This is a genomic window from Pseudomonas gingeri (genome assembly GCF_013386115.1).
Lineage (GTDB): Bacteria > Pseudomonadota > Gammaproteobacteria > Pseudomonadales > Pseudomonadaceae > Aquipseudomonas > Aquipseudomonas gingeri.
The window spans coordinates 426377-484047 of the sequence record NZ_JACAOR010000001.1 but is presented as its reverse complement, the minus strand read 5'-3'; the positions used below and the strand labels follow the sequence as shown (position 1 = coordinate 484047).

Annotated in this window: 46 protein-coding genes (2 of these 46 running past the window's edge); 18 read left to right on the top strand and 28 right to left on the bottom strand. The window is 64.3% G+C overall.

Annotated elements, in window-relative coordinates:
- From HX881_RS02090 to HX881_RS02080, 3 genes are all read left to right on the top strand, one after another.
- Window positions 1-330: the 3' end of a heavy metal response regulator transcription factor gene (locus HX881_RS02090; RefSeq protein ID WP_177082442.1), read on the top strand. It extends 342 nt beyond the left edge of the window; 330 of the gene's 672 nt are visible here — the last part of the coding sequence; the start codon falls outside the window, past its left edge; it ends in the stop codon at window positions 328-330.
- Entirely contained in the window at window positions 327-1715 is a 1389-nt protein-coding gene (locus HX881_RS02085) for a heavy metal sensor histidine kinase (protein WP_177082440.1), read from the top strand. The genes HX881_RS02090 and HX881_RS02085 overlap by 4 nt, the downstream gene beginning before the upstream one ends.
- A gap of 92 nt (window positions 1716-1807) precedes the next feature.
- Complete coding sequence (locus HX881_RS02080) at window positions 1808-3055, top strand: MFS transporter (RefSeq protein ID WP_177082438.1); 1248 nt, start codon at window positions 1808-1810, stop codon at window positions 3053-3055.
- On the opposite strand, the gene HX881_RS02075 is transcribed toward HX881_RS02080, so the two are convergent.
- On the bottom strand, window positions 3036-3959 hold the full coding sequence (locus HX881_RS02075; protein WP_042935410.1) for a LysR family transcriptional regulator: 924 nt from the start codon (window positions 3957-3959) through the stop codon (window positions 3036-3038). The genes HX881_RS02080 and HX881_RS02075 overlap by 20 nt on opposite strands.
- A gap of 146 nt (window positions 3960-4105) precedes the next feature.
- Between HX881_RS02075 and HX881_RS02070 the strand changes: the two genes are divergently transcribed.
- A complete protein-coding gene (locus HX881_RS02070) occupies window positions 4106-5365 on the top strand; it encodes an MFS transporter (RefSeq protein WP_245223005.1) in 1260 nt (419 codons plus the stop codon).
- Between the two features lie 9 nt (window positions 5366-5374).
- Window positions 5375-6322, top strand: coding sequence for a carbon-nitrogen hydrolase family protein (locus tag HX881_RS02065; RefSeq protein WP_017126444.1), 948 nt, complete (start codon window positions 5375-5377; stop codon window positions 6320-6322).
- Between the two features lie 95 nt (window positions 6323-6417).
- On the opposite strand, the gene HX881_RS02060 is transcribed toward HX881_RS02065, so the two are convergent.
- A complete protein-coding gene (locus HX881_RS02060) occupies window positions 6418-6618 on the bottom strand; it encodes a YbdD/YjiX family protein (protein WP_103032847.1) in 201 nt (66 codons plus the stop codon).
- A gap of 27 nt (window positions 6619-6645) precedes the next feature.
- Window positions 6646-8706, bottom strand: coding sequence for a carbon starvation CstA family protein (locus HX881_RS02055; protein ID WP_103032846.1), 2061 nt, complete (start codon window positions 8704-8706; stop codon window positions 6646-6648).
- A gap of 165 nt (window positions 8707-8871) precedes the next feature.
- On the opposite strand from HX881_RS02055, the gene HX881_RS02050 reads away from it, so the two are divergent.
- Together HX881_RS02050 and HX881_RS02045 are read left to right on the top strand one after the other, a co-directional pair.
- On the top strand, window positions 8872-10236 hold the full coding sequence (locus tag HX881_RS02050; protein ID WP_177082436.1) for a cache domain-containing protein: 1365 nt from the start codon (window positions 8872-8874) through the stop codon (window positions 10234-10236).
- A 31-nt stretch (window positions 10237-10267) separates the two neighbouring features.
- Complete coding sequence (locus tag HX881_RS02045; protein WP_017124155.1) at window positions 10268-10894, top strand: response regulator; 627 nt, start codon at window positions 10268-10270, stop codon at window positions 10892-10894.
- A gap of 24 nt (window positions 10895-10918) precedes the next feature.
- On the opposite strand, the gene HX881_RS02040 is transcribed toward HX881_RS02045, so the two are convergent.
- Complete coding sequence (locus HX881_RS02040) at window positions 10919-11260, bottom strand: hypothetical protein (RefSeq protein ID WP_017124154.1); 342 nt, start codon at window positions 11258-11260, stop codon at window positions 10919-10921.
- Between the two features lie 235 nt (window positions 11261-11495).
- Here HX881_RS02040 and HX881_RS02035 point away from each other — a divergent pair, with 235 nt between their 5' ends.
- On the top strand, window positions 11496-12152 hold the full coding sequence (locus HX881_RS02035; RefSeq protein WP_177082434.1) for a TetR/AcrR family transcriptional regulator: 657 nt from the start codon (window positions 11496-11498) through the stop codon (window positions 12150-12152).
- 6 nt (window positions 12153-12158) lie between these two features.
- Here HX881_RS02035 and HX881_RS02030 read toward each other — a convergent pair whose 3' ends face one another.
- From HX881_RS02030 to HX881_RS01980, 11 genes are all read right to left on the bottom strand, one after another.
- A complete protein-coding gene (locus HX881_RS02030) occupies window positions 12159-13784 on the bottom strand; it encodes a (2,3-dihydroxybenzoyl)adenylate synthase (RefSeq protein ID WP_017124152.1) in 1626 nt (541 codons plus the stop codon).
- Window positions 13785-13817: 33 nt separating this feature from the next.
- Complete coding sequence (locus tag HX881_RS02025; RefSeq protein ID WP_177082432.1) at window positions 13818-15236, bottom strand: isochorismate synthase; 1419 nt, start codon at window positions 15234-15236, stop codon at window positions 13818-13820.
- On the bottom strand, window positions 15233-15556 hold the full coding sequence (locus tag HX881_RS02020) for an isochorismate lyase (protein WP_177082430.1): 324 nt from the start codon (window positions 15554-15556) through the stop codon (window positions 15233-15235). Before HX881_RS02020 ends, HX881_RS02025 begins: the two co-directional genes overlap by 4 nt.
- Window positions 15557-15599: 43 nt before the next feature.
- Window positions 15600-16340: a thioesterase II family protein gene (locus HX881_RS02015; protein WP_177082428.1), complete on the bottom strand. Its 741-nt coding sequence runs from the start codon at window positions 16338-16340 to the stop codon at window positions 15600-15602.
- 14 nt (window positions 16341-16354) lie between these two features.
- Window positions 16355-21691 carry a non-ribosomal peptide synthetase gene (locus HX881_RS02010; protein ID WP_177082426.1) on the bottom strand — a complete coding sequence of 1779 codons (5337 nt, stop codon included), beginning with the start codon at window positions 21689-21691 and terminating at the stop codon, window positions 16355-16357.
- A gap of 47 nt (window positions 21692-21738) precedes the next feature.
- A complete protein-coding gene (locus tag HX881_RS02005) occupies window positions 21739-22971 on the bottom strand; it encodes an MFS transporter (RefSeq protein ID WP_177082424.1) in 1233 nt (410 codons plus the stop codon).
- Window positions 22972-22982: 11 nt separating this feature from the next.
- On the bottom strand, window positions 22983-25154 hold the full coding sequence (locus HX881_RS02000) for a TonB-dependent receptor (protein ID WP_177082422.1): 2172 nt from the start codon (window positions 25152-25154) through the stop codon (window positions 22983-22985).
- A gap of 189 nt (window positions 25155-25343) precedes the next feature.
- Complete coding sequence (locus HX881_RS01995; RefSeq protein WP_246356447.1) at window positions 25344-26579, bottom strand: chloride channel protein; 1236 nt, start codon at window positions 26577-26579, stop codon at window positions 25344-25346.
- A 282-nt stretch (window positions 26580-26861) separates the two neighbouring features.
- Entirely contained in the window at window positions 26862-27383 is a 522-nt protein-coding gene (gene sodC / locus HX881_RS01990; RefSeq protein ID WP_042934540.1) for a superoxide dismutase family protein, read from the bottom strand.
- Between the two features lie 238 nt (window positions 27384-27621).
- Window positions 27622-28071, bottom strand: coding sequence for a DMT family transporter (locus HX881_RS01985; protein ID WP_042934545.1), 450 nt, complete (start codon window positions 28069-28071; stop codon window positions 27622-27624).
- Window positions 28072-28073: 2 nt separating this feature from the next.
- The gene (locus HX881_RS01980; RefSeq protein WP_042934538.1) at window positions 28074-28508 is read right to left on the bottom strand and encodes a DMT family transporter; all 435 of its coding nucleotides are present in this window, start codon (window positions 28506-28508) and stop codon (window positions 28074-28076) included.
- Window positions 28509-28650: 142 nt separating this feature from the next.
- Between HX881_RS01980 and HX881_RS01975 the strand changes: the two genes are divergently transcribed.
- Window positions 28651-29610 carry a LysR family transcriptional regulator gene (locus tag HX881_RS01975; protein WP_177082420.1) on the top strand — a complete coding sequence of 320 codons (960 nt, stop codon included), beginning with the start codon at window positions 28651-28653 and terminating at the stop codon, window positions 29608-29610.
- Here HX881_RS01975 and HX881_RS01970 read toward each other — a convergent pair.
- The 4 genes from HX881_RS01970 to HX881_RS01955 form a co-directional block, all read right to left on the bottom strand.
- Window positions 29607-29846 carry a DUF1652 domain-containing protein gene (locus HX881_RS01970; RefSeq protein ID WP_017124140.1) on the bottom strand — a complete coding sequence of 80 codons (240 nt, stop codon included), beginning with the start codon at window positions 29844-29846 and terminating at the stop codon, window positions 29607-29609. The two genes, HX881_RS01975 and HX881_RS01970, sit on opposite strands and share 4 nt — an antisense overlap.
- A gap of 144 nt (window positions 29847-29990) precedes the next feature.
- Window positions 29991-31475 (bottom strand): helix-turn-helix transcriptional regulator, encoded by a 1485-nt coding sequence (locus HX881_RS01965; RefSeq protein WP_177082418.1) that lies wholly within the window; start codon window positions 31473-31475, stop codon window positions 29991-29993.
- Window positions 31476-31713: 238 nt separating this feature from the next.
- Window positions 31714-32436: an alpha/beta hydrolase gene (locus HX881_RS01960; protein WP_177082416.1), complete on the bottom strand. Its 723-nt coding sequence runs from the start codon at window positions 32434-32436 to the stop codon at window positions 31714-31716.
- A 65-nt stretch (window positions 32437-32501) separates the two neighbouring features.
- Window positions 32502-33449, bottom strand: a complete 948-nt coding sequence (locus HX881_RS01955) for a site-specific integrase (protein WP_177082414.1) — start codon at window positions 33447-33449, stop codon at window positions 32502-32504.
- 583 nt (window positions 33450-34032) lie between these two features.
- Here HX881_RS01955 and HX881_RS01950 point away from each other — a divergent pair.
- The gene (locus HX881_RS01950; protein WP_177082412.1) at window positions 34033-34491 is read left to right on the top strand and encodes an REP-associated tyrosine transposase; all 459 of its coding nucleotides are present in this window, start codon (window positions 34033-34035) and stop codon (window positions 34489-34491) included.
- Between the two features lie 186 nt (window positions 34492-34677).
- On the opposite strand, the gene HX881_RS01945 is transcribed toward HX881_RS01950, so the two are convergent.
- The 8 genes from HX881_RS01945 to HX881_RS01910 form a co-directional block, all read right to left on the bottom strand.
- Window positions 34678-35661, bottom strand: a complete 984-nt coding sequence (locus HX881_RS01945) for a purine-nucleoside phosphorylase (protein ID WP_177082410.1) — start codon at window positions 35659-35661, stop codon at window positions 34678-34680.
- A gap of 585 nt (window positions 35662-36246) precedes the next feature.
- Window positions 36247-36477, bottom strand: coding sequence for a DUF465 domain-containing protein (locus HX881_RS01940; RefSeq protein WP_017127230.1), 231 nt, complete (start codon window positions 36475-36477; stop codon window positions 36247-36249).
- Window positions 36478-36550: 73 nt separating this feature from the next.
- On the bottom strand, window positions 36551-38698 hold the full coding sequence (locus HX881_RS01935) for a hypothetical protein (protein WP_177082408.1): 2148 nt from the start codon (window positions 38696-38698) through the stop codon (window positions 36551-36553).
- Window positions 38685-39887, bottom strand: coding sequence for a DUF3142 domain-containing protein (locus HX881_RS01930; protein ID WP_177082406.1), 1203 nt, complete (start codon window positions 39885-39887; stop codon window positions 38685-38687). The genes HX881_RS01935 and HX881_RS01930 overlap by 14 nt, the downstream gene beginning before the upstream one ends.
- A 74-nt stretch (window positions 39888-39961) precedes the next feature.
- On the bottom strand, window positions 39962-41392 hold the full coding sequence (locus tag HX881_RS01925; protein ID WP_246356425.1) for an efflux transporter outer membrane subunit: 1431 nt from the start codon (window positions 41390-41392) through the stop codon (window positions 39962-39964).
- 3 nt (window positions 41393-41395) lie between these two features.
- Window positions 41396-44515 carry an efflux RND transporter permease subunit gene (locus tag HX881_RS01920; protein ID WP_177082404.1) on the bottom strand — a complete coding sequence of 1040 codons (3120 nt, stop codon included), beginning with the start codon at window positions 44513-44515 and terminating at the stop codon, window positions 41396-41398.
- 5 nt (window positions 44516-44520) lie between these two features.
- Window positions 44521-47586 carry an efflux RND transporter permease subunit gene (locus HX881_RS01915; protein WP_177082402.1) on the bottom strand — a complete coding sequence of 1022 codons (3066 nt, stop codon included), beginning with the start codon at window positions 47584-47586 and terminating at the stop codon, window positions 44521-44523.
- Window positions 47587-47596: 10 nt separating this feature from the next.
- Window positions 47597-48718, bottom strand: coding sequence for an efflux RND transporter periplasmic adaptor subunit (locus tag HX881_RS01910; RefSeq protein WP_017127236.1), 1122 nt, complete (start codon window positions 48716-48718; stop codon window positions 47597-47599).
- Window positions 48719-48806: 88 nt separating this feature from the next.
- On the opposite strand from HX881_RS01910, the gene HX881_RS32965 reads away from it, so the two are divergent.
- From HX881_RS32965 to ispC, 8 genes are all read left to right on the top strand, one after another.
- On the top strand, window positions 48807-48935 hold the full coding sequence (locus HX881_RS32965; protein ID WP_281367638.1) for a hypothetical protein: 129 nt from the start codon (window positions 48807-48809) through the stop codon (window positions 48933-48935).
- Between the two features lie 88 nt (window positions 48936-49023).
- On the top strand, window positions 49024-49590 hold the full coding sequence (gene idi / locus HX881_RS01905) for an isopentenyl-diphosphate Delta-isomerase (protein WP_017127237.1): 567 nt from the start codon (window positions 49024-49026) through the stop codon (window positions 49588-49590).
- 106 nt (window positions 49591-49696) lie between these two features.
- A complete protein-coding gene (gene dxs, locus HX881_RS01900) occupies window positions 49697-51616 on the top strand; it encodes a 1-deoxy-D-xylulose-5-phosphate synthase (RefSeq protein WP_177082400.1) in 1920 nt (639 codons plus the stop codon).
- Window positions 51613-52545, top strand: a complete 933-nt coding sequence (gene ispH, locus HX881_RS01895; protein ID WP_177082398.1) for a 4-hydroxy-3-methylbut-2-enyl diphosphate reductase — start codon at window positions 51613-51615, stop codon at window positions 52543-52545. The genes dxs and ispH overlap by 4 nt, the downstream gene beginning before the upstream one ends.
- 23 nt (window positions 52546-52568) lie before the next feature.
- On the top strand, window positions 52569-53558 hold the full coding sequence (locus HX881_RS01890; protein WP_177082396.1) for a terpene synthase family protein: 990 nt from the start codon (window positions 52569-52571) through the stop codon (window positions 53556-53558).
- Window positions 53555-54838 (top strand): flavodoxin-dependent (E)-4-hydroxy-3-methylbut-2-enyl-diphosphate synthase, encoded by a 1284-nt coding sequence (ispG, locus tag HX881_RS01885; RefSeq protein ID WP_177082393.1) that lies wholly within the window; start codon window positions 53555-53557, stop codon window positions 54836-54838. The genes HX881_RS01890 and ispG overlap by 4 nt, the downstream gene beginning before the upstream one ends.
- 26 nt (window positions 54839-54864) lie before the next feature.
- The gene (locus tag HX881_RS01880) at window positions 54865-55833 is read left to right on the top strand and encodes a terpene synthase family protein (RefSeq protein WP_177082391.1); all 969 of its coding nucleotides are present in this window, start codon (window positions 54865-54867) and stop codon (window positions 55831-55833) included.
- Between the two features lie 2 nt (window positions 55834-55835).
- Window positions 55836-57008, top strand: coding sequence for a 1-deoxy-D-xylulose-5-phosphate reductoisomerase (gene ispC, locus HX881_RS01875; RefSeq protein WP_177082389.1), 1173 nt, complete (start codon window positions 55836-55838; stop codon window positions 57006-57008).
- On the opposite strand, the gene HX881_RS01870 is transcribed toward ispC, so the two are convergent.
- Window positions 56985-57671: the end of an ATP-dependent DNA helicase gene (locus HX881_RS01870; protein WP_177082387.1), read on the bottom strand. The gene runs 1563 nt beyond the window's last position; only the last 687 of its 2250 coding nucleotides appear in the window; its start codon lies beyond the right edge, outside the window; its stop codon occupies window positions 56985-56987. The two genes, ispC and HX881_RS01870, sit on opposite strands and share 24 nt — an antisense overlap.

Below are 57671 nucleotides of genomic sequence, written 5' to 3'. Positions count from 1 at the left end.
ACCCGTCGGGGGCCGACTCGCGAAGAAGAGCAACTGCAGATCGACGACCTGCAGATCGATGTGATCAAGCGCCGCGTCACCCGCGCCGGCGTGCGCGTGACACTGACCAACAAGGAATTTGCCCTGCTGCATCTGTTCGCCACGCATGAAGGTCAGGTGCTTTCGCGTTCGTTGATCGCCTCCAGGGTCTGGGACATGAACTTCGACAGCGACACCAACGTGGTGGACGTGGCCGTGCGCCGCCTGCGCCTGAAAATCGACGACCCTTTCCAGGTCAAGCTGATCCACAGTGTGCGTGGCATCGGCTACCGCTTTGATACGCAACCATGAGCCGACGCCATTACTCCCTGACGCTGCGCCTGGCCCTGGTGTTTGTCCTGCTGGCCTTCGCCGTGCTGGCAACCACCGGCGTAGCCCTGTACCGCGAACTCGAGCGCGAACTGATACGCCGCGATGACTCGACCCTGGTCTATCGCATTGACCAACTGCGCAACTTTCTCAACGACAGCAACACGCTGGAGCTGATCAGGACCAAGCCCGTGCTGTTCCAGAACATGCTGGGCAACCGCGAGTCCGTGCTGATGATCGGCGAGTCGGGGCAAGAGCCCCTGCTGGAGGTCAACCCCGCGGATATCGATATTCCCGACCTCACGCCAGTGACCATCAACCATTCCCTGGCGTTGACCGATGTCCAGCATCTGCCCGGCGTGAACGGCGCGCCCTTCTCCGCCATCTCCGCGAACATTGATTCGGGCAAGCTGAAGGTGACCATTGGCCGGCTGATGACCGAACGCACGGCCGTGCTCGCCAGCTATCGCCTGAGCGTCTACGTGCTGGCCAGCCTCGCGGCGATCGTCCTGGCACTGATCGGCTATGTGGTGGTGCACCGTGGCCTCTTGCCCCTCAGGCGCCTGGCGCATCATGCCCACGGTATCGGCATCGGCAACCTGACCGAACGCCTGGACGGCCAGGGTGCGCCCAAGGAGTTGCTGCCGATGATCGACTCTTTCAACACCATGCTCGAGCGCCTGGCCACGGGCTTTGCACAACTGAGCCAGGTTTCCACCGACATGGCCCACGAACTGCGCACGCCGATCAACAACCTGCTGGGGGAAACCCAGGTCGCCATGCAGCAGAACCGCAGCGTCGAACACTACCAGCAGTTGCTCGCCTCCAATGTCGAAGAGCTCGAACGCCTGGCACGCATGCTCGACAACATGCTGTTCCTCGCGCGTACCGATCCGGGCAGCGCCCGTGACCAGCGCCAGGAACTGAATGCCGCCGACGAGCTGGAGCGCGTGGCCGATTACTTTGAAGGGCTGGCGGCGGATGCCGATATCAGCATCCGCGCCGAGGGCGAAGGCCTGATCTGGGCCGAGCCGATGCTGTTGCGCCGGGCCCTGGCCAACCTGTGCGCCAATGCGATCAAGTACGGCGCTGCCGATTCCGAGCTGTTGATCCAGGCCGTACCGTCCGCGGACGGCATCAAGCTGCGTGTGCGCAACCAGGGGCCGACCATCCCGGCGGAACACCTGCCGAGACTGTTCGAACGGTTCTACCGGGTGGATCAGTCACGCGAACGCTCGGCCCAGTCCAACGGCCTGGGGCTTTCGATCGTGGCGACCATCATGCAGTTGCACAGCGGTCGCTACAGCGTCACCAGCGAAAACGGCGTGACCTGCTTCGAGCTGTTTTTCCCCCGGCGGGAACAGTGAGCACTCATGAAACTAAAACCACGGGCGACAAGTCATTAGCACTGCCGAGGTTGATGCCATTCCGGTGACCTCCAGTAGTGAGATAGCTGCCCGTGGTCACTCGACGTCATGATTTTTCCCTGGACGGCCTGAACTTCTTTCTCGCCGATGTCCGCGACGGGCTCGGCCCCTACCTGGCGATCTACCTGCTAGCGGTTCACCATTGGGAGCCCGCCAGCATCGGCCTGGTCATGACCCTCGCAGGGATCGCCGCACTCGTCACCCAGACACCCGCCGGGGCGCTGATCGACAGGACACGCCGCAAACGGGCGATTATCGCGATGGCGGCGTTACTGGTGACGGGCAGTTGCCTGCTGCTGCCGTTCGTGACTTCATTCGCGCTCGTGGCCCTGACCCAGACCATCAGCGCCGTCGCCGCGTCGGTCTTCGCCCCCGCCATAGCCGCCATCTCGCTGGGTATCACCGGTCCCCGGGCCTTCACCCGTCGAACCGGGCGCAATGAAACCTTCAACCACGCCGGCAATGCCTGCGCTGCGCTGCTGGCCGGCGGATTTGCCTATCTGTTCGGCCCGGTCGCGGTGTTCTACCTGATGGCGACCATGGCCCTCGGCAGTGTGATCGCCATCGCTTGCGTCCCGGAAAAGGCGATTGACCACGATCTCGCACGGGGCTTCGACCCGGGCGACGCCGTGCAGGGCAAGGTCCCCTCGGGCTGGTCGGTGTTGCTCACCAACCAGCCGCTGCTGGTATTCGCCGTATGCTGCGCGTTGTTCCATCTGGCGAATGCCGCGATGCTGACGCTGGTGAGCCAGCAACTGGCCCAGGTCAACCTGCAGATGGCGACGCCACTGACCTCCGCCTGCATTGTCGCGGCACAGGTGGTGATGATTCCCGCCGCGCTGCTGGTCGGGGCCAAGGCCGACCTGTGGGGGCGCAAACCCTTGCTCCTGGCGGGTTTCCTGATCCTGCCGCTGCGGGGGGTACTCTATACCCTGTCCAGCGATCCCTATTGGCTGGTCGCCGTGCAGATGCTCGACGGTGTCGGCGCGGGCATTTTCGGCGCGCTGTTCCCCGTGGTGGTCAAGGACCTCACCCACGGCACCGGACACTTCAATATCAGTCTCGGCGCCCTCTCCACCGTGTTCGGCCTGGGGGCGGCATTGAGCAATGGCCTGGCGGGGCTGGTGGTTCAGCAGGCCGGCTACAGCGCGGCGTTTCTGACCCTTGCAGGCATTGCCGCCGCGGCTTTGGTCCTGCTACTGGTGGCCATGCCCGAGACCCTGGCGCCTGCCGGTGGCAAGCCGACGCCAGGCGTCGCCGTCACTCCAAGCCCTGGGTGATCTGGGAAATAAAGCGGCGAATCCACTCATGTTGCGGTTTTTCCTGCTTGGCGATATCCCAGACCATGAAGCATCTGAACGAGGGCACCGCCAGGGGAACCGGGCACAGGGTCAACGCCATGTGCTGGGAAAAGGTCCGGGCCGCGAAGGTCGGGATCGTCGCCACCACGTCGCTGCTCAACAGGGTGGTGAGTGCCCCCGCGAAATGGGTAAAGGACGCGGTCACTTTGCGCGTATGCCCCGCTTTCTCGAAAAGATCATCGATAAAACCACGCCGCCCATCGAAGCAGATCCGCACATGCTCGGCGGCAAAGTAGTCCTCCAGGCTCAACGGCTCCGCTTCTCCGGCTCCCGGCCGGTACAGGCAGGAATAGGACGACGAGAACAATACCTGTGAGGAGTAGTTCGTACTGAAATCCTTCGGCTCGCTGCAAATGACCAGGTCCATCGCCGGATCATGCAGGGCGTTTTTCCAGAGCGAGCTGTTGGTCTGGTGAAACGCAAAGCGGATGCCCAGGCGCTCACGGGACACCGCCTCCACCAGCCTGGGCGCCAGAAATGCCTCCAGGTCGTCGGACATGGCTAGGTTGAAAACGTAGTGCGACTCCTGGGGCGAGAACGCTGCGTCCGCCCCCAGCAGCGCCGACACCGTTGACAGGGCCTCCGCAATCATCGGTGCGATTTCCAACGCCCTGCGGGTCGGCTGCATGCCGGAGCTTGTCCTTACGAACAATTCGTCCCCGAACTGCTCGCGAAGTCGGCGCAAGGCCGAGCTGACCGCGCCCTGCGTCACGTGAAGCACCGCCGAGGCCCGCGTCGCGCTGCGCTCCGTCATCAGACAATGGAATGTCAGCAGCAGATTCAGATCGGTGCGCGAGATATTACGTACGTTAATCCTGCTCATATTTTCTAATCGTTTGCCCCAGGTACCGAGCCATTTCTAGGATGCCGCCACAAGAACACAAAACCAACCCAAGGGGCAGCCTTATGAGCGTGGCACAGGATTCACCAAAAAGGGGATTTACCCCTTCCCGGACAGCGCATGTCGACATGCGTAAACGAGCCGTCGCGGTGGGCATCGGCAACTTCATGGAATGGTTCGACTTCGCGATCTACGGTTATTTCGCCGCGGTGATCGGCGCGCTGTTTTTTCCGTCCGCCGTTGCCGGGGTCTCCCTGCTGTCATCGCTGGCAGTATTTGCCGTCGGTTTTCTCTCTCGTCCCCTCGGCGCCCTGGTCCTGGGGCCCCTGGGCGACAGGCTCGGTCGCCGGGCGGTGCTGATCGTGACCGTTTTCGGAATGGGTGTCTGCACCACGCTGATCGGCTTGCTGCCGACCTATGACGCCATCGGCATAGCCGCCCCTATCTTGCTGATCGTCCTGCGCTTCATCCAGGGGATGATGGTTGGCGGCGAATGGTCAAGCGCGGGGATCTACATCGTCGAGAGCGCCGCGCCCAATCGCCGGGCCACTGCGGCCAGCGTCATCACCGGAACCGCCGGACTCGCCTTTCTGTTCGGCACCTTCACCGCCGCCCTGTTGTCATCGGGCCTGAGCGACGATCAATTGACCGCCTGGGGCTGGCGAATTCCCTTTGTCGCCTCCATCGTCATGACGGGCGTGGCCGTCTTCATTCGGCGCAAGCTCGGGGATACTCCCGTTTACGAAGAACTGGTGAAGCAGCGGGAGTCCATGACCCTGGCCGAGCCACTTCCCGCCGCCAAACGCCGGGCATTCATCACCACCTTCGCGTTCTCGGCGCTGTTTGGCGTGTCGCTCTACTACTTCATCACCTACGCAAACAATCACCTGGTCACCGCGGTGGGCTTGCCCAAGAGCAAGGCCCTGTGGCTGTGCAGCATTGCACTGGTGGTCTACTGCATCGTCAATCCGCTGATCGGACGCCTGAGCGATGCGATTGGTCGCCGCCCATTGTTGCTGTTCGCGGCAGCCGCGCTGACCGTCATGGCCTATCCGATCTTCTGGATGCTCAACAGCGGCAACACCACCCTGATTATCGCCGCCCTGCTCATCTTCGGCGTGCTGGTCGCCATTACCGCGGTCATGGACGTTGTGCTGCTGGTGGAAGTATTCCCGGCGTCGATTCGCTCCACCGGCGCAGCACTGGGCCATAACCTCGCCCTGGCCACGCTGGCAGGCCCCGGGCCGTTTATTGCCGCCGCACTGATCAAGGCCACCGGCGACACCAATATCCCGGCACTGTACCTGGCAGGGGTGTCTGCAATCTGCTTCGTGGTGCTGCTGAGCATTCTTCCGGAAACCAAAGACAACAACATTTCCCAATACTAAGGAGAGCATATGACTCGTGTAGCGGTAATTCAGGCCTCTTCCATTCCTTTCGCCCCGGTGGCCAGCGTTGAGAAGGCCTGTGACATATTGCATCGCGTGGCCCGAGAGGGCGCGCAACTGGCGGTGTTTCCCGAGGCGTTTATCGGTGGCTACCCCAAGGGGCAGAGCTTTGGCAGCGTCGTAGGCAACCGCAGTTCCGAAGGGCGGGATCTGTATAACGAGTACTTCGAAGGCGCGGTGGCGCTGGACGGGCCGGAACTGGCGGTACTGTCGAACTGTGCCGATGAATTGAACATCATCGTGGTCATGGGAATCATCGAGCGTCATGGACGAACGCTCTATTGCACCGCGGTCACGTTCGTCCCCGGCAAAGGCATCGCCGGTTATCACCGCAAGCTGATGCCCACGGGCCAGGAAAGAATCATCTGGGGCTTTGGCGACGGTTCGACAATCGAGGCGGTCCCCACCGACATCGGCGTCATCGGCAGTGTGATCTGCTGGGAAAACTACATGCCCGCCTTCCGCCAGGCCATGTACGCCCAGGGCGTGCAACTCTACTGCGCGCCGACCGCCGACGATCGCAAGAGCTGGGCCAGTTCGATGATCCATATCGCGCTCGAAGGCAGGACCTTTGTCCTGTCCGCCTGCCAGGCCATCAAGCTGGAAGACTACCCGCAAAGCTACCAACAGGCTTTCGACCTGGACGTCCATCCCGGCGACTACATCATGCATGGCGGCAGCATGATCATCAGTCCCATGGGTGAGGTACTGGCCGGCCCCGTGCATGATTGCGAAACGGAAATCTATGCCGACCTCGACCTGGCGGCGCTCAACAGGTCCAACCTGGACTTCGATGCCTGCGGACACTATTCGCGCCCGGACATCTTTGAAGTGAACGTGAACACCCGGGCAATGAACCCCGTGAACTTCAACCAGGGTCGCGGGACACGCCCTTGATCGGTGGCCCCTGACGTTTTCCCAGGCAATAAAAAACCGGCTTCATCCGCCGGTTTTTTACGGGTTGGTTGCCCGGTGAATATCGTCGACGAGCGTCAACAACAGCGGGTCTGTCCCTTCCCTCCCCCGTACCGCGCCTCCTGGCGCTCGCGGAAAAACGCCTCGTAGCTCATCAGCGGCTTGTCCGGGTGCCTGCTCTGCATGTGCTCGACGTAGGTGTCGTAGTCCGGCATGCCGACCATCAGCCGCGCGGCCTGGCCGAGGTATTTGCCGAGACGGCTCAGGTCATTGAACATGGCCGTACTCCTCTATCAAGCCTGCCATTACAGAGCATCAGGCAGCGCCTGGAACGGAGCTTCCTTGTCCGTACGTTCCTTGGTGCCCCAGGCGGCGATGCCGACCTTGAGGGCAAAGAACAGGATGCTGAACACCACCAGCAGGAACAGCGCGGTCAGCGTGGCGTTGGTGTAGGCGTTGTAGATCACGTGCTGCATCTGTGTGATGTCCTTGGCCGGGGCAATCACTTGTCCGGCGTCCAGCGCGACACTGTATTTCTTCGCCAGGGCGAGGAAACCGATGGCCGGGCTCGGGTCGAACAGCTTGATAAAGCCCGCGGTGGTGGTGCAGATCAGCAGCCAGATGGCCGGCAGCATGGTGACCCAGACGTAGCGCTGGCGCTTCATCTTGATCAGTACGACGGTCGCCAGCATCAGCGCAATCCCGGCCAGCATCTGGTTGGAGATGCCGAACAGCGGCCACAGGGTGTTGATGCCGCCCAGCGGATCGATTACGCCCTGGTACAGCAGGTAGCCCCACATGGCCACGCAACCGGCGGTGGCGATCAGGTTGGCGGTCCAGGACTCGGTGCGCTTGAGCGATGGCACGAAGGAACCCAGCAGGTCCTGCAGCATGAAGCGACCGGCACGGGTGCCCGCATCGACGGCCGTCAGGATGAACAGGGCTTCGAACAGGATCGCGAAGTGGTACCAGAACGCCATGGTGTTTTCACCCGGCAGGACATGGTGGAGGATCTGCGCGATACCCACAGCCAGGGTTGGCGCGCCGCCGGCACGGGCGAGGATGGTGGTTTCACCGATGTCCTTGGCCACCGCCTGGAGCGCGTCCGGGGTAATGGCAAAGCCCCAGCTGCTGACGGTCTGGGCCACCGAGACCGCGTCGCTGCCGACCAGGGCGGCCGGGCTGTTCATGGCGAAATAGACACCCGGTTCGATCACCGAGGCGGCAACGATCGCCATGATCGCCACGAAGGACTCGGTCAGCATGCCGCCGTAGCCGATATAACGGGCATGGCCTTCACTGGCCAGCAGCTTGGGGGTGGTGCCGGAGGCAATCAGGGCGTGGAAACCGGACACCGCGCCACAGGCGATGGTGATGAACAGGAACGGGAACAGGCCGCCTTTCCAGACCGGGCCGGTGCCGTCGGTGAACTGGGTCAGCGCGGGCATTTTCAGCTCGGGCATGGTGATCAGGATGCCGATCGCCAGGGCCACGATGGTGCCGATCTTGAGGAACGTCGACAGGTAGTCCCGTGGTGCCAGGATCAGCCACACCGGCAGCACCGCGGCGACGAAACCGTAGCCGATGAGCATCCAGGTGATCTGGATACCGGTGAAGGTAAACACCTTGGCCCAGGCCGGATCGGCCGCGATCAGCCCGCCGACCCAGATCGAACCCAGCAACAGGGCCACGCCCACCAGGGAAATTTCGCCGATGCGCCCCGGACGGATATAGCGCATGTAGACGCCCATGAACATCGCGATCGGGATGGTCGCCATCACCGTGAAGGTGCCCCACGGACTCTCGGCCAGGGCCTTGACCACGATCAGCGCCAGCACCGCGAGGATGATGATCATGATCAGGAAGCAGCCGAACAGGGCGATGGTCCCGGGAATGCGGCCCATTTCCTCACGGACCATATCGCCCAGGGAGCGGCCGTTGCGCCGCGTGGACATGAACAGCACCATGAAGTCCTGGACCGCGCCGGCCAGCACCACCCCGGCAATCAGCCAGAGCGTACCGGGCAGGTAGCCCATCTGCGCCGCCAGTACCGGGCCGACCAGCGGGCCTGCACCAGCAATCGCGGCGAAGTGGTGACCGAAGAGTACGTGCTTGTTGGTCGGCACGAAGTCCAGACCATCATTGTTGAGCACGGCAGGCGTGGCCCGATGAACATCGAGCTGCATCACCTTGTCGGCGATGAACAGGCTGTAGTAACGGTATGCGACGAGGTAGATAGCGACTGCGGCGACTACGATCCAGAGGGCGTTGATGGCTTCGCCGCGGCGCAGGGCCACGACACTCAGCGCAAACGCTCCCAGGACAGCCACGGCAAACCAGGCGAGGTGTTTAGCCAGACGGGTCATTGCGTGTCTCCTGCCGACAGTCGGTGACTGCGGCGGTAATTTTTTATAATTGTGTCCGCGGTGCGGAGCTGGCCCAATATCCGCGTGTGCCGTCCACAAATAAATCCGCAGGACTACGTACGCACGCTCTACGTAGTACTACTTAGGTTGACTCCAGGAGCAGAAATGCAGCTCAAGCACAAAATCGTCGCCCTCGGGATCCTGCCGCTGGTGCTGGCGATCGCCGTTATCTGCGGGCTGGTGATTTCCCTGAACCGGCAACTGGGCGACCAGCAGGCGCAACTGATCGAAGACAGCATCCTGGCCAGCAAGCGCGCCGAGTTGAAGAACTACGTGGCCATGGCGCAGAGCCTGATCGCGCCGATGTATGACAACGGCAAGGGCGACGCCAAGGCGCAGCAGCAGGTACTCGAAGAGCTGCGCAAGCTCAGCTTCGGCATCAATGGCTACTTCTTCGTCTACGACCACGAGGGCCGCAGCCTGATGCATGCGCGGCAATCGGAACTGGTGGGCCAGTACCTCTGGGACATGAAGGACCCCCACGGCCTGCCGGTGATCCAGGCCCTGCTCAAGAGCGCAGAATCCGGAGAAGGTTTCCAGCGCTATGCCTGGAACAAGCCCTCCTCCGGCCAGGTCACCGACAAACTGGCCTATGTGGTCATGCTCGATCGCTGGGGCTGGATGCTCGGCACCGGTATCTATCTGGAAGATGTCGAGCGCGCGACCCAGCAGGCCCGCGACGAGGTGGCGCAGGGCATTCGCACCACCATGCTGGCGATCGCCGCCGTGGCCCTGGTGGCGGTGCTGATTGTCTTCGCCGGTGGCATGACCCTGAATGTCAGCGAACATCGCCTGGCCGACAAGAAACTGCAACGCCTGACCCAGCGTATCGTCAGCCTGCAGGAGGAAGAGCGCTCGCGGGTGTCCCGCGAACTCCACGACGGTATCAGTCAGTTGCTGGTGTCGATCAAGTTCAAGTTCGAGCTGGCCAGCCATGTGCTCGACCGGCAGGAGCACGCCAAGGGCCTGGGAATCCTGAAAGAAGCCACCGAGCGCCTGGGTGAAGCCATTGGCGAGGTGCGCAGCCTGTCCCATGACCTGCGTTCGTCGTTGCTCGACACCCTCGGCCTGTCGGCGGCCATCGGCCAGCTCGCGGCGGAATTCGAGCAGCGCAGCGGGCTGCGGGTGAACTACAACGACAATGAATTCGACTGCCACCTGGTCGATGGCGCGGCCGTTTCGCTGTTTCGCATCGTGCAGGAAGGCCTGACCAATATCGAACGACATGCCCAGGCGAAGAACGTTTCGATTACCCTGCACGGGTCCGAGGAGTCCATACGCCTGACCATGGTCGATGACGGCGTCGGTTTCAACGTCGCCCAGGTCGAGCGCAGCCAGGCCGGTATCGGCTTGCGTAATATGCGTGAACGCGTCGAACATTTCGGCGGCCGCTTCGATCTGGTCTCGGTGCCCGGACGCAGCGAGCTGGATGTGCTGCTGCCGATGAAGATGCCGGGCACGGAACGCTGAGCCCCCATAACAACGAGAGTGAATAGCTGCGATGAACCTGCCCTGCCCGATCCGCGTCGCCCTGGTCGACGATCACTCACTGGTGCGCGACGGCATCAAGGCGCTGCTGTCGGTCATGGAGCCGCTGGAAGTGGTGGGCGAAGCCGAGAGTGGCGCCGATGCCCTGGAGATGGTCGGGCGTTGCCAGCCGGACCTGTTGCTGGTGGACATCGGCCTGAGGGACATGAACGGGCTGGAACTGACCCGCGTCCTGCGCAGCCGCTATCCGCTGCTCAAGGTGCTGATCCTGAGCATGTACGACAATTACGAGTATGTGAGCGAGTCCGTGCGTGCAGGCGCCAGCGGCTATGTCCTGAAGAACTCGCCGTCGCGGGAAATCATTGCCGCCATCGAAGCGATCACCAGTGGCGGCACCTTCTACAGCGCGCAAATCGCCCAGCGGCTGATTGCCGACAAAGGCACGGACAACGAACTGACGCCACGGGAGAGCCAGGTCCTGCAGAAAATGGCCCAGGGCCTGAACAACAAGGAAATGGCCCGGCAACTGGATATCAGCGTACGGACGGTGGAAACCCACCGCCTGAGCATCCGCCGCAAGCTCAACATCGACAAACCCGCAGCCCTGGTCAAGTACGCCATCGATCACGGGATCATCTGAAGTCCCGCGGCCCCGGCGCAACCGTTACAGGCACTCCTGCGCGGCGCGTTCGAACCTTGAAGGCTCGAAGGTCGACGCCAGCAGTTGGCGCTCATAGATGAACACCTTGCCGCCGCTCGGGGCCTTGTAGGCTTCGAGCACGTTGTCTGCCGCGAACTTGCTGGCGACAACAATCTTGTAGTGCCGCTGGGTCTGCGACACGGTGGTATTGAAGGCGTTTTTCTGCAGCTTCGGCACCACGCACTCCGTGTACTGCTCCGGCGTCTTGCTGGTCTGCAGGGTCAGGGTCGGGTCGTTGGGTGCCGAAGCACACGCCGAGAGCAGCAACGAGGCCAGGGCCAGGACAGGGAGAGATAGAAAGCGCATGGGCGGATCCTGAAAAAAGACAATGTTTCGTTTTGATGAAGGCGATTGTCCGGATTTCCAGGAAAAACAGAACTTGCGATGTTCGATGGTGACTATCACCGGAACCGATAGTGTCGATGCCCTGCCGCCATCGGCCCCTGCGCAGTCATCGGTCGACGGTTTTTTTTCATGATGTTCAGCAAGTTGAACAAACGATCAGTGGTGACTACACTCGGGGGCTTGCCTGGAGACTCATATGTCCGAACTGCCCACATCCGAACTCCCTTCATCCAAGCTGCCTGTATCCGAGCTACGCCCCCACTACTCGAGCCCCGATGCCCGCGACCTGATCCTCGATGCGGCCTTGAAGATCTTTTCGGTCTCGGGTTTCGAAGGCGCCTCGATTCGCCAGGTAGCCCTGGCCGCCAAGGTTTCCCCGCCGCTGATCCATCATCACTTCAAGGACAAGGAAACCCTCTGGGAGCAGGTCGGCGAACGCGTCACCGCGGACTTCCAGGCCTGGTTCAAGGATTTGTCGCTGACGGACTGCGTGGTCGATAAACAGACGATCCCGACCCTGGTCGGTGCCTACATGGCCTACTGGAAATCCCACCCCAGCGCCCTGCGCTTCCAGTTGTGGCGGGTCATGGGCACGCAGGACCAGGAGCGTAAAAGACGCTCCGAGCAACTCAACAGCCTGTTCGTGCCGATTTTCGCCAGGGCTCGCGAGGCCGGCCATATCCGCGACGACATCCCGCCCGGCCAGGCGATGATCACCGTGGGCGGACTGATCCAGTACTGGCTGCACAGCCAGATCGAAGCCCAGGACGCCATTGCCGTGGGTGGACACAGCGTGCCGGATGACCAGGCCTTCCTGGCCTATGTCCTGAGCCTGATCATCCGTCCCGCGTGAGTCTCTTCAACCCGTCAGGTACTGCTCACGCAAGCGCTCCCTGAGCCCGCGCTTGCTGATCTTGCCCACCGCGGTGGCCGGAAACACATCGATAAAGCAGTATTGATCCGGCCATTTGAAGCTCGCCAGTCCCTGTTGCCGCAGGAAGTCACTGATGCCCCGAGGCTCCAGCGGCTGGCGCAGGATGACGAACGCGCAGCTCTTTTCCCCGAGGAATTCGTCCGGCAGGCCGACCACCGCCGCGTCGTAGATCATCGGGTGGCTGAGCAACAGCCCCTCGACCTCGTCCACCGCGATCTTCTCCCCGCCCCGATTGATCTGCTCCTTTTCCCGCCCGCACAGGCTCAGGTAACCCTCGGCGTCATAGCGGGCCAGATCGCCGGTGCGATAGAAACCATCAGCGCGGAACGCATGGCGATTATGTTCGGGGGCACCATAGTAACCGCGCAACGTATAGGGCCCGCGCACCAGCAGATGGCCCTTTTCACCGGCCGGCAGCGGTCGATCCTCGTCATCGACGATCAGCACTTCATCGGCCGGCGATAAAGGCCGCCCCTGGGTGGTGCAGATGCGATGCGGGGAATCATCGAGACCGGTAAAGCTCAACAGTCCCTCGGCCATGCCAAAGACCTGCTGCAGGCGACAGCCGAATGTCGGTTCGACGCGTCGGGCGACGTCCTCGGCAAAGGATGCTCCGCCGACTTGCAGCACCCGCAGGGAGTCGAGCGCGGGGGCCAGGGCCTGGGCCGCTTCGAGCCACAGCAGCACCAGGGTCGGCACCAGGGAAACGTGGGTCACGGCGTGTTCTTCGATCAGGTCGAAACAGTCGAGCGGGCCCGGGTCCCGGGCAATCACCACACAGCCGCCGACACTCAGGGTGCCGATAAATCCCGGTGACGCCATGGGGAAGTTATGGGCCATGGGCAACACCGCGAGATGGCGCGAATCCGCGTCCAGGCCGCTGACCTGGGCACTGGCCCGGGCGTTGTACAGGTAGTCGTTATGCCGCCGTGGAATCAGCTTGGGGATACCCGTGGTGCCGCCGGACAACTGAAAGCAGGCAATATCATCCGGACTCGGCTGGGGAATGTTCGCCGCGCCCTGCCCGGCCTGGATGTCCTGCCAGGATTCCTCGGGGGCTACCGCGACCACCAGTCGCAGAGAGGGCGAGCCGGTCCGGATGCGCTCGACGATCGCGAGGTTGTCGCTGTCGAGGGGATACTGCGGATGAAACCAGGCCACGGCATCGGTCAGGCCGACGAACTGGCTGATTTCCCGTTCGCCGTGGGCCGGCAAAGCCATCACCGGGACCACCCCCAGCCGGAACAGGGCAAAGACCAGTTCGACAAAGGCGGCCTGGTTGTTCAACTGGACAATCGCCACCTGTCCCGGGCGTAGGCCACGGCCCCAGAGCGCTGTCGCCAGGCGCTCCACGCCCTCGTGCAGTTGCCGGTAGCTGAGGCGGCGTTCGCCATCGATCAGGGCCAGGCGCGAGCCATGGCGGTCGGCCTGGAGTTGCAGCATCTGCCCCAGGCTCAATTCCTGCCAGTACGGCAGGCGCCGGTATTCACTGGCCAGGCCAGCAGGAGGCGCGACGCAATGCGCGCTCAGGTCACTCAGGTTGTGGTGCATGCTTGAAATCCCTTTCGATGGATTGATGTCCTGTCAGGCCTGCAGCAACGATGCCTCGACCAGGTTCTCGCTCAGGCCCGGCGCCAGGGCGTCGAGCATGGTCTTCAATTTGACGCAAGTTTCGCGGTACTCCAGCTCCGGCTCGGAACCGGCCACCAGGCCACAGCCGGCAAACGCCCAGGCCTGCTCACCGCAGACCAGCGCCGAACGCAGGGCCACGGCAAACTCGCCATCGCCCTCGCTGTCCAGCCACCCCACCGGCGCGGCGTACCAGCCGCGATGCAGACTCTCGTGCCGACGTATCCAGCGGATCGCCGCCTGGCGGTCCAACCCGCCCACTGCCGGCGTCGGATGCAGGGCCTCGACCAGCGCAAGCAGGGGCACGCCGGGCAGCAAGCGACCACGGATCGGTGTCATCAGGTGCTGGATATGCGCCAGCCGATGAACCGCCGGCACCGCCGGGACGTCCAGGCTGGCGGTGAACCGGCCCAGATCGCTGCGCAGGGTTTCCACCACCAGGGCATGTTCGTGACGATCCTTGGCACTGGCCAGCAGGCGATCGTGATTGGCCCGGTCGCTTTGCGCGCAGGTTCCCCGCGGAATGCTTCCCGCCAGGGCCGTGGTGCGCAATTGCCCGGCCTGCTGGAGAACCAGGCGCTCCGGCGTGGCGCCGAGGAAACAGCTGTCGCCCCGGCGCAAGGCGAACAGATAGGCGGTCGGATTGCCCTGGGCCAGGGCCTGCAACACCGCCGGCAAGCTGAATGGCGTATCGGCCTCAACCTTCACCTCCCGCGCCAGGACAACCTTGCGCAGCTCACCGGCTTCGATGGCCGCCACCGCGTCGGCAACGCGGGCTTTCCAGTGTTCGGCGGGCAGGCTTTCCTCGACGCGCGGACGTCGCCCCGGCTGCAACGGCGTGACCGTGCCGCCCTCCTCGGACTCGCGCCAATGACTCACGTCGTCCAGCAGTTGCTGGCACAGCGCCGGGCAGTCGGTCTGTGCGGTGACCAGGGTGCAAAGCATCAGGTGCTCTCCCTGGCGGCTCAGGCGCGGCAGGACAAAGGCGCCTTCGGCAAATACCTGCCATTGCCGGGAACACGGGTTTTCCCGGTCGAAGGTACGCCCGCCGAACAGCCGTGGCCGTTGCGTTCCAACCATCACCGCCCCGGCGATCCAGTGTTGCCAGGTCTCTTGCAGTTCCACCAGCGACTGGCCGGAGTGCAGCTCCAGTTCCAGGGCGCTGCCGACGCCAACGGTCGCCGGCCCCGACTCGACAAACTGCCAGAGCACGGCCTGATCGAAGCCCTGGGCCGCGGCGAACGCGCGCAGGCCGTCGCACGGCAGCCAGGCGCAACTGAAACAGGCCAGCACCGCTGGCTCGCCATGAACCGCGCGTTGCCGGGCCAGTTCCAGGCAATCGAGCAACGCGCCACGATCGACGAGCGGGTTCATGCTTGCACCCGTTCAGGGTAAGTGACGCGCCAGTGCTGGATCTGCTGCTGGATATTCCAGTGAATCACCTGCTCGTAGAGTTTTTCGATAAAGGCCACTTCCAGGCCCGCCGCCGCCGCCCATTCACGACGCTCGGCGAGCATCGCCGTGACCCGCTCCGGGGCCGGGATACTCTGTTCATCCGGCTTGAAACGCGCTGCCGCCTTCACGTAGCGCAGCCGTTGCTGGAGGATTTCGAGGAGCTGGCGGTCGAGCGAGTCGATACCGCCGCGGATGTCATTCAGGTTCTGGCAGGCTTCAGGTGCTTTAACAGTCGGCATGATGTTGATCTCTGTTGAAGATGAGCGTTGCATGAAGTGGGGTTCAGGCGCTGATCGGGCCGACCGGCCCGGCCAGGAGCGGCGCCAGGCTGGTGGCAAATGCGCCAGGCTGTTGCAGCAGGTGGAAATGCCCGCCGGGCTGTTGCCGGAGTTCGTCGATGCTCGTCCAGTCCTGCCATCGCTGCAGGTCGGCCAGCGGCACGTGCTGGTCGTCCTGTCCGTGCCACAGGCTGACAGCACACGTCAGGGGGTTCGCCGGGCGGGCGTGGTAGGTCTCGGCCAGGGCGAAGTCGGCGCGCAGGATCGGCAGGAACAGCTCCCGTGCCTCGACATCACGCAACAGTCGCGGGTCAATGCCGCCCAGCTCCAGCAGTGCCGAGACAAAATCCTCGTCCGAACAACCGGCCAGCGGTCGATGGGCGGCCCGGTGCGGTGCGCGCACCGACGACAGCAGCAAGCGTGCCGGCGGACGGCCCTGCGCACAGAGCAGTCCAGCCAGCGCATGGGCGACGAAGCCACCCATGCTGTGCCCCAGCAATACCAGTGCCTGGTCACGGGGAATGGCGGTCAGCGCCTCTTCGGCCAGGTCGGCGATCGCCGTCGGCAAAGGCTCGGACATCCGTCGCCCACGCCCGGGATAAAGCATCGCGCAGACCTGCACACGCGGCCCCAGATGCTCGGCCAATGGCCGGTAGGCCGCCGGCTGTCCACCGGCGTGGGGAAAAATCAGCAGATGCACGGGGCTGAGCGACTGGCCGCCCAGCGCTTCGAAAGTCAGACTCATGAGGTTTCTCCGGATCAGTCGCGTGACAGTGCGAGCAACGTCTCACCGATGACGGCCAGTGACTCCGGGTCGCTCAACAACTCCCAGTGCAATGTCCACAGCACCTGTGGCCTCGGCGCCTGGTCCAGCAGCACCTGCCAGTCCCGCAGCGGTTCCGCCCAGCACTGCGGACTGGCCGCGCTTTGCAGGATGTGCACGGGGGCGGCCAGACGCGGAGCCTGATAACGCCCCAGGCCGGCGTGCAGCGTGCGACAGCGCTGCACCAGGCTGTCGAATGCTGGCGGCTCGAGGCCCGGGGGAATCCGCCCGGCCTGGCGCGCCTGCTGGTACAACGCCTGCTCGGGCATCGGTGCCAGGCCGAAGAAACGCGCCGGCTGCACCTCGCCATCCTCCTCGAAACAGCTTCCGGACAGTGGATCGAGCAACATCAGCCCGGCCACCGGTTGACCGCCGCGCTCCATCTCCGCCGCCAGCGCCGTGGCCAGCTTCGCCGCCACCGACCAACCCAGCAGCAGGAACGGCCCGGGCAGTGCCTTGAGCGTCTCGATGAAATCGTGCAGCGCCATGGGCAAGTCACTGCCGCAACGGCCGCCAGGGTCCCGCAGGCCGACCAGGGTCAGTTGCCCGTCCAGGCGCCCGGCCAGTTGGCGGTAGGCCTCGCACTCGCCATCGGCGGTGGGCAGGCAGACCACATTGACGCCACCCACCGGGCGATTGAGCATCACCAGCGGCTGTTCACCCCGGGGCTGCCCCAGCACGGCGACAAAATCCTGCAGTTGCGGGTGCTGGAACAGATCCCGCAGATGAACCGCACAGCCCAGTTGCTGACGCAAGGACGCCATCAGGCGCGTGGCCAGCAGGCTGTCGCCGCCCAGGGCAAAGAAATCGCAGCGACGCCCCACCCGCTCGCGCTTGAGCAACTGCGCCCAAAGATCGGCCACCTGGGTTTCCAGTCCGGGCCGGGGCGGCTCGTAGTCGCGGGCATCGCTCTTCTCTCCGAGCATCAGGCCGGGCAAGCGTCCACGGTCGACCTTGCCATTGCCGCTCAACGGCAGGCGCCGCAGGGTGACCCAGTGCCCCGGCAACATGTAGTCGGGCAAGTGTCGCGCCAGTTGCCGGCGCAGCCGCTCGCTATCGAGCTGGCCGCTCGGCTCGAGGTTCTGGGCCAGCAACACATGCTGGGCAATCACGGCCGCCGCGCTGCCCGCCTCGGGGAACACCTGCCGGCGGGCGAACCCGCTGCCCTGCAACTCGGCGTCCCATTGCGGCAATGACAGGAACGGCAGATTGTTTTCGACACGCCAGTCGTCGTAGTCACTCATGCCTTCGATAAAACCGATGCTGACCATCTGTAGGCGACAGTTACGCGTCGCTTCGATCACCAGCAACTGGCCGCCGGGCCGCAGGATCTGGCGCAACGACGCCAGGGTATTGGCCAGGTTGCGCGCATCGTGCAAGACATTGACCGCGACGATCAGGTCCTGGGAGCCCAGTCGCACGCCCTGGGGCTCGGGCTCGTCGTTGATATCGAAGTGGGCGTAATCGATGAAATCCCACCGTGCGAAGCGTTGCCGGGCACGTTCGAGGAAGAAGTCCGACAGATCGGTAAAGCGGTAACGCACATCGTGACCTTCCAGGGCCGCGAACAACGACTCGCTGGTGCCGCCGGTACCGGCGCCGACTTCGAGGATATTCAGGGTGCAAGTGCTGTTGGCCGCCAGGTGCGCCACCAGTTGCGCGGCAATCCGGTTGAGGAAGGCATTGACCGGATTGAATCGGTAGATACCTTCGGCGACCTGGGTGGAGCCGTCCGGGAAGTAGATTTCCAGCGGGTCGAGGGTCCCGCGAAACAGCGCCAGGTGGCCGTCGATGCTGCGGCGGATATAGGCCAGTACCTGCTCCGCATGGTCGCCGAGCATGGCGATATCGGCGAGGTCGGCCCAGGCTGACTCGAACGCTTGCGCGCCCAACGCCCGCCGCGCGGTGTAGGCCCCCTCTCCAGCCGGTTGCAGAAAACCGTCGGCGGCCAGGGTTTCCAACCATTGCCCCAGCAGCTTGGCATAACGCGGCAAGGCCTGCAGGCGTTCCTGGATGACCGCACGACTGTGGGTCATGCCTTCTTCGGTGAACAGTCCGGCTTCGGCCAGGGTCCTGGCCATGCCGAGCGCGGCCAGTTGTTCGATGTCGTGCCAGAAGGCATTGAAGCGTTGCAGGTCTAGCTCGGCCAACGCTTCGACGACTTCGCCCTGACCGGCCTCGACAGTGGCGTGCCAACGGCTGTCGATATCCGCGGGCACTTCCCGCAGGCAGCCGACAGAATCCTGGCCCTCCCGCAGCAACGCCTGGTCCAGGGTCACATAAGCCACCAGTTGACGGCTGCCGGCGCTGTCTTCCTGGACATCCACCGCGCTGCCACGAATCCCGGGCTGGCGGGCGAGTACCGACTCGATCTCGCCCAACTCGATACGGTGACCCTTGATCTTGACCTGGAAGTCCTTGCGCCCGAGAAACTCCAGGCGGGCACCCGCGGTGTAACGCGCCAGGTCACCGGTGCGATAGAAACGCGCGCCGCCTTGCGGGTCGCGACTGAATTGCAGCGCCGTGCGCTCGGGGTTGTTCCAGTAGCCCTGGGCGACGCCGACACCACCGATGTACAGGTCGCCCTTGACGCCTTCCGGGCAGTCACGCCCCTGGCTGTCGAGCACCCGATAATACTGATTGGTCAGGGGATAGCCGTAGGGGATCGAGGCCCAGCACGGGTCCACCTGCCGAACTTCAAACCAGTTGGACCAGATCGACGCCTCGGTGGCACCGCCCAGCGCCACCAGGGTCAGTTGCGGGCCGCAGGCACTGGCCCGGGCCGGCAGATCCAGGGGCACCCAGTCGCCGGACAGCAAGGCCAGGCGCAGGGCGGCCGGCAAGCGCTCGCCCTGCCCCTGCAATTCGGTCAGCAGCATGTCGAACAAGGCCGGCACCGAGTTCCACAGGGTCACGCCATGGCGTTGCAGGCTGGCGATCCAGTGGCGGGGTTCGCGCAGGCTGTCGGCCGCGGGCAGCACCAGGGCGGCCCCCGCCGCCAGGGCCCCGAAAATGTCGTAGACCGACAGGTCGAAGCTCAGGGAGGACAGGCAGAAGATCCGATCACGGGACTCGACCTGCCAGCGGCGGTTGATGTCCAGCACGGTATTCAAGGCCCCGCGATGATCGATCATCACCCCCTTGGGCTGGCCGGTGGAACCCGAGGTATAGATGATATAGGCCAGTTCTTCGTCGCGGCCCAGGCCCACCTCGGGCGACAACCCGGCGGCTGCGCGGGTCGACAGGTCCACCGCGAGGGTCGGGAACGGCCAGTCGCGCTCAGGGCCATTGCGCTCGATCAGCACGGCACGGGCGGAACAGTCCTGGTAGATCAGGCGTAGCCGCTCCAGCGGGCCATCGGCCGCCACCGGCACATACACGCCACCGGCCAGCAGTACCGCCAGGGTCGCGGCGATCTGTGCCGGCCCCTTGTCCAGGCAGACCATGACTCGGTCCCCGGCCACCACCCCGGCCGCCACCAGATGGCTGGCGATGTGCGAGGCCACTTCGAACAGTTCAGCGTGGCTCAGGCACACCGAATCGCCGAGCAGCGCCGGCGCTTCTGGCGTCTCCCTCACCCAGCGCAGCCAGGGCTGGTACAGCACGCCCCGCGGTACTTCGGTGGCGGTGGCGTTGACCTGCTCGCGCTCGAGCAACTGGCGCGGCGGCAACGGCAAGGGCAACGGTTGCTCCCAGTCCTGCGCGCACAGCCATTCGATGGCCTGGCGATAACAGGCGAACATCTCGTCCAGCAGCCCTTCGGGAAACAGTTCGTCGACCGCGTCCCAGTTCAGCATCAGGCCGTCCGCCAGCGGGTAGGTCTGGTGATCGAGCCACACTTGCGGCGTCTGCGAGACCGACCAGCCGAGGTCGCCCAGTTCCTCGCGAAACAGCGGCGCCGGCATCGGTTTGTCCAGGTTGCAGGCGAAGACCACGGGAGCACTGCGCCGGGTTTCATGGGCCATTTCCCGCAGGACTTCCAGCCCGGACCAGGCGTTGTGCTGCAAGTCGCTGTGCAGTTGCCGTTGCAGGCGGCGAGCCTGTTCGACAAAACCCAGGGGCTGGCTGACATCCACTTCCAGCAGGGTCAGGTTGGTGAAGTCGGCGATCATGTGCGCCACATCCGGCGCCTGCTCCTGGCGATCGAACAACGGCAGGTTCAGGACAAAATGGCCGTCGCCGCTCCAGCGACCCAGGACCTGGGCGAAAGCACTGGCCAGGACGCTGGCAACGGTGAGGCCGGCCTCGCGGCTTTGCCGTTGCAGCTTGGCCAGGGAGGCGTTATCCAGGGTAAAGGCGCGACGCACGAAGCGCGTCCGCGTCAACTGTTCCGGCTGGCGGGCCAGGGGCAGCGCGGGACCGCCCGGCAGATCGGCGATGCGCTGGCGCCAGTAGTCCCTTGACGATGCCAGGGCCGCGGCACGCTGTTGCTCATCGACCTTCAGGTAGTCGGCAAAACCGGTATGCAGCGTCGGCAGTGCCTCGCCGCGACCGACGTAGAACATCGCCAGGTCGTGGAGGAAAATCTCGAAACTCAGGACATCGGCGACCAAGAGGTCGAGGTTCAGGTGAATACGACTGCGCCCTTCGCCCCACAGGCTCAGTTGCAGGTCACAGACCTCGCCCTCCTCGACTCGCAACCGACGGTGCGACAGACGCTCACGCAGGGCGTGCAGGCCTTGCGCGGTGGTTGCCTGATCAGCGTCACGCCAATCATGCCGGACCAATCCGGTCCAGGGACTGCGAGGCAGGACCTGCTGTTCGCCGCTGGCCAGGAAGCGGGCCCGCAGCATCGGGTGGCGCTGCAACAGCTGGAACATCGCTTGTTCCAGGCGCTGGGCATCGACTCCGCAACCGTCGAACTCCGCATACAGGTGGCAACCCACGCCGCCGAGGCTCTGGTCATCCTGGCGACCGATCCAGTACGCCTGTTGTACCGGCGTCAGGCCAAAGGCCGCGCCAGGCTCTGCCTTTGCCACCGAAGCCAAGGGCGCGCGTGGCTTGCCCGGTTTTGCTTGCGCGGCCCAGGCCTCAAGGGTCGGTTGTTCGAGCAGGCGGCCCAATCCCGGCAACTTGATGCCCCTGGCGGCCATCCGGGTCTGCAGGCGCATCAGCTTGATCGACTCGAGACCGTATTCGATCAGCGAGCGTTGCGGGTCCAGGTCCTCGACACCGAGGTCGAGCAGGCCGGCCACTTCCTGGCTCAGTTGCTCGAATAATGACGTCGCGCCATCGGCATCGACGGATGGGAACTCTCGCTTGGCATATGTCACTTTGAAACCTCCTGTTATCAAGTCAGTCAAGTGCCGTTGAATAGCGTTCAGCTGCCGTCGGGGGGCTCCCGCAAGGTGCGACCCAGCACGCTCACGGCCAGTGGCAATGCCAGCAGGCCGAGGCCATAGAACACCGGCCAGCCCAGGCTGGTCAGGCCTTGCATCAGTGTCATCAGGACGATCAGCGCGATCAGGCGGCTGATGCCGTAGAGCGCGGCATAGTCGGTGGCGGCCTGGCGGCTGTTGGCCCAGCCGAGGATCACCGCGCAGATCACCACGTACAGGCCGCTGACCCCGAGGTTGATGCTGATGGCTCCCAGCAAGGCGACTTCATGCCGGCTTTGCCAGGACCCCAGCAACAGCAGGACCACGGCCAGCATGCCGAGGACGCAGAACGTCGCGAGGCTGGTACGGGTGCCCAGTTGCCGCAGCATCCACGGCGCCAGCACGGCGGCGAGCAGGCCGCACAGCGGCGCCAGCAACCCGACCACCGAGCCGACGGTTTCCAGGGGCACGCCCAGGTCGATCAGCATCACGCGGTTGAGACTGAACAGGCTGATCAATACGCTCGACACCAGCGACAGCAGCAACAGGCGTCGGCGCATCATCGGTTGCGCAAGGGCGCGCAGCAGGCTGGCGGAAGGTTCGGACTGATGCCCCTGGCTGGCGGTGGGACGCCAGCGCAGGATCGGCAAGGTGGTCAGCACCAGCAGTCCGGCCACGGCGAGAAAAATGCTCTGCCAGCCCAGACGTTCGAAGAGCATCACGAATACCCCGCCGCCGGTCATCGCACCGATGCTCAACGCACCGACCTTCATCGCCCCGGCCAGGGCCCGGCTATGGGCCGGCGTGGTTTCGGTCACCAGGGCGTCGAGGGCCAGGTCCATGGTCGCGGCGGCAAAGGCCACCACCAGGCCAACGGCGAGCAACGCCACCGGCGGCAGATGTTCGCCGACGCCGATCACCACCACGGCGATGATCGCCAGCCCCTGCATGGTCAGGATCCAGCCGGTACGATGCTCATGCCAGGGCCAGCGCCAGCGATCCACCCAGGGGGCCCAGAGAAAGGTCATGCCAAAGGGCAACAGCAGCAGGAACAGCCAGCCCATCCGTCCCAGGTCCAGCCCCTGGGCCCGCAGCAAGGGAGGCAGGCCGCCCTGGACGAGGCCGAAGAGAATGCCGAAGGCCAGGTACAACAAGCCGATTCGCGGCAGCAGGCGCCAGTACTCGCGATGACCGGCCAGCTTGCCGACCACCACGGGGGTGAGTTCTTCAGACATCGTCATTGCCCTCAGAAATTCGCCGTCAGGCCGACGCCGACGGTTCGTCCGGTGCCGATCTTCACCGCCTGGACGGTCGGGCTGTAGTAGGCCCCCATGGCTTCGTAGCGGCGGTCGAACAGGTTGTTGCCGAACAGATAGACGCCGTAGTCCTTGTTCTGCCAGCCGACGCGGGCATTGGTCAGGTCGTAGGAGCCGAGGTAGAAGGAGTTGGCGACGTCCGCCGCGCGCTTGTCGAGGTAGTGATAGTCCACGCTGCCATAGAGTTCGCCGCTCAGCGGTACACCCCATTGTTCGGCCGGCACCCGGTAGTCGAGCCCCAGGTTGGCCGAATATTCCGGCACATTGGGCACCTGGTTGCCGCTCGTGGCGCCACGGGTCAATGCCGTGACCGAGGCCTGGACGTTCTTCAGTTCGGCGTGGGTATAACCGGCGCCGGCATTCACGCTCAGACGCTCGGTCAGCTTGAGCCGGGCCTCCAGTTCGGCACCCGCCGAGTCATAGTCCACGGTCACCGGTTGGTAGTTGACGCCGTTGTAGACGTACAGATGGCCGTCCTTGACGTCGTTGTAGAACAACGCGCCGTTGACCGACAGCCGATCCTCCCACCACAGGCTCTTGAACCCCAGCTCGTAGGTCCAGCTTTTCGATGCCTCGAAGGACTGCTCGTCGCGGCCAAAGGGGATGTTCGAGGAATTCCAGGAATAGTCCGCGCCCACCACGCCGCGACCGACGCTGACATAGGTCATGAAACTGTCGGACCAGTCGTAACTGAGGCTGCCACGGCCGGTCAGGAAGTTATCCGACATCGAGGCATTCTGGCGGTACTGGCTGACGGTACCCAGGTCGCCGCCGCTGTAGCGATAGGAGGCCTCTTTGCCCTCGTGGGTGCCGCGCAGGCCGAGGGTCGCCTTGAGACGCTCGGTCAGCGGCACCGTCGCCTCGCCGAACAGCGAATAGCTGTCGGTGCTGAAGTCGTTTTTCTGCTGGCCGCTGAACACGGCGAAACGCGGCTGGGTAAAGGCTTCGCCGTCGGTATGGGCGGTGAATTGCGAATGCCAGAGGTTGACCCCGGTCACCCACTGCACATAGCTGTCTTCCAGCGAAGCGAGGCGGAATTCCTGCAGGTAGGCGATATCGCGCAAGGTGCCGCGGTAACGATCGGTATCGCCGTTGAAGGCCGCTTGCGGGAGACCGGTCAGCGCCGAATACAGCACGCTGTCGACCATGTCCATGCGCTGGCGGAAAGTCGAATACTGGATGCTCGACAATGACGTCAACTGTGCCCAGTCCAGATCGTGGGTCACCCGCAGATTGACCGCCGAGCTTTCCCGGCTGAAGTCATTGCGCGGATTCAGGCCGCTGTCCGGCGTACGTCCGCTGCGCAGGATGAAACGCGGGGCGTCATCGTCGTTCTGATTGTAGGAAAAGGTCAGCAATGCGCGCGTGTCGTCGTTGGGCACGAACAGCAGCGAACCACGCAGGGCACTGATCTGGCTCGCCCCATCCTTACCGCCGGACGCGCGATTGGCGATGTCGCCGCCCTGCTCGCTGTAGCGCATCGCCAGGCGGCCGGCAACGTTATCGCTCAAGGCCTCGTTACTGATCAGTTCGCCCAGGGCGTACCCGCGACTGCCACCTTCGACCCGAACCGACCCCTCGTGCTCGAAGGACGGGCGATTGGGCACCACGTTGATCGCGCCACCCTGGGTATTGCGCCCGTACAGGGTGCCTTGCGGACCGCGCAATACCTCGACCCGTTCGATATCGAGCAGGGCCGGTGGCACGCCATAGGCGGATACTGGCACTTCGTCGACGTTGAACACGATGGAGGTGTCATCGGCCGACAACGGCGAAAACGAGCCGACCCCACGGATATTGCCGGAGTTGCTGTACTGGCCGCCGGACTCCATGTAGTTGAAGTTGGGCACCTGCCGCGCCAGATCGGCATTGCTCGACGCCGGGGCGATGCTCCTGGCCTGTTCCGGCGTGATCACGCTCATGCTGACCGGGACCTGCTGCTCGGTTTCCTCGCGCTTGCGGGCGGTCACGGTGATGCTTTGCAATTCCAGGGTGGCTTGCGAGGTCTCCTCGGCCATCGCCGACGACCCGCCCAGGCCCGGGCTCAAGATGGCGCCATAGACCAGGCCCAGAGCGGTTCTACCCTTTAACGACTGCCACATTGCACCGCTTCCTCCCTGAATCGTTGATCGTGATTTTTACGAATAAGATGCAATACTATTTACAGGCTGAACGAATAGTCAATACGCTGAACATATAAATAATACCGATTGCAAACAACACCCGTGCAGCACGAGGTGTGCACGTCCGTCAGGTCGTGGCCGGGAATAAAGGGGCGGGATGAAGGCCTGTCAGCGTTTCGGCTGGCCGAGGAGCTCGCACAGGCGGCTCATGCACACCGAGCCGACCACCGCGAGAATGATCGGCACCAGGAAGTCATGGTCGATGCGGGTGAATTCGGCCACCAGCACAATGGCGGTGAGCGGCATGCTCATGGACGCGGCAAGGAACGCCGCTGCCCCGACGATGGCGAAGGCCCCCAGCGGAATTCCGGGCCAGGCCAGGCTCCACAAGCCGCCGAGAATGATCGCCAGCAGTGCGCCGATAGCCAGTCCGGGGGTGAGCAGGCCGCCTTCGGCACCGGCCCGCAGGCTGCTGCTGGTGATCAGCACCTTGACCACCAGCAACAGCGCAGCCAGCCCTATCGTCAACTCACTGTCGAAGCCCAGCTGTGCCGGACCCTTGCCGTTACCGAGCACCTGGGGCAGATAGATCGCGATACAGCCGATCAGGGTGAAGTTGATCAACGACAGTACCGGCAAGCGCCAACCACGGGCCGCCGTCGCCCGTGCCCGCCCGGTCAGGCGCACGAAACCGTGGGCGGCGAGGCCGAGCAACGGCCCGGCGATCAGCGACCAGGCCAGCAATCCCGGGGTCAGCGGCAACGCCGGTACCACGTACTGCGCCTGTGCGCCGAGGCCGATCCAGGCGACACCGGCGCCGATCGCCGAGGTCGCCAGGGCCATGATCGCCGCCGGCCAGCTGAAGCTTGCGAGCAGCACTTCAAGAACGAAGACCGCCCCACCCAGCGGCACGTTGTACACCGCTGCCAGCCCGGCTCCGGCACCACAGGCGATCATCAGCCGGTGGCTATCGGCCGGCAGCCGGGCCTTGCGCGATAGCCAGGCCCCCACCAGCGCACCAACTTCCCGGGGCGCGACCTCCCGCCCCAGGGGCGAGCCCAGGGCCACGGTGATGATTTGCAGAAGCGCGTGGGCCAGCGTGGTTTTTACCGGCATGTCCGGTGCGGCCGGTGCAACCGCCCGCTTGATGCTCACCAGGGGGCGACCGAAACGATAGACCGCCCACCAGCCCAGGCCGGCGACCAGCCCGCAAAGCGCCAGTACCAGCACCCGTCGCTCGGGGGAGGCGCTGCTCACGCCGATCAGGAAGGTTTCATGGCTGGTCAGGCTGTCCTGGCCATAGCCATACGCCATGTGCTGGATCCCGTGCAGCAACATCGCCAGCAGCATGCCGCCCAGGCCGGCGCCGATCCCCGTGAGGACCACCACGCAACCGAGGGTCATGAGCTGGCGTGTTCTTGAGAGCGGTTGCAGCGCCAGGGTGTGGTCCGGCAAGGCCATTCGAAACTCCGCGTAGTCAGGTGCGCAAGAGCCGGATGGCCGCAAGACGCTCGCCCGTGAGTATGTAACCTGGGCGCTGGTCTGCAAATCCCGCGCACCTTTTGCGTCAGGCGCGGTTCAGGAAAGAGGAAAAACGTCACTGCAAACGGACAATGGAGGGCTCTGTCGAGATTGTTTCCGCAAAAGATCGATCGTTCCCACGCAGAGCATGGGAACGATCAGCCGTCAGATGACACCGCAAGCCATGCGCGCACCGCCACCGCCCAGGGGCATCGGCATATCCATGTGGTTGTCGCCGCCTTCATGGAACATCAGGGCGTGGCCCTTGATCTGCGAGATCTTCTGCAGGCGCGGCGCCAGGACCGGATAGTTCGCGACCCCCTCGGCAGTCACGTACAACGCCGGCAGATCGCCCAGGTGCCCCTTGCCGTACGGCCCCAGGTGCTTGCCGGTCTTTTCCGGATCGAAATGACCGCCGGCAGCCAGCCCGGCGACCTTGACGCCGTCCTTCACTCCGGCCTCGCAACTGCCGTTTTCATGCACGTGGAAGCCATGGATACCGGCCGGCAGGCCCTTGAGGTTGGGGGTGAACAGCAGGCCGTATTCGGTCTCGCTGATGGTGACACTGCCAATGGCCACCGGGGCCTTGTCGGCACTCACCAGGTTCATCGGGACTTCAAGGGTAGCGGCCTGGGCATAGTTGAATGCAAGTGCACCGGCAAGGGCCAACCAACGATATGACTTCATACATGCTCCGAATTATCCAGGGGACAGTATCTATATACTGGGGCGGTAACTTGCCTGTCGTGCGCCAATTGCGCCCGGCACCAAGGGTTACTGCGCTGGCATACTAATACGGCGAAACTATCGGAGTGATTGAAAATACCCATGAAACTCATAGTTATTTTCCGTCGAATAAAAGTCAGGCGACAGGTGTTATATATCTCCAGGGGTATTATCAGGCACTCGGAAAGTTGCTGATTATCTAGGCCGCCCGATTACTTCGATACATGAAGAACAATGCCAGTGCCAGGCACAACATCGCCAGGATCCGTCCGCTGGACAACTCGATGGCCGGGTTGCCCAGCCAGCCGAAGTTGTCGATCAGCATGCCCATGCCCAACTGCCCGACAATCACCGCCACGGTGGCCACCGCCGTACCGACCCGGGGCACCGCACCGACCATCACCATCATGTACACCACTCCGAACAGCGCACCGGCCAGTTGCCACTTGGGCACTTGCAACAGGCTCATGGGTTGCTCCGGCTCGAAGAACAGAATCAGCAGCCCGGTGACGACCGCCCCGACCACAAAGGTCAGCAAGCTGCTGCGCAAGACTCCGACCGCCTGCCCCAGGCGCCCGTTGATCGCCGCCTGGATACTCAACACCGCGCCGGCCACCACGACCAGCACCAACAGAAATACCTGACTCATCATCAACCTCGCGCAATCAGTACAAGAGCCGCCACGATCAGCAGCAGGGCCATCCAGCGTTCGATATTGACCCGCTTGCGCGGGGTGCCGAACCAGCCGAAATGGTCGATCAGCACGCTTTTGCCGACCTGGCCGGAAAGAATCGCGATCATCGTCATGGCAATGCCGATATAGGGGGTGGCCAGGGTCAGCACCACCACGTACAGCGGGCCGAGAAAGCCGCCGAGCAGTTGCCAGCGCGGCAGATGCGCCAGCGCCGGGCCCTGCTGCGGGCCGCTGAACAGCAACAGCAGGAACAGGATCGCGCTGCCGACACCGAAAATGCTCAGGGTCGCCCAGAGATGGCCGACCTGCTGCCCGAGGGGACCGAGCAACCCGGCCTCCACCGACAAGCCCATGCCGGCGAGGATCACCAGCGGAAGAAGTAACAGTCTCATGTGGATCTACACCTTTCGTTCATAAACACGGCGCCAGGCGACATGCCGGTCCGATGCGGTGCAGTATGGGTTGATCATTCGTTGCGTAAAATGGGAGCATGAACAAAGTACTTTTGCGAAAACCGCACAGCACGGAGTGACCATGCAAGGCTTCAACGAATTGGGTTTCAAGGCCCTGCGCCTGTTCGTGGCGGTACTCGACCAGGGCAGTTTTTCCGAGGTCGCCCGGCGCGAGGGCATCGCCCCCTCCTCCGTCTCCCGGCAGATCCAGCTGATGGAGCAGGCGCTGCACCAGCAACTGCTCTACCGCCATACCCGCGCCGTGACGGCCACCGACGCCGGACGGCTGCTGGCCCATCACGCCCGGCGGGTACTGGACCAGCTGGAGGAAGCCGAGCAGGCCTTGCAGGAGCAGGACAGCGAGCCCAGCGGACTGGTACGGATCAATGCCCCGGTGGTGTTCGGCCAACGTCATCTGTCGCCCTGGCTCGGGCAATTGTGCGAGCGCTACCCGAAACTGGAACTCGACCTGCAGCAGACCGACAGCTATGTCGACCCCTTGCAGGCCGGTGCCGACCTGCTGTTTCGCGTCGGTGTGATGAATGATTCGAGCATGCAGGCGCGGATCCTCGCGCCCCAGCACTACCGCCTGGCCGCGAGCCCGGCGTACCTGGCGCGGCACGGCACGCCCCGGCATCCCGATGAGCTCGCCGGTCATCATTGCCTGGTCTACAAGGGCGACCATGGCCTGCAGCGCTGGTTCTTCCGCCAGGGAACGGACAACTGGACGCCCTACTCGGTCAAGGGCCGCCTCACCGGCAACCACGCCGAGACCCTGACCGAAGCTGCCGAACTGGGCATGGGCCTGGTGATGTTCCCTTCCTGGCTGATCGGCGAAGCCCTGCACAAGGGCACGCTGCTGCAGGTCATGGGCGACTTCCAGGTGGCCACCAGCCTTGAACAGCAACAGATCGCGGCGCTCTGGCCGGGCAGCCGGCGCCTGTCATTGAAGGTACGGACGGTGATCGATTTCTTTGTCGAGCGATTCGGACCAACGCCCTATTGGGATCAGCCACCTGTTGCCATGGGCCAGCGGTCCTAGCCGGGATTTGCCGCGGAGCGGGACAAGGCGTTGCACGCCAGTTCATCGCGCAGCTCGTCAATCAGGCGCAACACGTCTTCGCGCTGTTGCAGATCGCTGAGGGCAATACCCGCTACCATCAGGTCGACCCGACCGGTTTCGCGGTCATAGACCCGGACGCTCAGCGAGGCGTCATCCAGCACGCACTCACAGGCCAGGGGCGCAAAGCCCCTTTCGATCAGAGCGCGTAGATCCATCAGAGAAAACACCGGCGATGTCCTGTACCAGGGTTGGCTGCGAAGCGGGCGACCCGCCCACTTCGTCAGGACACCATGCTAGGAACACCGGGGCGCCGGAATAAACCCGAATATGCACTGGTGGCACTGGTGCATTTGCACCCCTCAGCCCTTCGACCGGTTGACGAACAGTCCACGCTCGCGGGCCCAGACAATCGCCTCGCTGCGGCTGTGCACGGCAAGCTTGGAATACACCGTCGCCACATGATTGCGCACGGTATTGGGCGCCAGTTTCAGGCGCGCGGCGATTTCCTTGTCGGCCAGGCCTTCGCAGATCAGTTCCAGCACATCGCGCTCGCGGGGCGTGAGTTCGGTAAAGGCAACGCCCGGCAGGTTCGGCAGGCTGACGTTCTTGACCGTCGCCAACTTCTCGATCAGTTTCTGGCTGAACCAGGACGCATCCTGCATCGCCGCCTCGATGGCCGCCACCAGTTCCAGTTCGGAGCGCTTGCGCTCGGTGATATTCATCAGCACCAGCAGATAGCACGGCACGTCCTGGATCAGCACGCTGTCGGCGGACAGGGCGCAATCGATCAGTTCATGGTCCTTGCGGCGGATCTTCAGGTCGAGGTTTTCCAGGGTGCCGGCTGATGCCAGGGCGGCGAATACCCGCTCACAGACCTTGTCGTCCTCGAAAAAACCGGCCTCTTCGACTGTCTGCCCCAACAGCTCCGGGGCCAGGTAGCCACAGGTGTTGAGGAAGGCCTCGTTGACGTCCAGCAGTTGCCGGCTGGCGGCGACACAGACCAGGGTCGGCACCGGTGTCAGGCGAAACGCCTTGGCGAAGCGCTCTTCGCTCTGGCGCAGGGCGATTTCGATCTTGCGCCGTGGCTCCAGGTCCATGAAGGAGAACAGCATGCAGTCTTGCTCGTTGATATCCAGCGGCTGGCCGGCGACGATCACCAGCTTGCTGCCGCCCTCCGCCAGCTTCAATTCGGCCTGCATCTGCGGGATGGTCGCGCCCTCCCCCAGCCGCTGGATCGCCAGTTCGCGGCGCTCGGCATTCTCGAGGACATCCAGCTCGTAGACCGAACGCCCGATCACCTGTTCGCGGGTATAGCCGGTCATCTCGAGGAAGCCCTGGTTGACCTTGATATAGCGCAGGTCGCTGAGACGGCAGATCACCGCCGGCGCCGGGTTGGCGCCGAAAGCCTTTTCGAAGCGCTGCTCGGCGCTGGCCAGTTCGGTCGCGTCACTGATGATCAGCACCAGGGATTCCGGTTCGCCATTGCGATCGGTGAGGATCATGCTGCGGATGTCATGGACCCAGGTGCGCTCCGGATCGGCCTGGGGCGTCACTTCGACCAGCACATCGCTGAAGGTCTCGCCGTTGGCGACCCGGGCAATGGGATAGCTGTCGGCGTCCAGGGGATGGTGGTTGCGGTAACGCAGGGCGAAGCGCTCGCGGTACTGCGCGGCATTCGCACCCAGCTCGCCGACTTCATTGACGCCGTGCATGGCCAGGGCGGCCTCATTGGCCCAGAGAATGCTCTGGTCGACCTCGATCAGGATCACTCCGTCGGACAGCCCGGCGATGATCTGCTGCAGTTGGCGGCGGTTGGTTTCGGTGGCGAGGACAGCCTGGCTCATCGTTTCTCCCGAGGTCTTTGACGGCGTGGCGGCCGGAGGTTTATCCGACCAATGCGACATCTGACCCCGGGCGTTTGCGCAAGTGCAGTCGAAGGCCGATCGTTCCCGCGCTGACTTGATCGTTCCCACGCTCTGCGTGGGAATGCCTCACGGGACGCTCCGCGTCCGCTTTGTGACGCAGAGCGTCACGGCTGCATGCCCACGCAGAGCGTGGGAACGATCGGTGGTCCTCTCCAGCTCAGGGTTTCAGCGAGGCACTGATCCAGTTCGCCAGGTCCTTGACCTCGGGACCGCTGATGGTATGCCCGACGCCCGGATAGGAATGAAACTGCGGCTCGATGGACAGGCCCTTGAGGAACGCCAGGGCGTCGGTCGCGCCGGCGTAGGGAACCTGAGGATCGGCGGTGCCGTGGCCGATAAACACGCTCAGGGGCCGGTAGCTCGACGCTGACCCGACCTGGGTCCTGACCACCGGCAACACCCGCCCGCTCAACGCGGCGATACCGCGCAGCACTTCGGGATGCCGCAGTGCGACCTCGTAGGTCATCATCGCGCCCTGGCTGAAGCCCACCAGGAATACCTTGTCCGGCTGGGTGTGATACTTCTCGGTGACCCGCCGGATAAAGTCGGTCACGGCCTCGGCACTGAGTTTCAGGTCTTCGCTGTTGCCGTCGTACTGCGCCACGTCGGTACGCTTGTGAAACCACTGGTAGCTGCCCAGGTCCAGCTCCAGGCGGCCGCGCACCGACAGCACGGTGTAGTTGGCCGGCAGGTCGTCCTTGATGCCGAACAGGTCCTCTTCGTTGCTGCCGTAGCCATGGAGGAAAATCACCAGCGGCTGGTCGTGGGTATCGGGGCTGGCCTGTTCGAGGTAGGTCAGCGGCATATCCTCGAGCAGCGCGGGTTGCGCCTGTGCCAGGGAGCAGGTCAGCAGCAATGCAAGGGCCAGGGGTATGAACATGTTCCGTCCTTTCGGCTAATCGGTCTGCGGGAGCGCCGGAGCTTAACACTGCTGCCGGAGGTTCTTCACAGCAGGAAGCGGTCGGTGACATTGCGCCGTTCGTTGTCGTCACGCATGTCGTAGCCCGCCGTGGTGGCGATATTGGCGTGATGCGCCAGTTTCTGGGCAATCGACACGTCATGCTCCTCGATCACCCGGGTGATGAAGGAACGCCGGAAGTCATGGGGCATGATCTCGACGCCCACCTGCCGCCCGCGCTGTTTGGCAATGAAATAGATCGCATGTTTGCTCAGGCGTTCACGGGTGATGTGATGGCCGCGGCGGATGCGGTTGAACAGGAAGCCATCGTCGGCGACCCCGTCAGGCAATTGCTCGCGGCGAAACTTCAGCCAGGTGTCGAGCTTGTCGAAAGCCCAGGCCGGGGCGAACTTGATCAGTTCCCGGTTGCCCTTGCCCATGACCCGCAGGCTGCGCTCGGCCATATCGACCTGGTGCAGTTCGATATTCACCGATTCGGATTTGCGCATGCCGGTGCCATAGAGGATCGCGATGATCGCCGCGTCGCGCAGGCCCTGGGGTCGTGGATCGGCGGCGCAGACCTCCATCAGGTCGCGGATCAGTGTGCGTCGCAGATTACGCCCCGGGCTCAGGCGCGAACCACCAGCCGCCTTGACCGCACGGATTTTCATCAGTTGCTCGGGGGTGATCAGGTCCTGCTGCCAGGCCTGGTTCATCACCCCGCGGATGGCGTTGACGTACAGCGACGAGGTATTGGGAGCAAAGCCGTCCTCGCGCAAGGCCGCCACCAGCGCGGTGATATGCGCCGGTTGCAGTTGATGCCAGGGAATCTCGTCGATCGGCGTATCGTCCAGGCCCAGGCGATCCGCCGCATCCTGCAGCACATAACGCATGGTCTGCCGACTGGAAGGCGCCAGCCGTGCCAGGTACAACGTGACCGGAGGGCCGACCTCGGCCAGCGGGCTGGCGGGCGCAATCGGTGGTGGAGAAGACAAGACCTTCGCTCAGGCGGAACAGGAAGTCATCACTATAACGCACTGTATGGTTATACAGGAAACCTGCATCGATATTGGCGACGTCTTCGTGGGCAAGCCCACTCCCACAGGGTGGGGGCATTCGGCGATGTGGACTGGCTTGGGGGCTGTGTGGAGTGGGCTGGCGTCTTCGTTGGCTTCTCACATCAGACTCGGTATTTCAGACACCACAGTCCCTGTGGGAGCGGACTTGCCCGCGAAGGTATTTGCCCAGACACATCCTGCCGCATTGACGCCAATGTGGGCCGGCGTCTTCGTTGGCCTCTCACATAGGACTCGCTATTTCAGACACCACAGCCCCCGTGGGAGCGGGCTTGCCCGCGAAGGCATTTGTCCAGACACATCCTGCCGCATTGACGCCGATGTGGGCCGGCGCCTTCGTTGGCTTCTCACATCAGACTCGGTATTTCAGACACCACAGTCCCTGTGGGAGCGGGCTTGCCCGCGAAAGCATTTGCCCAGACACATCCTGCCGCATTGACTGACCGCCAGGCCAGCGGACTCTACGGTAAGTTGGTTTTCCCGCCACTCAGGAATGTCATGGATGACAACTCATTACCAGTCTCATCGCCTGCGTACCGGTCGCTATTCGGAACCCGGAAGGATTTACCTGCTCACTGCCATCACACGGGGACGTGAGCGCTTTTTCGCTGATTTTCTTCTTGCTCGCCTGCTGATTCGCTGCCTCAGGCAGGCCGAGGAGGAGCACCTGACGAACTCCCTGGCCTGGGTGGTCATGCCCGATCACTTGCATTGGCTAGTGGAGTTGCACGACGCCACCCTCGATGAATTGATGCGCAAAACCAAATCTCGTTCGGCCCGTGTCATCAATCATTGGAAAGGACGCATGGGGCCTCTCTGGCAAAGTGGCTTTCATGACAGGGCAATACGGCGGGAAGAGGATCTATTGGCCGTCGCCCGGTACATCGTTGCCAATCCGCTACGGGCGGGCTTGGTCAAGAGGGTGGGTGATTATCCACTTTGGGATTCCGTCTGGCTTTAGTTCTGTGTGGAATGGGCCGACGCCTTCGTGGGCAAGCCCACTCCCACAAGGTCGGGGAGTTCGCTGACATGGGCTGGCTTTAGTTCTGTGTGGAGTGGACTGACGCCTTCGCGGGCAAGCCCGCTCCTACAGGGTGGGAGCGGGCTTGCCCGCGAAGAGGGCCTTCCAAACGCGACAAAAGGTGATTCAGGATTCGGGAACACCCTTCTCCCACTCCGGCCAGTTGCCGAGGATCGCCTGCACCAGCGGGTTGCCCGCGCGGTAGAGGTTTTCCAGGGCCGGGGCAAAACCGCCCTGCTCGGCGTACTTGAGCAGGTTGTCGACGTCGCTGTAACCCGGGTAGCCCCGGTCGAAGTTCGACCCCGCCCGCACCACCGCCAGGCGGTTGATATCCACCCGTCCGGCCCGGGACGCCCGCAGCAGGGCTTCGTAGGTGGAGTTGTCTTCCTGCTGGGTGGTGAAGTAGCTGCCCTGGTTGTCGGTCAGCAACCGGGTCCAGGTTTCCGCCCGCTCGCCCAGGCGTGTCCCGGAGAACCAGGTGCTGCTCGACGCGGTATCGCCACGGGTCACCACCGGTGGCTGGTTGGCCGGCGCCCATGGGTACTTCGCCCGCCAGGCCGCCGACTCCTCGCTCTCGCTCAGGACCACATGCCGGGACAGGGCGAACGCCCTGGCCTGCAACGCCGGATTGAGTTCGAAGACTTCGGTCTGGTAGTCCAGCGGCGGTTTCTCGTCCGGCCCCTGGGTGTTGATGCCGATATAGCCGGTCGGCCAATGCTCCGGCGCATCCCGCGAGTCTAGCCCCCACTGGGTGCCGAACTCCACCAGGTAGCGCGCCCAGGCTGCTGTGCCGAGGGTGCCGCGGTGCGGATTGATCCCGGCGATGCCGGCGACCAGGAAATAGGTCTGGCGCAGGTCGAACTGTGTCGACAGCGCCAGGGCCAGCACCGACGCCGCGGCATTCGTCTGGCCCATGCCGGTCACCAGCAGGCAGGTATCCCGGTCGTTGCAGAGGATGTTCGGGTATTGCGCGCTGAGCCCCGGTACCGGGATTTCACGATCCAGCGCCAGGCGCTCGATCCAGGTCTGGGCCTCGGGCGCGAACATGGTGATCAGCATGACCTTGGGCTTGATCGGCGCCTCGGCAGTGGACGACATCATCGATCGCATTGAGCCTCCGTTGAAAGGATTACGAGTTTCATGCGCAACATGATACCTGCCACACCGTCAGCGCCGATAACCGATGTCGAAGGTTTTGATCGTTCCCACGCTCAGCGTGGGAATGCAGCCCGTGACGCTCCGCGTCACCTGTAGAGCGGACGCGGAGCGTCCAGTGAGGCGTTCCCACGCGGGAGCATGGGAACGATCATTCAGGGGTTATTTGATCGTTCCCACGCTCGGCGTGGGAATGCAGCCCGTGACGCTCCGCGTCACCTGTGGAGCGGACGCGGAGCGTCCAGTGGGGCGTTCCCACGCGGGAGCATGGGAACGATCATTCGAGGGTTATTTGATCGTTCCCACGCTCGGCGTGGGAATGCAGCCCGTGACGCTCCGCCTCACCTGTGGAGCGGACGCGGAGCGTCCAGTGAGGCGTTCCCACGCGGGAGCATGGGAACGATCACTCAGGGGTTATTTGATCGTTCCCACGCTCAGCGTGGGAATGCAGCCCGTGACGCTCCGCGTCACTTGTAGAGCGGACGCGGAGCGTCCAGTGGGGCGTTCCCACGCGGGAGCATGGGAACGATCATTCGGGGGTTATTGAGGGGCTAGTTGCCGCACGATCTTGTCCTTCACCAGCAGGCGCTTCTCCTTGAGTTTCTTCAGTTCATCATCCGCCGCCAGGGCCGATTCGGCTGCCAGTACCCGTTTGTCGATGTCTTCATAGTCGTTGAGCAGCTGATTGAGCTTGTTGTCCTGCGCCCTGCGCTCCTTGACCTGCTCCCGGGTCAATTTCAGGTCTGCGAACAAATCGTGCTTAACCGGCATATCGTCACCTCTGCGGCTGATGGCTGTTCGGGGCGTTACCTTTAAGCAATAGCACGCCCCGGAGCCGATTGCCTCACCGCGCGGCCTTGCGGCGACGAATCCACAGCCACGCCACACCGCCCAGCGCCACCAGGGCGGCCACCAGCAACGCCGCCTTGTAGGGGCGCAGGGCCGAACGCACGCTGTTCAATGGCTGGGTCAGGTAGCGCTTGTTGGCCTTGTCGAACTTCGGTTCCTGGCACTGCTGGCCGAAATTCGCCGCCCAGCTGACATACGGTCCCTGCTCGACATAACGCTGGTAGTAGCGGATTTCCTCGTCGCTACCGGCGACCCAGCCGGCGGCCTTGCAGAGCACCGCGGCAAAGGCCTGGCTGCTGCGGGGCAACTGGTCGGCGGCCTGGTTCGCCAGGTCGGCGGCGATCCAGCGATAGTGATAACGCTGGTTGGGCCTGGCCTCACTGCCCTGCTGGCGCTGCACCTCGGCCGCTTCCAGGAACGGTCCCGGCTTCACCTCCACGGTGCCCAGGCTGTAGCCACCGCCCAGCCAGCGATAGTCCGGCGACATCTCGTAACCGAGGATTTCCATCCCCGACTTGCGCGCCAGGGTTGCCGCGGCGAACAGCGACTCGGCCCTCCCGGTGGCGGTCCAGCGCGATGCGGCGTCCTGGCGGTCCTTGCCATAGGCCTGGGCAGCGGCCTGCAGTTCCGGACTGTCGAAATAGGCCGGCGCCTCGGCGTAGCGACCTTCACGCAACAGCCGCCGTCCCAGCAGTTCACGCAACTGCGCCGCCACCGGACGACGGACATAATTGTCCTTGTCTTCGGCCTTGGCCGGCGGCGGTGCCGGGACATGGGCATCGACATAGCCCTTGAGCTCATCGAGGGTCAAGACCCGCTCGGCCACGGTGGCCGCATCGGGCCAGTAGATGTCCTGGCTACGGTAGAGCTGGTCGAAGGCCTGCAGGTAGTCACCGCGATCCAGGGCCAGGATCGCGCTTTCACCCTCGACCCGGCAGCCGGGCTGGACGCTTTCGAAGGACCAGTCGGCGTTGCGCCGTGGCCCCCAGACCTCGTCCTTGGGAAAGGCCGCCGCGGCCTTGGCATAGGCGGCCGCTGCCTGGACCTTGTCACCCTCGCGCAAGGCCAGCTTGGCCCTTACCCACCAGGCCAGGCCGCCATCACCGGCATGCTCCAGGTAGGCCTTGGCGGCGACGAAGTCGCCCTTCTGGTAACTCAGGGCCGCCAGGCGATCGGCGTTGTCGAAACTGTCGCCGACACTCGCCAGCAGCAACTGGGTCAGGCGTTGCTCCTGCGCCGGCTGTTCGTCGAAGAACCAGCCGACGCGACTCAACAAATAGGCGGTGAACAGCTTCTGCACCGTCGGATGCTTCAATTGCGCCTGCAATTGCTCGTCCGGCAGCGCGACCAGTTCCGCGGCCACCTGCTTGAGCGAGGTATAGCCCGAACCGGAACCCAGGCGGCTCTGGCTGGCGTACAGCTGCACGGCGCTGTCCCAGTCACCGTTGAGCTTGGCCAGCCGGGCTTCCTCGCCGAGGCTGGCGACACCCAGTTCCAGGGGATCGCTGAAATCCCCGGCACTCAATTGCCGCGCCTGCTGGAAGGCCAGCCGCGCCTGGGCCTGCAACACGGAAGCGCTCGCCTCGGGGTCGGCACTGGCCTCGGTGCCGAGGGCCACCAGGGCGCGGCCCAGGGAATAGGCCGCCCAGGTGCTGCGCAGTTTGCGCTGTTCGGCCGGCAGCGCGAGGACCTTGCGGAAATACTCCGCCGCCAGGGCCTGGTTGCCGGCGTCGAAGGCCACCGCGCCGGCGATGTACAGGCGCAACTCGTCAGGCAGGTCCGCCCCCTGGGCCTCCACCTGCTGCGGATCCGGCAAGGTGCGCAGTTGCGCCACCTTGGCCCGCAGGTTCTCCGGCAGCTCGCCGGCCTCGACCTTGTCGCGCTGCTCGCGATAGGGCCGGGTGTTGTCGTCACTGTCCCAGTAGGGACTCAGCGTGGCATCGGTGACGGTCTTGAGGCCGGCAATGGCCTGGCCGAGGCGGTTCACTTCAAAGGCGAAGTTGGTTTCCGGCAGTTCCGCCAGGGATTGCGCGCGGTCGTCGAGCAGACGCAACGGGAAGTCCGGACCGCAGGCCAGCGCCGATCCGAGCGGCAGGCTGAGGGACAGGCACAGCAGGTGCCGGGGCCAGTTACGGGTAGACATTCCAAGCTCCTTGATCGATTCGGGTACAGCGCGCCCAACCGAGCACGCGTTGGCCGCCAGCGGCAATGCGCGCGCTGGACCGGCGGGTAAAAACCAGATGTCGTGGCGTTTGCTGCAAGGTATAGCCGTTGAGCCCGTCGGCGCCATCACATTGCTCGGCCGTCAGTTCGACGCGCTCGGGTAGCGCCCGGTCGAGATTACCGACGTTGTCCAGGCGTATGTCGTAGAGGCCGTCACGGGCCGACAGTTCAACCCGCCACTGACTTTCCAGGGCCTCACCGCGCGCCACCGCCCGCAAGGTGCCGAGGCTCCAGGCGCGACGATCGCCGGGCAACGGCAGGCGAAACCAGATCAACCCGGCCAGGTGCACGGGTGGCTTTTCCCGCAATTGCCCGGCCAGGGTCGCCAGTTGCCGTGGATCGGCCAATAGCTCGCGGCGCTCGCCGCCACGGTTCAGCGGCGCTTCGCTTTCCACCACGGGCGCGCCTCCGGTATCCGGCAACAGGGCCACGCCATAGGCCGGCAGCGCCAGGTAGAAGGGCTTGTCGCTGATCCGCCCCCAACGCTCGGCCCAGTCCCTGGCCTGCCCGGCATTGAACAGGCCCAGGCGTGGGTTACTGACGGCGTGGACCTGCAACACACTGCTGTCGACCGCCTGCAACAAGGCCGGCAGTTGCGGACTGTCGAGCCAGGCCGGCAAGGCGGTGATGCTCAGTTTCAACGAAGGCGGCAGTTGGCCGCGCAGCTTCAGCAGGAAATCGGTATAGCCCGGCAGGCGCGCACTGCCGCTGTCGTGGTCGATTTCCAGACCCGCCGGCAGCACGCCGGCGGCCTGCCAGTCAGCCAGCAGTTGCGCGATCTGCGTGTGCGCCATGTCCGCATCGAGGCTCGGTAACTGGCCGTCAAGGCGCACCACTGCGATCACCGGACGGCCATCGGCCTTGAGCTGCGCGAGGTTGACCCGCGCCCTGCTCCACCCGGCCTGGGGCTGGGCCTGCAGCGCCAGCACCCGCAGGGTCGAGAAGTCCGCCCGGCTCTGGGCCAGGGCTTGCTCGTGGGCAGGCCGCCACTGGCGTTGCCAGACATACAGTTGCTGGTCGAGGGGCGCTGGCGGCTCGGGTTGGCAGCCGACCAGCAGTCCCGGCACCAGGCAGACAATCAGCCAGCGAAAATACGACGTGACAGGCATACAGTCCTTTGTCGGGCGCATTCGGGCGCCGTTTCGAGGCGCGATATTACCTCAACGCCGCCCGCCCCGGCCGCTCATTTCTCCTGCCAGCCACCGCCCAGGCTCTGGATCAGCGCGACGCTGCCCTGGGTCAACTGGCCCTGGGTATCGCGCCAGGTCTGTTCGGTCTGCAACAGGATCAACTGCTGGGTCAGCACGCCTTGCAGGCTGACGGTGCCGGCCTTCTGTTGCGCTTGCTGGCTGCCGAACAGTTGCTGGTTGCGCTGGTAGATCTGCTGGTAGGCGTCGGCCTGGGTCTGCAGGTGGTTGAGCGTCGAGAGGTTGTCCTCGACATTCTGCAGGGCACCCAGCACCGTGCCGCGATAGTTGGCGACTTCCTGGTCGTAGCCGGCCTCGGCCTCGCTCACGGCGGCCTGGCGCGCACCGCCGTCGAACAGGGTTTCGGCCAGGGCCGGGCCGACGCTCCAGATCCGGTTCGGCACGGAAAACAGACCGCCCAGGGCGCTGCCGCGGAAACCGACCTGGGCCGTCAGGTCGAGATTGGGATAGAACGCCGCCTCGGCGACACCGATCTTCGCGTTGGCCGCGGCCGCCGCGCGCTCGGCGGCCACCACATCCGGGCGCCGCTGCAACAGCCCGGAGGGCAGGCTCAGGGGCGTTGCCGGCAGTGCAAAGGCAAAGCGGTCGAGCGGCGCCAGGCTGAACTGCGCCGGCGCCACGCCCACCAGCACCGCCAGGGCGTGTTCGAACTGTTCGCGGGAACGCTGTGCGGTCTGCAAGGCGGCCACCACGCTGGTCAGCTGGTCCTGGGCCACCAGCAACTGGTCGTTGGAGGCGGTGCCCTGGGTGTATTCGGTCTGGATCATCGCCAGCAACTGCTGGTTGATCCGTTGCTGCTGTTCCAGCAAGCCGATATCGATATCCAGTTGACGGATGCCGAAGTAGTTGCTGGCGACACTGCCGCCGATGGACAGGCGCACCCCGGCCAGTTGCGCATCGGACGCCTGGGCCGAAGCCTGGCTCGATTCGATGCCGCGTCGTACCTGGCCCCACAGGTCCGGCTCCCAGCTGGCACCGAGGGTGGCGCTGACACTCTGCTCGACGGCACCACTGGAAACGCTCGACGTACCGCCGCCGCTGCCTGAACTGCCGCCCACCCCACGGGAACCGGACAACCCGGCACTGAGGGTCGGCCACAATCCCGCGCGGCTGGAAGCGACCTGGGCCTGGGCCAGGCGATAGGCCGCCTCGGCGGCGACAATCGACTGGTTGGCCTTGGCCGCGCGAGTCATCAGGTCATTGAGCATCGGATCGTGATAGTCCAGCCACCACTGGCTGTCCAGCGCGCCCTGGGGATTGGCCGCCGCCCGTTGCCATTGCGTGCCTTCCTTGAAAGCCTGCGGCAGTTCGATCGGCGGTTGCCGGTAATCCGGCCCGACCATGCAACCGCCCAGGCCCAGGGTGAGCAACAGGACCAGCCAGGGCGCGCGTTGACCCGTCATCATGATTCAAGACTCCTTGCCGCGCCGGCGCAGCCGCTCGGAAGCGTTGTCCAGCCACAGGTAGATGACCGGCGTGGTGTACAGCGTCAGCAACTGGCTGAGCAGCAACCCGCCGATAATGGAAATCCCCAGGGGCCGGCGCAGTTCCGAGCCGTAGCCGCTGCCCAGCACCAGCGGCAAGGCGCCGAGGATGGCCGCCAGGGTGGTCATCATGATCGGCCGGAAACGGATCAGGCATGCCCGGTGAATCGCCTCGCGGGCACTGAGGCCGTGCCGGACCCGCTCGGTAATGGCGAAGTCGATCATCATGATCGCGTTCTTCTTGACGATCCCGATCAGCAGGATCACCCCCACCAGGGCGATGATCGACAGCTCGGTGCCGGTCAGCAGCAAGGCTATCAGCGCACCGACGCCGGCCGAAGGCAGGGTCGAGAGAATGGTCAGCGGATGCATCAGGTTCTCGTAGAGGATGCCCAGCACGATGTACACCGACAGCAACGCGGCGACGATCAGCAACGGCTCGCTGGCCACCGACGACTGGAACACCTGGGCCGTGCCGGCGAACTGGCCGACCACGCTGGCGGGCATGCGCAGTTGCGCCACGGCGTTCTCCACCAGGGCGGTGGCCTCGCCGATGGAGACGCCAGGGGCCAGGTTGAACGAGGCCGTCACCGCTGGGAAAGTGCCCTGGTGGGCAATGGAAATCGCTGTGCGCTGGATAGCGGTATCCGCCAGCGCCGACAGCGGCACCAAGGTCGGGCTGACGCTGGCCAGCGGTGTCGCCGTGACGTTCTTGCCGCTGCTCGCCGGCCCGGTCGGTACATAGATCGACTTGAGTGCCTGTGGATCGGTCCAGTACGGCGGCGCCACTTCCATCACCACATGATACTGGTTGGCTGCCTTGTAGATGGTCGAGACCTGGCGCTGGCCGAAGGCGTCGTAAAGGGTCTGGTCGATATTGCCGATATTGACCCCCAGCCGCGCCGCGGTATCGCGGTTGATATGGATATTCGCCAGCAGGCTGTTGTCCTGCTGGTCGGTGTTGATATCGGTCAGTTGCGGCAAGGTGTGCAGCACCGCGACGACCTTGGGCACCCACTCGTCGAGGCTGTCCTGGTCATCGGCGGTCAGGGTGTACTGGTACTGCGCCCCGCTCTGCCGTCCGCCGACGGTGATGTCCTGGGCCGATTGCAGGTACAGGCGGGTGCCCGGCAGGTCGCCGAGGGCCTTGCGAATCTGCGCGATGACCTGGTCGGCGCGGTCCTGGCGCTCGCCGACCGGCTTGAGCGCGATAAACAGCTGGCCGCTGTTGATCGCCCCGCCACCGCCGCCGCCACCACCGATAAAACCGCCGACGGTCTGCACATTCGGGTTGTGCGAGGCAGTCTGGTTGATCTTGCTGAAGGCCGCCTGCATCGCATCGTAGGAAATGCTCTGGGGAGCAATGATGCTGCCCTGCAGGCGTCCGGTGTCTTCCTGGGGAAAGAAGCCCTTGGGCACCAGCACGTAGAGCACGCCCGCGAGGACGATCACCAGCACCGTCAGCGCGCCCATCAGGGCCGAATGCCCGACCACCCAGCCCAGGGTCCGGCTGTAGAAGCGATGGAAACCCGAATCCGGGTAGTCATGTCCGGCGTCCGAGGCCTGTTTCGGTCGCAGCAGCACGCTGGACAGCATCGGCGTCACGGTCAGGGAGATCAGCATGGAAATCAGGATCGCCACCGACAGCGTGATGGAAAACTCGCGGAACAGGCGACCGACAATCCCGCCCATCATCAGCAACGGGATGAACACCGCGATCAGCGAGACGCTGATGCTCAGTACCGTGAAACTGACCTCCCGGGCGCCGGTCAGCGCCGCCTGCAGGCGGCTTTCACCGCGTTCCAGGTGACGCATGATGTTTTCCACGATGACGATCGCGTCGTCGACCACGAAACCGGTGGAAATGGTCAGCGCCATCAGCGACAGGTTGTTCAGGCTGTAGCCGAGGAAATACATGGCGCCGAAGGTGCCGAGCAACGACAGCGGCACGACAATGGCCGGCACCAGGGTGCTGCGCCAGTCGCGAAAGAAACCGAAGGTCACCAAAGTCACCAGGAAGATCGAGGCCAGCAGGCTGATTTCCACATCGTGCAATGAAGCGCGGATGGTGGTGGTTCGATCCAGCAGGATGTTCAGCCGGATCGACGCCGGGATCGAGTCCTGCAGGAACGGCAGCGCGGCCTTGACCGCATCCACCGTCTCGATGACGTTGGCCCCCGGCTGCTTGAACACCACCAGCAATACCGCCGGCCGGCCATTGGACAGGCCGAAGTTGCGCAGGTCCTCGACGTCCTCATGGACATAACCGAGGTCGGCGATATGCACCACGTCGCCGTTGTTCTGCCTGACCACCAGCGGCGCGTAGTCCTCGGGCTTGAACAGCATGTCGTTGGCGCCGATGCCATAGGACTGGTTGCCGATGGCCAGCGCGCCCTTGGGCAGGTTCGAGTTTGACGCCGTGATCGCCCCGCGCACCTGCTCCAGGCTGACGCCGTAATGGTTGAGGCGGTCCGGGTTGAGTTCGATGCGCACCGCCGGCAGCGCCCCGCCACCGACGGTGACGTCGCCGACGCCGCTGGTCTGCAGCAGTTTCTGCTCCAGCAGGGTCGAGGCCACGTCATACATCTGGCCCGGCGTCGCACTGTCGGAGGTCAGGCTGATGATCATGATCGGCGAGTCGGCCGGATTGACCTTGCGATAGGTCGGATTCCCCGACAGATCGCTGGGCAGGCTGCTGCGCGCGGCATTGATGGCGGCCTGGACGTCGCGGGCAGCTCCGTCGATATCGCGGCTCAGGTCGAATTGCAGGTTGATGCGGGTCGAGCCGAGGTTGCTCGACGAGGTCATCTGGGTCACCCCGGCGATCTGCCCGAACTGCCGTTCCAGCGGAGTCGCCACCGAAGTGGCCACGGTGTTCGGATCGGCCCCGGGCAGCGAGGCACGGACGCTGATGGTCGGGAAGTCGACTTCCGGCAACGGCGCCACCGGCAGCGACAGGAAGGCCAGCCCGCCGAACAACGCCAGGCCGACCGCCAGCAAGGTGGTGGCAATCGGTCGCTGGATAAAGGGCGCGCTGATATTCATGGCGGTCAGCCCTCGACTACAGGCTGGCGCTTGCCGAAACGCCGTTCCAGCTGGTTCATCGCCAGGAAAATCACTGGCGTCGAAAACAGCGTCAGCAACTGGCTGAGCAGCAGCCCGCCGATGATCGCGATGCCCAGCGGATGGCGCAGTTCCGAACCGATGCCGCTACCCAGGGCCAGCGGCACCGCGCCGAACAGCGATGCCATGGAGGTCATCAGGATCGGCCGGAAGCGCAGTTCCGCCGCCTGGCGAATCGCCACCACCGGGTCCAGTCCGTCCTTGCGCTGCAACTCCAGGGCGAAGTCGACCATCATGATGCCGTTCTTCATGACGATACCGATCAGCAGGACGATGCCGATCAGGCCGATGATGTCGAACTGGGTGCCCGTCACCAGCAGGGCCAGCAAGGCACCCAGGGCCGCCGAAAGCAGGGTCGAGAGGATGGTCACCGGGTGCACGAAGCTTTCGTAGAGTATGCCCAGCATCAGGTAGACCACGACAATCGCCGCCAGCACCAGGAACACCTGGTTCGACAGCGAGGACTGGAAGGTCGCCGCCGCGCCTTCGAGATTGGCCTGGACCGTCACGGGCAGGCCGACATCCTGTTCGATCCGCGCCAGGCGCGTCACCGCCGCGCCCAGGGTCTGTCCGGGAGCCAGGTTGAACGAAATGTCGGCATAGGGGAACTGGCCCAGCCGGTTGATGGTGATCGGCGTGCGGATCACCTGCTGGGTGGCCATGCTCGCTAGGGGCGCGACCGCACCGCTGCTGGTGGTGACATACAGCCCGGTCAGCAGGTCGGCGAGATTGCGCGGCGGCCGGTCGCTGGCCATCACCACATGGTACTGGTTGAGCTGGGTGTAGATGGTCGAGACCTGGCGTTGGCCGAAGGCGTCATACAGCACATCGTCGATGGCCTGCGGTGTCACCCCCAGCCGCGAGGCCGTGGCGCGGTCGATGGTGATCTGGATCTGGTTGCCGAACTGCAGCGCCTGGCTTTGCACATCGCTGAACAGCGGGTCCTTGCCGATGGCCGCCAGCAGCCTGGCGGTCCACTCCTCCAGCACCTGCGGGTCGGTGGCCTGCAGGCCGAGGCGGTAGCTGGTGGTCGATACCGTCGCATCGAGGGTCAGGTCCTGCACGCTGTGCAGGTACAGGCGTACCCCGGAATCGTCGGCATTGGCGTCGGACAATCGGCGGATCACCGCCGCCGCGCTGTCGCGCTGGTCGCGGTCCTTGAGATTGATCAGCAGGTTGCCCTGGTTGATGGTCGGGTTGGTCTGGTCGATACCGACAAAGGACGACAGGCTCGCCACCGCCGGGTCCTTGAGGATGCGCGCGGCCAGCTTCTGCTGCTGCGCCTGCATCTGCTGGAACGACACGGTCGGCGAACCCTGGGAAATCCCCTGGATCAGCCCCGTGTCCTGCTCGGGAAAAAAGCCCTTGGGCATGATCACGATGATCAGCAGGGTCAGCAACGCGGTAAACACGATGGACAGCAGGGTCAGGGTGCGGTGCAGCAATACCCAGTCCAGGCCGCGGACGTAATAGCCGTTGATCCGGTCGAAAAAGTCCGGGCGGCGTTCTCCCGGGTGGTTGCGCAGCATGCGCGAACACATCATCGGCGTCAGGGTCAGGGAAATCACCGCGGAGATCACGATGGTCACCGCCACCGTCATGGCGAATTCGCGAAACAGCCGGCCGACCACATCGCCCATGAACAGCAGCGGGATCATCACCGCGATCAGCGCCACCGACAGCGAGACGATGGTGAAGCCGATCTGCGCCGAGCCCTTGAGCGCCGCCTGCAACGGCGTGTCGCCCGCCTCCAGGTAACGGGTGATGTTCTCGATCATGACGATGGCGTCGTCGACCACGAAGCCGATGGCGATGGTCAGCGCCATCAGCGTCAGGTTGTTCAGGGAAAAGCCCAGCGCGTAGGCCACCGCCAGGGTGCCGACCAGGGTCAGGGGCACGGTGACGGCGGGAATCACCGTGGCCGGGACATTGCGCAGGAACAGGAAGATCACCAGCACCACCAGGACCACCGCGACCGCCAGCTCGTACTGGACATCGGTGACCGAGGCGCGAATGGTCTGGGTACGGTCGGTCAGCACGCTGACTTTCAACGTGCCTGGCAGGCTGGCACGCAGCTTGGGCAGCAGTTGCTGGACCCGGTCGACCACCTGGATCACGTTGGCCCCCGGCTGGCGCTGGATGTTCAGCACGATCGACGGTGTGGCGTCGGTCCAGGCCGCCTGCCGGGGATTTTCCGCGCCCTGGACCGAACGGGCGATCTGTGCCAGGCGGATCGGCGCGCCGTTCTTGTAGCCGATCACCAGGTCGCGGTACTCGTCGGCTGACTGCAACTGGTCGTTGGCACCGATGGAGTACGCCTGGAACTTGCCGTCGATATTGCCCTTGGCCTGGTTGACGTTGGCCGTGCCGAGTGAACTGCGCAGGTCCTCCAGCGACAGGCCGAGGCTATTGAGCGCCGAGGTATTGGCCTCGATCCGCACCGCCGGGCGCTGGCCGCCGCTGATGGTGACCAGGCCGACGCCGGAGATCTGCGAAATCTTCTGGGCCAGGCGGGTATCGGCCAGGTCCTCGATCCTGGTCAGCGGCAGCACGTCGGAGGTCAGCGACAGTGTCAGGACCGGGGCATCGGCCGGATTGACCTTGCTGTACACCGGTGGATACGGCAGGTTGGCCGGCAGGAAGGTGCCGGCGGCGTTGATCGAGGCCTGCACTTCCTGCTCGGCGATATCCAGCGACAGCGCCAGGTCGAATTGCAGGGTAATCACCGAAGCGCCGTCGGAGCTGGTGGAGCTCATCGACTTGAGGCCGGGCATTTCGCCGAACTGGCGCTCCAGCGGTGCGGTGATCGAGGAACTGATCACGTCCGGGCTGGCGCCCGGGTACTGGGTGAATACCTGGATGGTCGGGTAGTCGACTTCGGGCAGCGCCGAGACCGACAGGAAGTGGTAGCCGAGCAGTCCGATGAGGAAAACGGCGACCATCAGCAGCGTGGTCGCGATGGGGCGTTCGATAAAGGGACGTGAGATGTTCATGGGTAAACCCTCACTGGCCGACCACCTTCACCGTGGAGCCGTTGTCCAGTTTGTCCGCGCCTTCGGTAATCACCTGCTCGCCGGCTTTCACGCCGTTTTCCAGGACCGCCGTGAGGTCGCCACTGATCGGCCCGCTCTTGATCGTGCGCAGGCTGGCCTTGTTGCCCTGCACCACAAAGACGAAATCGCCCTTGCTACCGTGCTGGATCGCCAGGGTCGGCACCACCGCCACCTGTCGCAGGGTGTCGGCCTTGAGCCGGGCATTGACGAACTGGTTGGGAAACAGCGCGTGCCCCGCATCGTCGAACTGCGCCTTGACCCTGACGGTACCGGTGCTGGTATCGACCTGGTTGTCCAGGGCCAGCAAGGTGCCGCTGGCAAGCAGGTCGTGCTTGTTGCGGTCGTAGGCCAGTACCTGGACCGTGCCCTTGGCCATGGCCTGGTCGATGGCGCCAAGATCGTCCTCGGGCACCGCGAAGACCACCGTCGCCGGGTTCATCTGGGTGATCACGGCAATACCCGTGGTGCTGCCGGCGGTGACGAAGTTGCCGGGGTCCACCAGGCGCAGGCCGACGATGCCGTCGACCGGCGAGGTGATGGTGCAGTAGCCCAGTTGCACTTGCAGGTTCTGCACCGCGCCGTCATCCGCGGCCACCGTGCCCTGCTGCTCCCGGACCGTGGCGACCTGGGTATCGAGGGTCTGCTGGCTGACCGAGCCGACCTTGATCAGCTCGCGAAAACGCGCCAGGTCACGCTGGGCGTTGACCAGTACCGCCTGATCGTGGTCCAGGACACCCCTGGCCTGCGCCAACTGGGCCTTGAGCGCGCGATCGTCGATGCGGGCCACGACCTGGCCCCTGGTCACCCGCTGGCCCTCCTTGAAGTCCGCCGAGGCGAGGATGCCGGATACCTGGCTGACCACCGTCACACTGCGCGTCGGCGTCACCGTGCCCAGGGCGTCGATATACACCGGGACGTCCATCAGCTTGACGGCGACGGCCGTCACCGGATCGCCCAGCGACGGAGGTTTGCCCCTGGGCGTGTGCAAACCGTGATAAAGCGCCCAACCGCCAGCCAGGAGCGCGAGCGCCACGACGACCAGCAAAATCCAGGTTCCCTTGCTGCTCTTCACTCTTGTCTCCCCGGGGGCCTCGCTGGCGCGTGCGCAGCGGACACCGCCCCGATGCACTGAAGGTTAGTCTGCTATCGAGGTTGCACCCATGAACCTGAACGGCAGCTTTCTGCCGGCGATGGGGATCGTGAAACTCTTGTCAGTCAAGGAAGTGACGAACGGCCAGGCCGAATATCCGTCTCCCCTTGCGCTTGGGCAGGCGCGATCTACTGTCTAAGGGTACGGTTACAAGACAACCCAAATTCCCCCCACGTATTCTGGTCTGCAGTTCCGTCCAGTGACAAAGACATCATGGAGTCCGCGTCATGGAAGAAACCCTCATTCTGGTCGATGAGGATGATTGCGAAACCGGCAGTGCGCACAAGCTGTTCATCCATCAACAAGGCTTGCGACATCGGGCCTTCTCGATTTTCATCTTCGACGGCTACGACCGCTTGCTGCTGCAGCAACGGGCCCTCGGCAAATACCATTCGCAAGGCCTGTGGACCAACACCTGCTGCGGCCATCCGCGCGTCGGCGAACAGACCCATGCCGCCGCGCAGCGACGCCTGTTCGAGGAAATGGGCCTGGCCTGCCCACTGAAGAAAGTGGCGTCCCTGCTCTATCGGGAACAGGTCTCGAACGATCTGATCGAACATGAATTCGACCATCTGTTCGTCGGCATCAGCGATGCCCTGCCCGTAGCCAATCCCGATGAAGCCCTGTCCTGGGAGTGGATGACCCTCTCCGAGATTCCGCATTGCATTGCCGCCGCCCCGGAGCGGTACACGGTCTGGTTCCGCAGGATCTTCGACACCTACACCCTCGCGAGTCTGCGCACCTGGCAAAAGCTGGCGGTCACGCTCCCCTCGACCAGTCATCTGGCACTCTAGAGATCCCGTTCATGAAACGTTACGCGCACGACGCGTGGGCGACCTTGTTGCCGATCGCGCCCACCCCGGGTATTGCCGGGGCGCCCCAGGGACGGAGGAACACGACATGTTCGAGCTACTGAACACCATCGACAGCCCGGACGATTTGCGGGCACTGCATCCCAGGGCGCTGTCGACAGTCGCCGATGAGCTGCGAGCCTTTATCCTGCACAGCGTTTCACGAACCGGCGGGCATCTGTCGGCCAACCTGGGCACCGTGGAACTGGCCATTGCCCTGCACTATGTGTTCGATACCCCCCATGACCGGATCGTCTGGGATGTCGGGCACCAGTCCTACCCGCACAAGATCCTCACCGGGCGCCGCGAGGCCATGGCTGGCATTCGCCAACTGGGCGGGATATCCGGTTTTCCCCGACGCCAGGAGTCCGAGTACGACACCTTCGGCACCGCTCACTCCAGCACTTCGATTTCCGCGGCCCTGGGCATGGTCCTGGGGGCGCGCAACAAAGGCGAGCACCGGCATGGCATCGCGGTCATCGGCGACGGCGCCCTGAGCGGCGGCATGGCCTACGAGGCCATGAACAACGCCGGCCTGCATCAGGACCTGCCGTTCCTGGTGATCCTCAACGACAACGATATGTCGATCTCCCCCGCCGTCGGCGCGTTGCGCCACTACCTGGGAAGACTCACCGCCCATCGCTGCACGCCTTCGGCCAGGGCCGCCATCAAGCGCATCCTGCGCGAGGAAACGGCGGCAGGCGAAGGCTCCGTCCCCGCATTCGCAGCACAGCTCACCGGGCAGAAATTGTCGGCGACGCTGTTCGAAGCCCTGGGCTTCCATTACACCGGTCCCGTCGACGGGCATGATCTGGGCGAGCTGATTCCGGCGTTGCAGGCCCTGAAAAGCCGGCGCGGCCCGCAGTTGCTGCATATCGTCACCGAGAAGGGCCATGGCTACAGCCCGGCGGCCCTCGATCCGGTGCTGTATCACGGGCCCGGGAAATTCAATCCGGAACAGGGTATCCAGCCCGTGGCAGCCGGCCGGCAGAGCTACACCCAGGTCTTTGGCAACTGGCTGTGCGATGAGGCCGCGCTCGACCCGCGCGTCGTCGCGATTACCCCGGCCATGCGTGAAGGTTCGGGCCTGGTGGAGTTCGAACGGCGTTTCCCCGACCGCTACTTCGATGTCGGGATCGCCGAGCAGCACGCCCTGACCTTTGCCGCGGGCCTTGCCACCGAGGGCCTGAAGCCGGTGGTCGCCATCTACTCGACCTTCCTCCAGCGCGCCTATGACCAGTTGATCCACGATATCGCCATCCAGAACCTGCCGGTGCTGCTCGCCATCGACCGTGCCGGCATTGTCGGGGCGGACGGTGCCACCCACACAGGGGCGTTCGATATCGCCTACCTGCGCTGCGTGCCCAACCTGGTCATCATGGCGCCGGCGGACGAAAACGAATGCCGGCAGATGCTGCACACCGCCCTGCTGCAGAACGGCCCGGTGGCAGTGCGTTATCCTCGCGGCGCCGGCAACGGCACCCCGCCGCAGGTCGAGTTGCACACGCTGCCCCTGGGTCGCGGTGAAATCCGTCGCCAGTCTGCGCAAACCCAGGGCCTGCGAATCGCCATCCTCGCCTTCGGCTCCATGCTGCTGCCCAGTCTCGAGGCCGCCGAGGTCCTGGATGCGACGGTGGCGAACATGCGTTACGTCAAACCCCTGGATGTCGACCTGATAGAAGCCCTGGCCTGCAACCACGATGTGCTGGTGACGGTTGAAGAAGGCTGCGTGAAGGGCGGCGCCGGTGCCGCGTGCCTGGAACATCTGGCCGTTTCCATGTTTTCCAACCAGGTCCTGCAACTGGGGTTCGACGATCAGTTCATCGAGCATGGCGCACCGGAGCAACTGCTGAGTGCCTGCGGCCTGGACGCCGGAGGAATTGTCGCGGCTATCCGGGTTTTCTCCGGGCAGGTGGCCCTGGTGCGCGGCGAGTCCCGTCGACAGCTGATGACAGGAGGTCGCCGGTGAAAGTCATCCTGGCCCAACCCCGGGGCTTTTGCGCCGGCGTGGTACGGGCGATCGAGATCGTCGAGCTGGCGCTGGAACAGTACGGCGCCCCGGTCTACGTGCGACATGAGATCGTCCACAACCGTCATGTGGTCGACAACCTCAAGGCCAGGGGAGCGATCTTCGTCGACGAGCTGGATGAAATACCGGTCGACGCCATCACCGTGTTCAGCGCCCATGGCGTGGCCAGGGTCGTCGAAGATACCGCGCGCCAGCGTCAGTTGCGGGTCCTCGACGCCACCTGCCCGCTGGTCAGCAAGGTGCATCACCAGGGCCGCCAGTATGCCGTCAGAGGCTATCAGGTGATCCTGGTCGGTGAAGCCGGGCATCCCGAGGTGGTCGGCATTCTCGGGCAGATTCCCGCGCCGGTGGTGGTCGTGCGTGATGTGGCGCAGGTGCGGGACCTGGACTTTCCCGCACAGACGCCGATGGCCTATATCACCCAGACCACCCTCAGCGTCGATGACACCCGCGCCGTGGTCCAGGCCCTGCAACGGCGCTATCCGGGCATCGTCGGCCCGGATACCCGCGATATCTGCTACGCCGTGCAGAACCGCCAGAGCGCCTTGCGCAGCCTCAGCCAGTGTGTCGACCTGGTGCTGGTGGTGGGTGCGGCGAACAGCGCCAATACCGTGACCTTGCACACGCTTGCCGATGAAACCGGCGTGCCGGCCTACCGGGTGGCCGATGGCAGCGAACTGGACCGGCAGTGGTTTCGCGATATCGAGACCGTCGGAATCACCGCAGGGGCCTCGACGCCCGAGGCGCTGGTCGAGGATGTGATCGCCGCCCTTGGCAAGCTGGCACCGCTGACGATCGCTACCCTGCCCGGTCGCGAGGAACGGGTGCAATTCACTCTGCCGGACGGGCTGATCGCCCGCAGCCGCTAAACCATCGGGGCATAGGAGCCGACATGATCCCTGCATTCGATCGACCACCGATTCACCTGCCCTTTGCCTCGCGGATCAACCCGCATCTGGAGCGTGCCAGCCGAACCTCCGATGCCTGGCTGGAGTCGATGGGCCTGATCGACCCCGCGACACGCCAGGTACTGGACAGCGGGCGCTTCGGCGAACTGAACGCCAGGGTTTTCCCTGATGTGGATGCCACCGGGCTGGAACACATGATCAGTCTGATGAGCTGGCTTTTCCTGCTGGACGATGCCCTCGACCAGGGGGAACTGAACCATCATGTGATCGCGACCGAGGCCCTGCTGGAACGCCTGTTTTCGCAGCTGGCGCAAGACCCGCTGGCGCCCGCCGCCAAACCGGGCCTGGAGCTGGCCGGGTGCGCCCTGATCGGCTCGATCCGGCGCGGCCTGAGTACCGCCGGACAGCGACGTTTCCTCGGCGAGATCCGGGCCTACTTCGATGCGGTCCTGAAAGAAGTCGAGATCCGCGCCGCTGGCGAGGTGCCAGACCTGCTGGCCTTCGCCCTGGTCCGGCGCTATACCGGCGCCAGCCAGTTGATGTTCAGCGCCGGCGAATATGCCAACCATGCCGAATTGCCTGAGGCCTTCTGTCGTACCCGGCCTTTCCAGGCCTTGCAACAGAGCACCAGCGATGTGCTGGTCCTGGTCAATGATATTTTTTCCTATGCCAAGGAAAGCCGTTTCGATGAAATCAACAATTATGTGGTGGTCTGCCGGCATCACCTGGGCCTGTCGGTCCGCGAGGCCATGGCGTTCGTCAATGGCCTGGTGACTTCCCGTGTCCGGACGTTCGAGCAGGCGCGGGAAAGGCTGCCGGCGTTTCTCGATCAGCAGCGCTATACCGATCTCGAACGCCAGGCGATCGAGCGTTATGCCGACGCCCTGGAAAGCTGGATGAGCGGCAATCTCGACTGGTCACTGGAGGTTCCCCGCTACAACGCCCCGTGCTTCACCGAGGAGGCTCGTCGATGAATCCCCTGATCACCCGCCGCCAGACCCGCCAGGTCGCCATCGGACCGGTCAGCCTGGGCAGCGCCAGCCCGATCGTGGTCCAGGCCATGACCAATACCGATACCGCCGATGCCCGGGCCACCGCCGCCCAGGTCGAACAGTTGGCCCTGGCCGGCGCCGAACTGGTGCGCATCACAGTGAACGGCCATGAAGCGGCGTCCCAGGTGGCGAAGATCCGCGATTTGCTCGATGCCCGGCAGATCGGGGTGCCCCTGGTGGGTGACTTTCACTTCAACGGCCACCGCCTGCTGGCGACCTATCCCGAATGCGCGCAAGCCCTGGACAAGTACCGGATCAACCCCGGCAATGTCGGCAAGGGCGCCCGCCGCGACGAGCAGTTCTGCGAGATGATCGAAATCGCCTGCCGCTACGACAAACCGGTGCGCATCGGGGTCAACTGGGGCAGTCTCGATCCGGACCTGCTGGCGCGCATGATGGACAGCAATGCGGCACTGGCCCAACCGCTGGCCGCCGACGCGGTGATGCGCGAAGCGCTGGTGGTGTCGGCGCTGGAGAATGCGCAACGGGCCATTGCCGTCGGCCTGCCGGCGGAGCGGATCGTGCTGTCGGCCAAGGTCAGCCATGTCCAGGACCTGATTGCCGTGTACCGCGACCTCGCCGCCCGTTGCGACTTCCCCCTGCACCTGGGCCTGACCGAAGCCGGCATGGGCTCGAAGGGGATCGTCGCCTCCTCCACCGCCCTGGCGGTGCTGCTCCAGGAAGGCATCGGCGACACGCTGCGGATTTCCCTCACCCCCGAACCCGGCGGGGACCGCACCCGCGAGGTGCAGGTCGCCCAGCAGATCCTGCAGACCATGGGCTTGCGGGCGTTCACCCCGACCGTAGTCGCCTGTCCCGGCTGTGGGCGTACCACCAGTGATTTCTTCCAGCGGCTGGCTCAACAGATCGAACATCATCTGGTAACGCAGATGCCCCTCTGGAAATCCCGATTCCACGGGGTCGAGCAGATGCATGTCGCCGTCATGGGCTGCGTAGTGAACGGTCCGGGCGAAAGCCGCCTGGCGGATATCGGCGTCTCGCTGCCTGGTGCCGGAGAACACCCTTCGGCTCCCGTCTACATTGACGGCGAACGCGTGTTGACACTCAAGGGGCCAGGTATCGCCCAGGACTTCATCCAACTGCTTGAGGCCTATGTCGCTGCTCGCTATGGCCGGCAGGAGTCTGCACGGCGACAGCTGGACGAACTCCTGGCGCATCTGGGCAGAGTACGTGTGCTGTGAATCACCGCACGACCGGGACCCTCACCATGCCAGGCTCACGCTCGACATTACCGCGACACCTGCAGCAGGTGATCGAGACCCTTCCCCACGACGAAGTGCGGGTCAATCCCCATGCGCCTTTGGCTGAGGTCGAGGCCCTGCGCTGGGTGCAGCGTTTCCGCCTGGCCAGGGGGGATGAAGCACTCGAGCGCTTCAAGCGGATCAAGTGCGGCGCATTCGCCGGGCATACCTATCCCCACGCTCCGCCAGAAAAGGTAATCCTGGGTGCGCAATTGATCGGCTGGTTATTTCTCTTCGACGACCAATATGGCGAGGGCCAGGAGGCCATCACGATGGCACGGGTTTTCGACAGTTGCATGGAAACCCTCAGGACCGGGCAACCGCCTCTCCTTGAGCCTTTGCCATTCCACGGCGCATTGGCGGACCTGAACGCACGTTTTTCAGCACTGGGCCAACCTCTTTGGCAAAGGCTGTTCGCGCAGAGCATGGGGGCCTATTTCAGCAGTTGCCTGTTTGAACTGCCCTACCGCCAATCGGGGCTCTGCCCGACCCTGGACGCTTATATCCGACTACGCACCTGGTCCATCGGCGCACTCCCGGTGTTTGATCTGATCCTGCTGGAAATGAACCCTCTGCCCTTGCCGCTTCGCGCGCCGCTGATCGCGTTCCGCGAACACTGCGCACAACTGACCGCTTGGGTCAACGATCTGCACTCGTACACCAAGGAGACCGCCAGTCACGACCCGCTGAATCTGGTGGCGGTGCTCCAGCAGGAACGGCAGCTGCTCCTGGAGGATGCGTTCCTCGCCGCGGTCGATCTGTATCGACAAGGCCTGGCGACCATGTCCGACCTGGCTCGGAGCATCCAGGCTTCGCCTCATTGCACCCCGCAGGAAAAGACCCTGGTCCAAGGCACCATCGACTGGGTGCATGGCAATACCGCCTGGACCCGCCTATCCGGCCGTTACTATCCCCAAGGCCATCAGGAGTCCTGATCATGCCGCAACGTCTTGCTCTCCTGGGAGCCACTGGCTCCATCGGCGACAGCACCCTGGACCTGGTGGCGCGGCATCCCGAGCACTTTTCCGTGTTCGCCCTGACCGCGCATCACAATATCGACAAGCTGTGCCGGCTGTGCCTGGCCTTCAGGCCCGAGGTCGCCGTCGTTGCCGATGAAGCCGCGGCCGCGCGCCTGTCGGCGTGGCTGCTGGCGCTGGGACAGGACACCGAGGTGCTGCATGGGCCGCAGGCGCTGGTCGACGTGGCCCGGGCCAGTCAATGCGACACCGTGGTCGCAGCCATTGTCGGTGGCGCCGGGTTGGCCCCGACGCTGGCCGCCGCCAAGGCCGGCAAGCGCATCCTCCTGGCCAACAAGGAAGCGCTGGTGATGTCCGGCGCGCTGTTGATGGCGAGTGTCGCCGCGTCGACAGCGCAACTGCTGCCGGTCGACAGCGAACACAATGCCATCTTCCAATGCCTGTCGAGCCACCCCGAAGTCCGTCCCGAACGCCTGATCCTCACCGCTTCCGGCGGGCCTTTCCTGACCCGGCCGCTGGAAACCCTGGACAGCGTCACCCCCGACCAGGCCTGCGCCCATCCGAAGTGGCGCATGGGGCACAAGATCTCGGTGGACTGCGCGACCATGATGAACAAGGGGCTGGAGGTGATCGAGGCGCGCTGGCTGTTCGCTATGCCCGCCGAGCGGATCGAGGTGCTGATTCATCCGCAAAGCATCGTGCACTCGATGGTGGTGTATGCCGACCAGTCGGTACTGGCGCAACTGGGCAATCCCGATATGCGCACGCCTATCGCCCAGGCCCTGGCCTATCCACGGCGTATCGACTCCGGCGTCGATTCGCTGGACCTGACGCGTTGCGAGCCGCTGGTCTTTGCCCGCCCGGACCTGGTGCGATTCCCCTGCCTGCGCCTGGCCCTGGAGGTGGCGCGGGACGGTTGTGCACTCAGCGTGGTGCTCAATGCCGCCAATGAAGTGGCGGTGGCGGCCTTTCTCGCGGGAGCCCTGACCTTCAACGATATCACCCGCGTGGTCTCGCAAACCCTGGAACAGACCGCCTCGGTGGCCAGCGACAGCCTCGAGGCCATCGAGGACACCGACCGTCAGGCACGTGCCCGCGCGACGCAGCTGTCAGGCCTGCCACCAGCGCGGTAGCAACTGGCGGACCCCGGCCTCGGCGAAACGGTCGTCGATCAGCATCACCACGCCGTGATCCTGCTGGCTGCGGATCACCCGCCCCGCCGCCTGCACGACTTTCTGCAGCCCGGGGTACAGGTAGGTGTAGTCATACCCGGAGCCGAACAGCGCCGCCATGCGCTGCTTGATCTGTTCATTGACCGGATTCAGTTGCGGCAGGCCCAGGGTCGCGATAAAGGCGCCGATCAGGCGCTGGCCGGGCAAGTCGATGCCCTCGCCGAAGGCCCCGCCCAGTACCGCGAAGCCGATGCCCTGGCTGTGTTCGGTGAATTGTTCGAGAAAGGCCTGGCGCTGGCCCTCCTCCATGCGCCGTTCCTGTTGCCAGAGCGCAATCCTTGGATGCCGCTCGGCCAGCAACTGCACCACCTGCTGCAGGTAGTCGAAGCTGCTGAAGAACGCCAGGTAGTTACCGGGGCGTTGCGCGAACTGCCCGGCCAGCAACTCGACGATGGGCGCCAGGGAGGCCTGGCGATGGACGAAGCGCGTGGATATCTCGCTGACGACCCGCAGTTCAAGCTGCTCGCGCCGGAACGGTGACTCGACATCGATCCATGCGGTATCGGCCGGCAGCCCCAGCAGGTCGGCGTAGTAATGCCTGGGGCTCAGGGTCGCGGAAAACAG

Coding starts and splice junctions, on each gene's coding strand:
- HX881_RS02085 (WP_177082440.1), top strand. CDS start 327: ATGAGCCGACGCCATTACTCCCTGACGCTGCGCCTGGCCCTGGTGTTT.
- HX881_RS02075 (WP_042935410.1), bottom strand. CDS start 3,959: ATGAGCAGGATTAACGTACGTAATATCTCGCGCACCGATCTGAATCTG.
- HX881_RS02070 (WP_245223005.1), top strand. CDS start 4,106: ATGCGTAAACGAGCCGTCGCGGTGGGCATCGGCAACTTCATGGAATGG.
- HX881_RS02065 (WP_017126444.1), top strand. CDS start 5,375: ATGACTCGTGTAGCGGTAATTCAGGCCTCTTCCATTCCTTTCGCCCCG.
- HX881_RS02060 (WP_103032847.1), bottom strand. CDS start 6,618: ATGTTCAATGACCTGAGCCGTCTCGGCAAATACCTCGGCCAGGCCGCG.
- HX881_RS02055 (WP_103032846.1), bottom strand. CDS start 8,706: ATGACCCGTCTGGCTAAACACCTCGCCTGGTTTGCCGTGGCTGTCCTG.
- HX881_RS02050 (WP_177082436.1), top strand. CDS start 8,872: ATGCAGCTCAAGCACAAAATCGTCGCCCTCGGGATCCTGCCGCTGGTG.
- HX881_RS02045 (WP_017124155.1), top strand. CDS start 10,268: ATGAACCTGCCCTGCCCGATCCGCGTCGCCCTGGTCGACGATCACTCA.
- HX881_RS02040 (WP_017124154.1), bottom strand. CDS start 11,260: ATGCGCTTTCTATCTCTCCCTGTCCTGGCCCTGGCCTCGTTGCTGCTC.
- HX881_RS02035 (WP_177082434.1), top strand. CDS start 11,496: ATGTCCGAACTGCCCACATCCGAACTCCCTTCATCCAAGCTGCCTGTA.
- HX881_RS02030 (WP_017124152.1), bottom strand. CDS start 13,784: ATGCACCACAACCTGAGTGACCTGAGCGCGCATTGCGTCGCGCCTCCT.
- HX881_RS02025 (WP_177082432.1), bottom strand. CDS start 15,236: ATGAACCCGCTCGTCGATCGTGGCGCGTTGCTCGATTGCCTGGAACTG.
- HX881_RS02020 (WP_177082430.1), bottom strand. CDS start 15,556: ATGCCGACTGTTAAAGCACCTGAAGCCTGCCAGAACCTGAATGACATC.
- HX881_RS02015 (WP_177082428.1), bottom strand. CDS start 16,340: ATGAGTCTGACTTTCGAAGCGCTGGGCGGCCAGTCGCTCAGCCCCGTG.
- HX881_RS02005 (WP_177082424.1), bottom strand. CDS start 22,971: ATGTCTGAAGAACTCACCCCCGTGGTGGTCGGCAAGCTGGCCGGTCAT.
- HX881_RS02000 (WP_177082422.1), bottom strand. CDS start 25,154: ATGTGGCAGTCGTTAAAGGGTAGAACCGCTCTGGGCCTGGTCTATGGC.
- HX881_RS01995 (WP_246356447.1), bottom strand. CDS start 26,579: ATGACCCTCGGTTGCGTGGTGGTCCTCACGGGGATCGGCGCCGGCCTG.
- sodC (WP_042934540.1), bottom strand. CDS start 27,383: ATGAAGTCATATCGTTGGTTGGCCCTTGCCGGTGCACTTGCATTCAAC.
- HX881_RS01985 (WP_042934545.1), bottom strand. CDS start 28,071: ATGAGTCAGGTATTTCTGTTGGTGCTGGTCGTGGTGGCCGGCGCGGTG.
- HX881_RS01980 (WP_042934538.1), bottom strand. CDS start 28,508: ATGAGACTGTTACTTCTTCCGCTGGTGATCCTCGCCGGCATGGGCTTG.
- HX881_RS01975 (WP_177082420.1), top strand. CDS start 28,651: ATGCAAGGCTTCAACGAATTGGGTTTCAAGGCCCTGCGCCTGTTCGTG.
- HX881_RS01970 (WP_017124140.1), bottom strand. CDS start 29,846: ATGGATCTACGCGCTCTGATCGAAAGGGGCTTTGCGCCCCTGGCCTGT.
- HX881_RS01965 (WP_177082418.1), bottom strand. CDS start 31,475: ATGAGCCAGGCTGTCCTCGCCACCGAAACCAACCGCCGCCAACTGCAG.
- HX881_RS01960 (WP_177082416.1), bottom strand. CDS start 32,436: ATGTTCATACCCCTGGCCCTTGCATTGCTGCTGACCTGCTCCCTGGCA.
- HX881_RS01950 (WP_177082412.1), top strand. CDS start 34,033: ATGACAACTCATTACCAGTCTCATCGCCTGCGTACCGGTCGCTATTCG.
- HX881_RS01945 (WP_177082410.1), bottom strand. CDS start 35,661: ATGCGATCGATGATGTCGTCCACTGCCGAGGCGCCGATCAAGCCCAAG.
- HX881_RS01940 (WP_017127230.1), bottom strand. CDS start 36,477: ATGCCGGTTAAGCACGATTTGTTCGCAGACCTGAAATTGACCCGGGAG.
- HX881_RS01935 (WP_177082408.1), bottom strand. CDS start 38,698: ATGTCTACCCGTAACTGGCCCCGGCACCTGCTGTGCCTGTCCCTCAGC.
- HX881_RS01930 (WP_177082406.1), bottom strand. CDS start 39,887: ATGCCTGTCACGTCGTATTTTCGCTGGCTGATTGTCTGCCTGGTGCCG.
- HX881_RS01925 (WP_246356425.1), bottom strand. CDS start 41,392: ATGATGACGGGTCAACGCGCGCCCTGGCTGGTCCTGTTGCTCACCCTG.
- HX881_RS01920 (WP_177082404.1), bottom strand. CDS start 44,515: ATGAATATCAGCGCGCCCTTTATCCAGCGACCGATTGCCACCACCTTG.
- HX881_RS01915 (WP_177082402.1), bottom strand. CDS start 47,586: ATGAACATCTCACGTCCCTTTATCGAACGCCCCATCGCGACCACGCTG.
- HX881_RS32965 (WP_281367638.1), top strand. CDS start 48,807: ATGAACCTGAACGGCAGCTTTCTGCCGGCGATGGGGATCGTGAAACTC.
- idi (WP_017127237.1), top strand. CDS start 49,024: ATGGAAGAAACCCTCATTCTGGTCGATGAGGATGATTGCGAAACCGGC.
- dxs (WP_177082400.1), top strand. CDS start 49,697: ATGTTCGAGCTACTGAACACCATCGACAGCCCGGACGATTTGCGGGCA.
- HX881_RS01890 (WP_177082396.1), top strand. CDS start 52,569: ATGATCCCTGCATTCGATCGACCACCGATTCACCTGCCCTTTGCCTCG.
- ispG (WP_177082393.1), top strand. CDS start 53,555: ATGAATCCCCTGATCACCCGCCGCCAGACCCGCCAGGTCGCCATCGGA.
- HX881_RS01880 (WP_177082391.1), top strand. CDS start 54,865: ATGCCAGGCTCACGCTCGACATTACCGCGACACCTGCAGCAGGTGATC.
- ispC (WP_177082389.1), top strand. CDS start 55,836: ATGCCGCAACGTCTTGCTCTCCTGGGAGCCACTGGCTCCATCGGCGAC.